Origin of the sequence: Thalassospira sp. MCCC 1A02491 (assembly GCF_001613785.1) — a bacterium.
Classification (GTDB): Bacteria; Pseudomonadota; Alphaproteobacteria; order Rhodospirillales; family Thalassospiraceae; genus Thalassospira; species Thalassospira povalilytica.
On the sequence record NZ_LPVX01000029.1, the window covers coordinates 171,181 to 228,851 of the forward strand.

51 protein-coding genes and 1 tRNA gene (2 of these 52 only partly in view) are annotated in these 57,671 nt (G+C 53.8%); 26 read left to right on the forward strand and 26 right to left on the reverse strand.

What is annotated here, in order from left to right:
* The 9 genes from AUQ42_RS10510 to AUQ42_RS10550 all read left to right on the forward strand — a co-directional run.
* On the forward strand, positions 1-137 hold the 3' portion of the coding sequence (locus AUQ42_RS10510) for a nitrogen regulation protein NR(II) (RefSeq protein ID WP_068519037.1). 1,012 nt of this gene lie to the left of the window's left edge; 137 of the gene's 1,149 nt are visible here — the last part of the coding sequence; its start codon lies off the left edge, out of view; its stop codon occupies positions 135-137.
* Positions 134-1,582: a nitrogen regulation protein NR(I) gene (gene ntrC, locus AUQ42_RS10515; protein ID WP_068519038.1), complete on the forward strand. Its 1,449-nt coding sequence runs from the start codon at positions 134-136 to the stop codon at positions 1,580-1,582. Before AUQ42_RS10510 ends, ntrC begins: the two co-directional genes overlap by 4 nt.
* On the forward strand, positions 1,579-3,855 hold the full coding sequence (locus tag AUQ42_RS10520; RefSeq protein WP_068519039.1) for a PAS domain-containing sensor histidine kinase: 2,277 nt from the start codon (positions 1,579-1,581) through the stop codon (positions 3,853-3,855). Before ntrC ends, AUQ42_RS10520 begins: the two co-directional genes overlap by 4 nt.
* 46 nt (positions 3,856-3,901) lie before the next feature.
* Positions 3,902-5,275, forward strand: a complete 1,374-nt coding sequence (locus tag AUQ42_RS10525; RefSeq protein WP_068519040.1) for a sigma-54 dependent transcriptional regulator — start codon at positions 3,902-3,904, stop codon at positions 5,273-5,275.
* A gap of 45 nt (positions 5,276-5,320) precedes the next feature.
* Positions 5,321-6,700: a Trk system potassium transporter TrkA gene (gene trkA / locus AUQ42_RS10530; protein ID WP_068519041.1), complete on the forward strand. Its 1,380-nt coding sequence runs from the start codon at positions 5,321-5,323 to the stop codon at positions 6,698-6,700.
* 62 nt (positions 6,701-6,762) lie between these two features.
* A complete protein-coding gene (locus AUQ42_RS10535; RefSeq protein ID WP_068519042.1) occupies positions 6,763-7,449 on the forward strand; it encodes an HAD family hydrolase in 687 nt (228 codons plus the stop codon).
* Between the two features lie 121 nt (positions 7,450-7,570).
* Entirely contained in the window at positions 7,571-7,828 is a 258-nt protein-coding gene (hfq, locus tag AUQ42_RS10540) for an RNA chaperone Hfq (protein ID WP_008891082.1), read from the forward strand.
* A gap of 7 nt (positions 7,829-7,835) precedes the next feature.
* Positions 7,836-9,167 carry a GTPase HflX gene (gene hflX / locus AUQ42_RS10545; RefSeq protein ID WP_068519207.1) on the forward strand — a complete coding sequence of 444 codons (1,332 nt, stop codon included), beginning with the start codon at positions 7,836-7,838 and terminating at the stop codon, positions 9,165-9,167.
* A gap of 34 nt (positions 9,168-9,201) precedes the next feature.
* Positions 9,202-10,026: an inositol monophosphatase family protein gene (locus AUQ42_RS10550; protein WP_231856737.1), complete on the forward strand. Its 825-nt coding sequence runs from the start codon at positions 9,202-9,204 to the stop codon at positions 10,024-10,026.
* Positions 10,027-10,220: 194 nt separating this feature from the next.
* On the opposite strand, the gene mazG is transcribed toward AUQ42_RS10550, so the two are convergent.
* The 5 genes from mazG to ectA all read right to left on the reverse strand — a co-directional run bounded on the left by mazG (position 10,221) and on the right by ectA (position 15,198).
* A complete protein-coding gene (gene mazG / locus AUQ42_RS10555; RefSeq protein WP_068519044.1) occupies positions 10,221-11,045 on the reverse strand; it encodes a nucleoside triphosphate pyrophosphohydrolase in 825 nt (274 codons plus the stop codon).
* Between the two features lie 148 nt (positions 11,046-11,193).
* Positions 11,194-12,681 carry an aspartate kinase gene (locus tag AUQ42_RS10560; RefSeq protein WP_068519045.1) on the reverse strand — a complete coding sequence of 496 codons (1,488 nt, stop codon included), beginning with the start codon at positions 12,679-12,681 and terminating at the stop codon, positions 11,194-11,196.
* 87 nt (positions 12,682-12,768) lie between these two features.
* Positions 12,769-13,170 carry an ectoine synthase gene (locus AUQ42_RS10565; protein ID WP_068519046.1) on the reverse strand — a complete coding sequence of 134 codons (402 nt, stop codon included), beginning with the start codon at positions 13,168-13,170 and terminating at the stop codon, positions 12,769-12,771.
* A gap of 69 nt (positions 13,171-13,239) precedes the next feature.
* The gene (gene ectB / locus AUQ42_RS10570; RefSeq protein WP_068519208.1) at positions 13,240-14,523 is read right to left on the reverse strand and encodes a diaminobutyrate--2-oxoglutarate transaminase; all 1,284 of its coding nucleotides are present in this window, start codon (positions 14,521-14,523) and stop codon (positions 13,240-13,242) included.
* 126 nt (positions 14,524-14,649) lie between these two features.
* Complete coding sequence (gene ectA / locus AUQ42_RS10575) at positions 14,650-15,198, reverse strand: diaminobutyrate acetyltransferase (RefSeq protein ID WP_068519047.1); 549 nt, start codon at positions 15,196-15,198, stop codon at positions 14,650-14,652.
* Between the two features lie 323 nt (positions 15,199-15,521).
* Here ectA and AUQ42_RS10580 point away from each other — a divergent pair, with 323 nt between their 5' ends.
* Positions 15,522-16,001, forward strand: a complete 480-nt coding sequence (locus AUQ42_RS10580) for a MarR family winged helix-turn-helix transcriptional regulator (protein ID WP_068519209.1) — start codon at positions 15,522-15,524, stop codon at positions 15,999-16,001.
* A gap of 82 nt (positions 16,002-16,083) precedes the next feature.
* Here AUQ42_RS10580 and AUQ42_RS10585 read toward each other — a convergent pair whose 3' ends face one another.
* The 6 genes from AUQ42_RS10585 to AUQ42_RS10610 form a co-directional block, all read right to left on the reverse strand.
* Positions 16,084-17,205 carry an AbrB family transcriptional regulator gene (locus tag AUQ42_RS10585; RefSeq protein ID WP_068519048.1) on the reverse strand — a complete coding sequence of 374 codons (1,122 nt, stop codon included), beginning with the start codon at positions 17,203-17,205 and terminating at the stop codon, positions 16,084-16,086.
* The gene (locus AUQ42_RS10590) at positions 17,205-18,887 is read right to left on the reverse strand and encodes a methyl-accepting chemotaxis protein (protein WP_068519049.1); all 1,683 of its coding nucleotides are present in this window, start codon (positions 18,885-18,887) and stop codon (positions 17,205-17,207) included. Before AUQ42_RS10590 ends, AUQ42_RS10585 begins: the two co-directional genes overlap by 1 nt.
* 35 nt (positions 18,888-18,922) lie before the next feature.
* The gene (locus AUQ42_RS10595; RefSeq protein WP_068519050.1) at positions 18,923-20,458 is read right to left on the reverse strand and encodes a tripartite tricarboxylate transporter permease; all 1,536 of its coding nucleotides are present in this window, start codon (positions 20,456-20,458) and stop codon (positions 18,923-18,925) included.
* Positions 20,451-20,939, reverse strand: coding sequence for a tripartite tricarboxylate transporter TctB family protein (locus AUQ42_RS10600; RefSeq protein ID WP_068519051.1), 489 nt, complete (start codon positions 20,937-20,939; stop codon positions 20,451-20,453). Before AUQ42_RS10600 ends, AUQ42_RS10595 begins: the two co-directional genes overlap by 8 nt.
* Positions 20,940-20,983: 44 nt before the next feature.
* The gene (locus AUQ42_RS10605) at positions 20,984-21,982 is read right to left on the reverse strand and encodes a tripartite tricarboxylate transporter substrate binding protein (RefSeq protein ID WP_068519052.1); all 999 of its coding nucleotides are present in this window, start codon (positions 21,980-21,982) and stop codon (positions 20,984-20,986) included.
* 321 nt (positions 21,983-22,303) lie between these two features.
* Complete coding sequence (locus AUQ42_RS10610) at positions 22,304-22,984, reverse strand: IclR family transcriptional regulator (RefSeq protein WP_068519210.1); 681 nt, start codon at positions 22,982-22,984, stop codon at positions 22,304-22,306.
* 118 nt (positions 22,985-23,102) lie between these two features.
* Between AUQ42_RS10610 and AUQ42_RS10615 the strand changes: the two genes are divergently transcribed.
* Complete coding sequence (locus AUQ42_RS10615) at positions 23,103-24,320, forward strand: CaiB/BaiF CoA-transferase family protein (protein WP_068519053.1); 1,218 nt, start codon at positions 23,103-23,105, stop codon at positions 24,318-24,320.
* Positions 24,317-25,177 carry a citryl-CoA lyase gene (locus tag AUQ42_RS10620; protein ID WP_068519054.1) on the forward strand — a complete coding sequence of 287 codons (861 nt, stop codon included), beginning with the start codon at positions 24,317-24,319 and terminating at the stop codon, positions 25,175-25,177. Before AUQ42_RS10615 ends, AUQ42_RS10620 begins: the two co-directional genes overlap by 4 nt.
* Before the next feature lie 28 nt (positions 25,178-25,205).
* On the opposite strand, the gene AUQ42_RS10625 is transcribed toward AUQ42_RS10620, so the two are convergent.
* Positions 25,206-26,330 (reverse strand): ABC transporter substrate-binding protein, encoded by a 1,125-nt coding sequence (locus AUQ42_RS10625; RefSeq protein ID WP_068519055.1) that lies wholly within the window; start codon positions 26,328-26,330, stop codon positions 25,206-25,208.
* Positions 26,331-26,481: 151 nt separating this feature from the next.
* Between AUQ42_RS10625 and AUQ42_RS10630 the strand changes: the two genes are divergently transcribed.
* Both AUQ42_RS10630 and AUQ42_RS10635 read left to right on the forward strand, forming a co-directional pair.
* Positions 26,482-27,147, forward strand: a complete 666-nt coding sequence (locus AUQ42_RS10630) for a response regulator transcription factor (protein ID WP_068519056.1) — start codon at positions 26,482-26,484, stop codon at positions 27,145-27,147.
* Complete coding sequence (locus AUQ42_RS10635; RefSeq protein ID WP_068519057.1) at positions 27,144-28,544, forward strand: sensor histidine kinase; 1,401 nt, start codon at positions 27,144-27,146, stop codon at positions 28,542-28,544. Before AUQ42_RS10630 ends, AUQ42_RS10635 begins: the two co-directional genes overlap by 4 nt.
* A 229-nt stretch (positions 28,545-28,773) precedes the next feature.
* Here AUQ42_RS10635 and AUQ42_RS10640 read toward each other — a convergent pair whose 3' ends face one another.
* The 9 genes from AUQ42_RS10640 to AUQ42_RS10680 all read right to left on the reverse strand — a co-directional run bounded on the left by AUQ42_RS10640 (position 28,774) and on the right by AUQ42_RS10680 (position 38,103).
* Positions 28,774-29,547 (reverse strand): MBL fold metallo-hydrolase, encoded by a 774-nt coding sequence (locus AUQ42_RS10640; protein WP_068519058.1) that lies wholly within the window; start codon positions 29,545-29,547, stop codon positions 28,774-28,776.
* Positions 29,544-30,362 carry a TatD family hydrolase gene (locus AUQ42_RS10645; protein ID WP_068519059.1) on the reverse strand — a complete coding sequence of 273 codons (819 nt, stop codon included), beginning with the start codon at positions 30,360-30,362 and terminating at the stop codon, positions 29,544-29,546. Before AUQ42_RS10645 ends, AUQ42_RS10640 begins: the two co-directional genes overlap by 4 nt.
* A complete protein-coding gene (gene metG, locus AUQ42_RS10650; protein ID WP_068519211.1) occupies positions 30,359-31,921 on the reverse strand; it encodes a methionine--tRNA ligase in 1,563 nt (520 codons plus the stop codon). The genes AUQ42_RS10645 and metG overlap by 4 nt, the downstream gene beginning before the upstream one ends.
* Before the next feature lie 86 nt (positions 31,922-32,007).
* Entirely contained in the window at positions 32,008-33,114 is a 1,107-nt protein-coding gene (locus AUQ42_RS10655; RefSeq protein WP_068519060.1) for a DNA polymerase III subunit delta', read from the reverse strand.
* 6 nt (positions 33,115-33,120) lie between these two features.
* Positions 33,121-33,777, reverse strand: coding sequence for a dTMP kinase (tmk, locus tag AUQ42_RS10660; RefSeq protein WP_068519061.1), 657 nt, complete (start codon positions 33,775-33,777; stop codon positions 33,121-33,123).
* Positions 33,774-34,868 (reverse strand): D-alanyl-D-alanine carboxypeptidase family protein, encoded by a 1,095-nt coding sequence (locus AUQ42_RS10665; RefSeq protein ID WP_231856738.1) that lies wholly within the window; start codon positions 34,866-34,868, stop codon positions 33,774-33,776. The genes tmk and AUQ42_RS10665 overlap by 4 nt, the downstream gene beginning before the upstream one ends.
* A gap of 264 nt (positions 34,869-35,132) precedes the next feature.
* Positions 35,133-36,179: a septal ring lytic transglycosylase RlpA family protein gene (locus AUQ42_RS10670; protein WP_068519063.1), complete on the reverse strand. Its 1,047-nt coding sequence runs from the start codon at positions 36,177-36,179 to the stop codon at positions 35,133-35,135.
* A 73-nt stretch (positions 36,180-36,252) separates the two neighbouring features.
* Entirely contained in the window at positions 36,253-37,257 is a 1,005-nt protein-coding gene (locus AUQ42_RS10675) for a lytic transglycosylase domain-containing protein (RefSeq protein ID WP_068519064.1), read from the reverse strand.
* Between the two features lie 21 nt (positions 37,258-37,278).
* The gene (locus AUQ42_RS10680) at positions 37,279-38,103 is read right to left on the reverse strand and encodes a YdcF family protein (RefSeq protein ID WP_156480873.1); all 825 of its coding nucleotides are present in this window, start codon (positions 38,101-38,103) and stop codon (positions 37,279-37,281) included.
* Positions 38,104-38,265: 162 nt separating this feature from the next.
* Between AUQ42_RS10680 and AUQ42_RS10685 the strand changes: the two genes are divergently transcribed.
* A tRNA-Ser gene (locus AUQ42_RS10685) sits at positions 38,266-38,355 on the forward strand.
* A 222-nt stretch (positions 38,356-38,577) separates the two neighbouring features.
* Here AUQ42_RS10685 and AUQ42_RS10690 read toward each other — a convergent pair.
* A complete protein-coding gene (locus AUQ42_RS10690) occupies positions 38,578-38,802 on the reverse strand; it encodes a hypothetical protein (RefSeq protein WP_068519066.1) in 225 nt (74 codons plus the stop codon).
* Positions 38,803-39,141: 339 nt separating this feature from the next.
* Here AUQ42_RS10690 and AUQ42_RS10695 point away from each other — a divergent pair, with 339 nt between their 5' ends.
* Complete coding sequence (locus tag AUQ42_RS10695; RefSeq protein WP_068519067.1) at positions 39,142-39,480, forward strand: zinc ribbon domain-containing protein YjdM; 339 nt, start codon at positions 39,142-39,144, stop codon at positions 39,478-39,480.
* Positions 39,481-39,564: 84 nt separating this feature from the next.
* Here AUQ42_RS10695 and AUQ42_RS10700 read toward each other — a convergent pair whose 3' ends face one another.
* Together AUQ42_RS10700 and AUQ42_RS10705 are read right to left on the reverse strand one after the other, a co-directional pair.
* Positions 39,565-41,805, reverse strand: coding sequence for a TRAP transporter fused permease subunit (locus tag AUQ42_RS10700; RefSeq protein WP_068519068.1), 2,241 nt, complete (start codon positions 41,803-41,805; stop codon positions 39,565-39,567).
* A gap of 113 nt (positions 41,806-41,918) precedes the next feature.
* Positions 41,919-42,893 carry a TAXI family TRAP transporter solute-binding subunit gene (locus AUQ42_RS10705; RefSeq protein ID WP_068519069.1) on the reverse strand — a complete coding sequence of 325 codons (975 nt, stop codon included), beginning with the start codon at positions 42,891-42,893 and terminating at the stop codon, positions 41,919-41,921.
* A 297-nt stretch (positions 42,894-43,190) separates the two neighbouring features.
* Here AUQ42_RS10705 and AUQ42_RS10710 point away from each other — a divergent pair, with 297 nt between their 5' ends.
* The 9 genes from AUQ42_RS10710 to AUQ42_RS10750 all read left to right on the forward strand — a co-directional run bounded on the left by AUQ42_RS10710 (position 43,191) and on the right by AUQ42_RS10750 (position 53,069).
* The gene (locus AUQ42_RS10710; protein ID WP_068519070.1) at positions 43,191-45,137 is read left to right on the forward strand and encodes a methyl-accepting chemotaxis protein; all 1,947 of its coding nucleotides are present in this window, start codon (positions 43,191-43,193) and stop codon (positions 45,135-45,137) included.
* A 425-nt stretch (positions 45,138-45,562) separates the two neighbouring features.
* Complete coding sequence (locus AUQ42_RS10715; RefSeq protein ID WP_206927795.1) at positions 45,563-46,324, forward strand: ATP-binding cassette domain-containing protein; 762 nt, start codon at positions 45,563-45,565, stop codon at positions 46,322-46,324.
* A gap of 86 nt (positions 46,325-46,410) precedes the next feature.
* Entirely contained in the window at positions 46,411-47,208 is a 798-nt protein-coding gene (locus AUQ42_RS10720; protein ID WP_068519072.1) for a lysine/arginine/ornithine ABC transporter substrate-binding protein, read from the forward strand.
* Positions 47,209-47,320: 112 nt separating this feature from the next.
* Positions 47,321-48,013 (forward strand): ABC transporter permease, encoded by a 693-nt coding sequence (locus AUQ42_RS10725; RefSeq protein WP_068519073.1) that lies wholly within the window; start codon positions 47,321-47,323, stop codon positions 48,011-48,013.
* A 3-nt stretch (positions 48,014-48,016) separates the two neighbouring features.
* Complete coding sequence (locus AUQ42_RS10730; RefSeq protein WP_068519074.1) at positions 48,017-48,760, forward strand: ABC transporter permease; 744 nt, start codon at positions 48,017-48,019, stop codon at positions 48,758-48,760.
* A gap of 125 nt (positions 48,761-48,885) precedes the next feature.
* On the forward strand, positions 48,886-50,025 hold the full coding sequence (locus AUQ42_RS10735) for a succinylglutamate desuccinylase/aspartoacylase family protein (RefSeq protein WP_068519075.1): 1,140 nt from the start codon (positions 48,886-48,888) through the stop codon (positions 50,023-50,025).
* 183 nt (positions 50,026-50,208) lie between these two features.
* Entirely contained in the window at positions 50,209-51,096 is an 888-nt protein-coding gene (deoC, locus tag AUQ42_RS10740; RefSeq protein WP_231856739.1) for a deoxyribose-phosphate aldolase, read from the forward strand.
* A gap of 58 nt (positions 51,097-51,154) precedes the next feature.
* Positions 51,155-52,378 carry a phosphopentomutase gene (locus tag AUQ42_RS10745; RefSeq protein ID WP_068519076.1) on the forward strand — a complete coding sequence of 408 codons (1,224 nt, stop codon included), beginning with the start codon at positions 51,155-51,157 and terminating at the stop codon, positions 52,376-52,378.
* Positions 52,371-53,069, forward strand: coding sequence for a DsbA family oxidoreductase (locus AUQ42_RS10750; RefSeq protein WP_228195470.1), 699 nt, complete (start codon positions 52,371-52,373; stop codon positions 53,067-53,069). The genes AUQ42_RS10745 and AUQ42_RS10750 overlap by 8 nt, the downstream gene beginning before the upstream one ends.
* A gap of 56 nt (positions 53,070-53,125) precedes the next feature.
* Here the strand turns inward: AUQ42_RS10750 and mfd are convergent, their stop codons facing one another.
* Positions 53,126-56,623 (reverse strand): transcription-repair coupling factor, encoded by a 3,498-nt coding sequence (mfd, locus tag AUQ42_RS10755; RefSeq protein ID WP_068519077.1) that lies wholly within the window; start codon positions 56,621-56,623, stop codon positions 53,126-53,128.
* Between the two features lie 7 nt (positions 56,624-56,630).
* On the reverse strand, positions 56,631-56,903 hold the full coding sequence (locus tag AUQ42_RS10760; protein WP_068519078.1) for a succinate dehydrogenase assembly factor 2: 273 nt from the start codon (positions 56,901-56,903) through the stop codon (positions 56,631-56,633).
* Between the two features lie 233 nt (positions 56,904-57,136).
* On the opposite strand from AUQ42_RS10760, the gene recG reads away from it, so the two are divergent.
* Positions 57,137-57,671, forward strand: the start of a protein-coding gene (recG, locus tag AUQ42_RS10765) for an ATP-dependent DNA helicase RecG (RefSeq protein ID WP_068519079.1). The gene runs 1,553 nt beyond the window's last position; only the first 535 of its 2,088 coding nucleotides appear in the window; the start codon lies at positions 57,137-57,139; its stop codon lies off the right edge, out of view.

Here is a 57,671-nt window from a genome sequence, read left to right on the forward strand (position 1 = left end):
GTGGCGTAATCGAAGTGAAAGATGTGCCGGGGGGCGGCGCAGAATTCCAGATCATGCTGCCGATCTATAATCGTGCGCTGGCCGAGGGGGCCAGTGAACAACCGATAATAATCGATAACAGGGAACACACCGCATGAGCACGAGCCCTGCAAGAATTCTGGTCGCTGACGATGACCGGGCCATCCGTACCGTATTGACGCAGGCATTGTCGCGTCAGGGTCACGAAGTCCGCAGCACGGGTCACGGCCGCACGCTTTGGGACTGGATCGCCGATGGGGACGGTGATCTGGTGATTACCGATGTCATGATGCCAGACGAAAACGGTCTGGACATGGTGCCGCGTATTCGAAAATTGCGCCCGGATCTGCGCGTCATTGTCATGAGCGCGCAAAACACGCTGATGACGGCGGTCAAGGCCGCGCAGCGCGGGGCATTCGAATATCTGCCAAAGCCCTTTGATCTTAATGAGTTGATGGGTATTGTTGATCGTGCACTTGAGACCCCGCAGGAAAGCCAGTCTGGCAAGTCAGCAGATGAAGAGGGCGATGATCGCCTTCCGCTGATCGGGCGTTCGGCAGCCATGCAGGAAATCTATCGTGCCTTGGCGCGCCTGATGAATACCGATCTGACCGTGATGGTCACCGGTGAAAGTGGAACCGGTAAGGAACTGGTTGCGCGCGCCCTGCACGAATATGGCGGGCGTCGCCACGGACCCTTTGTTGCGATCAATATGGCGGCAATTCCGCGCGAACTGATTGAAAGCGAACTGTTCGGTCACGAAAAAGGTGCCTTCACCGGTGCGAACGAACGCAAGGTCGGCCGGTTCGAACAGGCCGAAGGCGGCACGCTGTTTCTTGATGAAATCGGTGATATGCCGCTTGAAGCGCAAACCCGTTTGCTGCGTGTTCTTCAGGAAGGCGAATATACCCGTGTGGGTGGCCGCACGCCGATCCGGGTCAATGTGCGCATTGTTGCCGCAACTCACCGTGATCTGCGTAAACTGATCCGCGAAGGCACATTCCGCGAAGATTTGTTCTATCGCCTGAATGTCGTGCCGATCCGTTTGCCATCGCTGCGTGAACGTCTTGAAGATATTCCTGAACTGGTCAATCATTTCCTGATGCAGGCCAGCGAAGAAGGATTGCCGCGCAAGACCTTGTCGGCAGAAGCCATGGCGCGTCTCAAGGCGCATCGCTGGCCGGGCAATATTCGTGAACTGGAAAATATGGTGCGGCGTCTGACGGCGCTGTATTCCCATGATGTGATTGGCGTTGATGTCATTGAAACCGAATTTTCGGAAAACAATGTCAGCGAAGCAGCACCCAGTGCCGAGCCGCAATCCTTGTCGGAATCCATTGAACGTCACGTCCGCGAATATTTCGATGCGCATGAAGAAGACTTGCCGTCAAACGGGCTTTACGATCGCATCCTGCGCGAAATGGAACGCCCGCTTTTGAATGTGACGCTTGAGGCAACCCGCGGCAACCAGGTCAAAGCCGCCGAAGTACTCGGTCTGAACCGCAATACGCTCCGCAAAAAGATCCGTGATCTTGGGCTGGAAGTCGTCAGGGGCACGAAATGAACAATGCGGAAAGTTCGATCTCCAACCGGATATTGAGATCGGGCTTCGTAAGGTTTCTGGGGCGTCTGGGCCAATCGCGACGGTTCGCGTTCGGTCTGGTTGCTGCTGCACTGGTTTCGGTAACGGCGACCTATCTTGCGATGACCGGGACGGCGCCGTTCCGTCCTGACCCGCGCCTGATTTTGCTTTTGCTGAATATCGATCTGGTGCTGGTGTTGTTGCTGGCAACCCTTGTGGCCCGCAAGCTGGTTCAGATCTGGGTTGAACGCAGGCGCGGTGTTGCCGGGGCAAAGCTTCATACCCGCATGGTCCTGATGTTTTCGCTGGTGGCTGTGACGCCCGCGATTGTTGTTGCCGTATTTTCCGCGCTCTTCCTGCATTTCGGTATTCAGGGCTGGTTCAGTGACCGCATTCGAACAGCTGTCGAAGAAAGCATGGTCATTGCCGATGCCTATCTTAAGGAGCATCAGGAACTTATCCGTGCCGATGTTCTGGCAACCACGGCCGATTTGCAGCGGTTCGGGGTGAATTTTTCCACCAGTCCTGAACGGATTTCCGATCTTTTGACCGATCAGGCACTCGCCCGTGGTTTGCCCGAAGTCATGATGATTGACGGTTCGGGCCAAATCATCGCCCAGTCGGAATACAGCTTTTCCTATGATACCGACCAGGCGTCCATTCCCGCCGAAGTCTATGACGAAGCACGGGAAAAAGACGTGGTTCTGATGATTGGGAACAGCGACAACCGCATTCGGGCGCTTGCCAAAATTCCAAGCTTCATCGATGCGTTTTTGCTCGTCGGGCGGTTTGTTGACCCCAATGTGCTTGATCGTATCGATAAGGCACGGCGGGCCGTTGATGCCTATGAAAGCCTTGAAGGTGAACGATCCGGGATCGTGATTACCTTTGTCATGATCTTTGTGCTGATTTCTGTGGTTTTGCTGCTGGCGGCTGTCACGCTGGGCCTTATGGTGGCAACAAGGCTTGTTCAGCCGGTATCGCAACTGATCACCGGTGCCGAACGGGTGCGCGATGGCGATTTGTCTTTCCGTGTGCCGCTTGACGGGCAGGGCGATGAACTTGAAGCACTAAGCCGCGCGTTCAACCGCATGACCGCCCAGCTTGAAACCCAGCGCAATGAACTGATTGCCGCCAACCGTCTTAATGACGAACGCCGGCGCTTTACCGAGGCCATTCTGGGCGGTGTGACTGCGGGCGTGATCGGCCTTGATCCGGATCGCAAGATCGATCTGCCCAACCGAAGTGCATCTGATCTGTTGGCTGTCGACCTTGAGGGGCATCTTGGGCAGGAACTGACGGAAGTCATCCCGGAATTTTCCCCGTTATTTGATGATTTCAGCCGTGACGGTGATCGCAGCAAGCCGCGCCAGATCGAAATTCGTCGCGATGGTGTCAATCTGACATTGCTTGCCCGGGTCACCGCCGAGTGGGCCGATGATGGCACGGTGTTCGGGTATGTCGTGACCTTTGATGATGTGACCGAACTGCAAACCGCACAGCGCATGGCGGCCTGGGCCGATGTCGCACGCCGTATCGCCCATGAAATCAAGAACCCGCTTACCCCGATCCAGCTTTCGGCGGAGCGCCTTAAGCGGCGCTATCTGAAACAGATCGAAGATGACAAGGATGTGTTCCAGACCTGTACTGACACGATCATTCGCCAGGTTTCAGATATCGGACGTATGGTGGACGAGTTTTCCAGTTTTGCCCGGATGCCGTCCCCGAAAATGCGCATGGAAAATCTTAGTGAACTGGTAAAAAGTGCGGTCTTTTTGCAAAAGCAGGCGCACAGCAACATCACCTATGACTTTGACCGGTCCGGGATCGAGGATTTGCAGATTTCGTGTGACGCCCATCAGGTTAATCAATGTCTGATCAATACGCTTAAAAACGCGGCAGAAGCCATCGAAGGGCGGGAAAAACCCGAAGATGGCGAATTGCCGCGCGGACGCATTGAAATTTCGATTACCGTGACACCAAGCAATCAACATGTCTTTGTGGCTGTTTCTGATAACGGTAAAGGGCTTCCGGCAGAGCATCGCGAACGTTTGACCGAGCCGTATGTCACCACGCGGTCAAAGGGGACGGGGCTTGGTCTTGCGATCGTCAAGAAAATCATGGAAGACCATGGCGGAGAGCTTATACTCTCCGACGGCGTTGAAAGTGGGGCGACCGTGACACTATCTTTCCCGCAACCTACTGATGCCGAAATTGAAACAGGGGCGCAGGGCGCCTCTTCCTCGGGCAATTGATAAATTGCCAAAATCGCAACAATAATAAGATTGATTTGGTTCCGACATGGCGCACGACATTCTGATTGTCGATGATGAACAAGACATTCGAGCGTTGATTTCCGGTATTCTGGAAGACGAAGGCTACACGACCCGACAGGCCGGTTCGAGCCAGGAAGCCCTGGCCGAGGTGTCCGCACGTCGCCCAAGTCTGGTGGTGCTCGATATCTGGATGGATGAAAGCGATCACGACGGGATCGAGACGCTTAAACTCATCAAACGCGAGCATAGCGAAGTTCCCGTTGTCATGATTTCAGGTCATGGCAACATTGAAACCGCGCTCGAAGCATCCCGTATCGGGGCCTATGATTTCATTGAAAAGCCGTTCAATACCGACCGTCTCTTGATGGTTGTGGAACGCGCAATTGATGATGCGCGTCTGCGCCGCGAAAACCGCGAACTGACGTTGCGGGCCGGTGGCGATACAGAACTGCTGGGAAAATCGTCGGTCATCAATAATTTACGCCAGTCTGTTGACCGTGTTGCGCGAACAGGCAGTCGTATTCTGATCCATGGCCCGGCCGGTTCGGGCAAGGAAGTAGTCGCACGGCTGATTCATCAGAAATCCGCCCGGGCCGAAGCCCCGTTTGTGGTTCTGAATTGCGCGAATATTTCGCCGGAAACCATGGAAGAATCCCTGTTTGGGGCGGTTGCAACTGCGGATCGCGAAGCACGGACCGGTGTGCTTGAGCTGGCGCATGGCGGGACTTTGCTGCTCGATGAAGTGGCTGACATGCCCCTTGAGACCCAGGGGAAAATCGTTCGGGTGCTTCAGGATCAGACATTTGAACGTGTCGGCGGATCGGTTCCGGTCAGTGTCGATGTCCGGGTGATTGCAACAACGGCGCGTGATCTTGAACAACGGATTGCCGAACAGACATTCCGCCAAGATCTTTATTACCGGCTTAATGTCGTGCCGCTCGAAGTGCCGTCCTTGCAACAGCGTCGCGACGATATTCCCGAATTGGCGGAACGTTTCCTTGAACGGTATGCGGATGCAACCGGGCTTCCGAAACGCAAATTGTCACCCGAAGCCATGGCAACCCTTCATGCCTATGACTGGCCGGGCAATGTTCGCCAGTTGCGCAATGTCATCGAAAGATTGATGATCATGGCGCCGGATGACGACAAAACGGATCTGATCAGCGGTAAAATGCTGCCATCCGAACTGTTTTCTGATGTGCCGACGTCGCTAAGTTTTGACAAGACCAGTGAAATCATGGCATTGCCGCTGCGAGAAGCACGCGAGATGTTTGAAAAAGAATATCTCCAAACCCAGATTGACCGGTTTGGGGGAAATATTTCCAAGACGGCAAGTTTTGTCGGCATGGAACGTTCAGCGTTGCATCGCAAGCTGAAAAGCCTTGGTGTGAACAGCTGATCGGGCCATTCCCATCTTGGACTGTTGTGAACGGGAGATAACAAGATGAAGGTCATCATTTGCGGCGCCGGGCAGGTGGGGTTCCACATTGCCAAATATCTGGCTGCGGAAAACAATGATGTCACCGTGATCGACCAGTCGGAAGAACTGGTTCGCAAGATTTCAGACACCCTGGAAGTCAAGGGCATTATCGGGTTCGGATCGCATCCTGATGTGTTGCAGCAGGCAGGGGCCGATGAAGCCGACATGCTGATCGCTGTTACCTTTGCCGATGAAGTCAATATGACGGCCTGTCAGGTCGCCCATTCACTGTTTAACGTGCCGACCAAAATTGCCCGTATCCGAAGCCAGACTTATCTTCAGCCGGAATGGGCAAGCCTGTTCGGGCGCGAAAAGCTTCCGATTGATGTGGTGATTTCACCAGAAATGGAAGTTGCCCGTGCGGTCGCCCGTCGTTTGCAGGCGCCCGGCGCGTTTGACATGATCCCGTTTGCCGATGACAAGGTCAAAATCCTTGGCCTGCGGTGTAACGAAGATTGCCCGGTGATCAACACGCCACTGCGTCAATTGCATCAGCTGTTCCCGGATCTGAATATTTCTATCCTGGGCATGATCCGCGATGATAAACCGGTCTATCCCAAGGGCGATGATCAGATGTTGGCCGGGGATCTTGTCTATCTGGCTGTTTCAAGCGATCAGGTGTCCCGTGCGATGTCGGCATTCGGGCATGAAGACCCCGAAGCACGCCGCATTGTCATCTTTGGCGGCGGTAACATTGCGCTGTTTCTGGCTGAAGAAATTAACAAGAACTTCCCGGGGGTTACCACCCGCCTGGTTGAAGCCGATCCGGAACGTGCGCGTTATGTCGCCCAGAAGCTTCCAAAGAAAAGCGTTGTCCTGCGCGGCGATGTGCTTGATCCGGAACTGCTCGAAGAGGCAAATGTCGGCAATGCCGAGGCTGTTGTTGCACTGACCAACGATGACGAGACCAATATTCTCGCATCCCTGCTGGCCAAACGGTATGGCTGCCCGCGCGCGCTGACGCTGATTAACAAAAGCACTTATAACTCGCTGGTTTCCGAACTTGGCGTTGATGTGGTGATCAGCCCGCGTATGACGACGGTGTCAACGATCCTGCATCATGTCCGCCGTGGACGTATTCGCGCGGTACACAGCCTTTCAGAGGGCTTTGGCGAAGTGCTTGAGGCAGAGGCACTCGAAACCGCGCCGATCGTTGGCAAGGCGATCAAGGATATCGCGATGCCGGCCAGTGTGGTGTTTGGCGCCATTTTGCGTGACGGTGAAGTTGTGATGCCGCGCGCCAATACGGTGATTGAAGCCAACGACCGGATTGTCGTGTTTGCCGGTTCCGAGCAGATCAAAAAGGTCGAGAAAATGTTTGCTGTTCGACTGGAATATTTCTGATCGACGGCGGGGAAAATTATTCCTCATACCAATAATCGCCCCTCATACCACCGGAAGACCAAATGTCTGACAATTTGCCCCATCCGCCAAAGGCCGTCATTTTTGACTGGGATAACACCCTTGTTGATAGCTGGGGAACCATTCAGGCAGCCCTGAATATGACCTTTGACGATTTCGGCAAGGATCGCTGGACGCTTGATGAAACAAAGCAGCGCGTTGCACGCTCGTTGCGTGACAGTTTTCCGGTGCTGTTTGGCGAAGATCGCTGGGAAGCAGCCAAAGACAGCTTTTATGCCCATTTCAGATCAATCCATCTTGAAACGCTGACGCCATTGGCCGGGGCATATGATTTGTTGTGTACGCTGCGTGACAACGGCACCTATATCGGTGTTGTCAGCAACAAGAACGGTGATTTTCTTCGTAAAGAAGCCGAGCATCTTGAATGGACGCCGTTTTTCGGAAAGATCGTCGGGGCAACCGATGCGCCAAACGACAAACCGGCACCCGATCCGGTCCATATGGCAATGGGCGACTCTTCGGCGTCGCAATATGAGAATCTCTGGTTTGTTGGGGATAGTGTGGTCGATATTCAATGCGCGCGCAATGTCGGGGCCACGGCAATCCTGATTGGCGATGAATTAACCGGTCACAGTGAGACGCAGAATTCTGCGACTCTTAGCCCTGATTGGCATTTCGCTGATTGCGAGGCGCTTGTAAGGGTTGTAAAAGGCTTCTCGAAAGTCTTATAGTTCAGACTGGTCATTAAAAATGGGGCAGGGGTCGTGACGGACCTTAACGTCGACGGCTCCACATTTTCCTTGACCGCCCGAAACCAAAAAAACGCTCATAAAAGAAGGCTAGGTCTAACCAATGGCGGAAAAATCACAGAATGTTCAGGACGTATTCCTGAATTATTGCCGTAAAAACAAAACGCCGGTTACCGTGTTTCTGGTCAACGGAGTCAAATTGCAGGGCATCATCACCTGGTTTGACAATTTCTCTGTTTTGCTGCGGCGCGATGCTCACACCCAGCTCGTGTACAAACACGCGATTTCGACGGTAATGCCGACGACACCGATTAAACTGTTTGATCCGAGCCAGCCAGCGACGGAAGAAGAAAATAGCTGACGAGTCTCTGACTTCGGGGGGAGGCACGACGCCAGACGCCCCCCGGGTCCTGGTTTTCCATCCAGAACTAAAACGCGCCGACCAGACAGCGTCTTGGCGCGATGCATCTTCGCGACTGGATGAAGCTGTCAGTTTGACTGGCGCACTTGAATTTGATGTGGTGGGCGCGGATATCGTGCCCATTGCTAAAACACGTCCGGCAACCCTGTTCGGGACCGGTGTTGTTGAACGGCTTGGTCTGCAGATCAAGGCCGAAGAAGCCGATATCGTGATGATCAACGGCCAGCTTTCCCCGATCCAGCAACGTAACCTGGAACGCGAATGGAAGTGCAAGGTTATTGACCGCACCGGCTTGATCCTTGAAATCTTTGCTGATCGCGCGCGCACCCGTGAGGGGCGCTTGCAGGTCCAGTTGGCGTTGCTGAGCTATCAGCGATCCCGCCTTGTCCGGACCTGGACGCACCTTGAACGGCAGCGCGGCGGGCGCGGCTTCCTGGCCGGTCCGGGTGAACGCCAGATCGAGATTGACCGGCGCTTGATTGGCGACAAGCTGGCCAAGCTTCGTCGTGAACTTGAAGAAGTCAAACGGACCCGTGAACTTCACCGCGAAGCACGCCGACGGGTTCCATACCCGATCGTTGCGCTTGTCGGCTATACCAACGCCGGGAAATCGACGTTGTTCAACCAGTTGACGGTATCGGAAGTCTTTGCCGAAGACATGTTGTTCGCAACGCTTGATCCGACCATGCGTGGTTTGATTCTGCCAAGCGGGCGCAAGGTCATTCTGTCCGATACGGTGGGGTTTGTTTCCGATTTGCCGCACGATCTTGTTGCGGCGTTCCGGGCCACACTTGAAGAAGTTCTTGAAGCGGATTTGATCGTACATGTCCGCGACGCATCATCGCCGGAAACCGAGGCCCAGAAACTTGACGTGCTTGAAGTTCTCAAGGTGCTGGGGCTGCAAAAGGCAATTGATGGCGAAGAACTGGTCGAGGCCCTGAATAAAATCGATCTGCTTGAAGGTGACGATCTTCAGGCGGTGACGGAATATGCAGGCAGGCACGACAATACCATCGCAATTTCAGCGGTTAAGGGTCGGAATTGTGATGCGTTGCTTGAGTTGATTGAAAGTCGTCTGACCGAAGATATGCCGGTTTTCGAACTGTGCGTGCCTTATTCGGATGGCAAGTCACTGGCCCGTCTTTATGAACAGGGCGAAGTGCTTCAGCGCAGCGAAGGTGCCGACGGAATATCAATCCAGGTACGTGTGGATACCACACGTGTCGGGCGGTTTGAGGACTGGTGCGCAAAGGCCGGGCTTCAAATTCATGTGGTTTAGTGCGTAATCAAGTTTACCCGATGGGAGAAGTAGCGTGGCGATAACAGTCGATATGGATAAGGTTACCGAAATTATCCGCGAGGTATCGGCAACTGAAATCGCCCCGCGTTTCGGCCAGCTTGACGACGCAGATATTGACACCAAATCCCACGCCCTTGATCTGGTGACCATCGCAGATACCGAAGCCGAACGTGTCTTGACCGCGCGCCTGACCGATTTGCTGCCCGGAAGTCTGGCACTTGGCGAAGAGGCTGCCCATGCCGATGCCAAGTTACAGGATCGGGTCTTTGCCGGTTCTGATCCGTTCTGGATCATTGATCCGGTCGATGGCACCAAGAACTTTGCCCATCATCGTCAGCCATTTCGATGCATGGTCGGGCTTTATCACGGTGGTGAGACGGTAGCAGCCTGGATTATTGACCCGATCGAAGGGCATGCAACTGTTGCCGAAAAGGGATCGGGAACCCGTTATCAGGATCAGCCGGTTTCGGTGCGATCCAACATCAAGAATGCGCGCGATGCGAAGGGTTTTCTGATTTCCTATGCCCGCGACCGCATCCGGAAACATTACGGGCATCTCGATTTCTTTGACGAGGTCGCGCATTATTCCTGCTGTGGCGCGGAATATGAAGAAACGGCCCGCGGTGCATATGACTTTTGTGCTTATCGCACGTTGAAACCGTGGGATCATGCGCCGGGTACGTTGCTTGTGCGGGAGGCCGGCGGCTTTGCACGCTATATCATGACCGACAAGGACAATGAATATAACGCCAATGCCACGGCACCGGGACTTCTGTGCGCAAGTTCGGAAGAACTGTGGCACGAAATAAACAAGATTCTGTTGCCGCTGTTCTCGTAACTTCACGCGGCCTATTTGTGGGTGTGAGCCAATCGTTGCCGCCATTCGGTGAAGAAGCTCGCGACGGTCCGTGTTCCGAGGATGCCTGAATAACCCGCGTAACGTTCCACCAATCGGACTTCTGATCGAACTCTATATGCGGCAGGAAAACCAAGCCGTTGGCCCAAGATCGCATTCAGAGCGGTCTTGGGTAACTATGCCTGACCCCGCTCGACTTTTTTGGCGAGGTTCCAGAGCGCATCCATTTCATCAAGATCGGATTGTGCGGCGGTGCGTCCGTCGCGGGCAAGTTCGTCTTCGATGAAATGAAAACGCTTGGTGAATTTGTGATTGGCCCCGCGCAAGGCAACTTCGGGATCCACACCGATTTTGCGGGCCAGATTGGCCATCACAAAAAGCATGTCACCCAGTTCATCCTGCAAGCGTGCGGGATCGGGGTTTTCAGTCATCTCGGCTTTGAGTTCGTCGATTTCTTCGTGAAGCTTGTCAAACACTTCGTCGGTGCTGGGCCAATCAAACCCGACACGGGCTGCGCGTTTGGTCAATTTTTCTGCGCGCATCAATGCGGGCAGGGCGCTTGCTACCCCGTCAAGGGCGCTGTGACGTTCATGTCCCTTGGTTTCTGCCTTTTTTGCGCGTTCGGCGGCCTTGATCTTTTCCCAGGTCTGATTGACGCCCTCGGTCGTGGTGGCATCACCATTGCCAAAAACATGTGGATGACGGCTGATCATCTTTGCAACGATGCTTTGTGCGACGTCTTCGAAGTCGAAAAGACCGGCTTCTTTGGCCATCTGGGCATGGAAAACGACCTGAAGCAGCAAATCACCCAATTCATTGCACAGTTCGGGCATGTCATTATCGGCAATCGCATCGGCCACTTCATAGGCTTCTTCGATCGTGTAGGGGGCAATGGTCGAAAAATCCTGTTCGAGATCCCAGGGGCAGCCGCCAGCCGGATCGCGGAGCTTTGCCATGACGTCAAGCAACTCGTTGATGGCTTTGCTGTTATGGGTGCTCATGACGGGGTCCTTTTAAGCCGGAACAGAACAATGTTTTAGTCCTATCGCGCTGCATCATGGCTGGCAAGTACGGGATGCGGTCAAAACAAAACCCGCAAGGCAACAGGTGCACTTGCGGGTTCTGGTCTTGGTCGGGACGCGATCAGGATCAGGCGGCTTTAAGCTTTGCCTGCTTGTTAGCGCTATCATCCGCGGTGTTGTCGGCTTTGCCTTCGACCAGGCCGCGATGAAGGGCGATGACGGCCTTGTTGAAGTCGCCTTCGGCAACCACGAACTGAAGATCGACCCGGCGGCTCGGATAATGCGATGCCACCAGTTCAACACCGGCATCATCAAGAACCGACACGGCACGGGCAAACAGGCCCGGCTGGGCGATATTGGCACCGATCACCGATACGATGGCGACTTTACGGGTCTGAACCGTTGCTTCGGGGTGCTTGGCTTCGATCTCGTCAACGCAACGACGGATCTGTTTGAGCGGTGCCGACACGTAATGGGTGATCGTATTGGCATTGAGGTTCTTGGTGACGGTCGGAACCTTATAGCGTTTCAGAACGCTAAGAATGGATTCCTCACCACCAGGAACGCCAACCATGTCCTGATTGAAAACTTCGATCTCGAACGCGGTCGGAACGCCGGTAACGATTTCAACGCGGCTGCTTTCCGGATTCCAGTGGTCATCAATTACTGTGCCCGGATGTTCGGGTTCAAACGTGTTGGCAATACGCAGCGGAATGTCATTCTGGCGCAGACCTTTGGCCGCGCGTGGATGAATGGCTTCCATACCCATAATGGAAAGCTGATCGGCAACATCATAACTGGTACGGCCAATCGGGCGAACGGCATCTTCACCAACAATGCGCGGATCGGCGCTTGAAAGGTGGAATTCCTTATGAATGATGGCTTCCTGCGCCTGGGTCAGGCAGGCAATCCGCGAGAAAGTCACCTCGCTATAGCCGCGGCCATAGATGCTCATCAGACCTTCGCTGCACTGGGCATAGCCGGTTGCAATCGCAAGCTGGCTTGAAATGTCGATATCTTCGAAAACCTTTTCGATCCGGCCATCAAGGGTAGAGGCCTCTGGCTCGCGCCAGCCCGAAAGGTCTGCGAACACAGCATTGACGCCCTTGGCACGCAGCAGAAGCATCGTGTTATGGGCACTATGTGCTTCGCCAATGGCCGAAAGCATTTCGCGAACGGTCAAAAGATGCTTTTCAAGTTTGAAATGACCAAAGCTGCACAGGCGATGAAGATCCATCAGACAGCTTCGTGTCCCTTCAATGCGTTCCTGAACAAACGCATTGGCCAGTTTCAGTTCCGGTGCGTCACCAAAGATCTGCTCGTTAATTTCGCACATCTTTTCGGAAACGCCGGTCAGGGCATCACCCCAGGCCCAATCGGTTTCCGAGCCGGCATAAAGCTGATAGACACCCGGCTCACCGGTTTTCTTGTTTTCCAGCAAAAGATCGGTAAAACCGCCATATGCCGAAACGACAAAGACCCGGTTATAGAGTTCGTCTTCTTTACGATTGCCGACCAGAATGTTGTCCATGACCGCATCAACCTGGGTCATCGACGTACCACCGATCTTGTGAACGCTATGCCCAGCGTCCGATTTTTTCTGGGCTGAAAGCATGTTGCCTCCTTTGGGGGCGTTTCCTTGAAAGTTTATTGGCTTAAGAAAGCTTGAGGCGGTCGTTGCCGGCCGCCTCAAACAAGTGTCTTAGCTGGCGAGCGCATCACCATCGAGCGGGTAGACGCCGTTTTCGTCATGGACTTCACGGCCGTTCAAAGGCGGGTTGAACGCGCATGCGACAACCATGTCCTCGGTGCCGCCACGCAGATAGTGACGGTCATGTTTGTTGAGGATGTAAACCGTGCCCGGCTCAATCTTGTATTTCTTGCCATCTTCGATGGTTTCGACTTCGCCATTGCCCGAAATGCAATAAACCGTCTCGAAATGGTTGGCATAGCAGATTTCGGTTTCGGTGCCGGCATAGATGGTGGTGATGTGGAACGAGAAACCCATGCCATCATCGGCAAGCGACAGGCGGGTGCTTTCCCAGTTGTCAGAAACCACGCGACGGCCGGATGCTTCACATTCTTTCAGTGTGCGAACAATCATTTTTAACTCTTTGATTTTATGAAGTTGTGGGGCGCGGGCGACACCCGTGGATGTCGCCCAACCTGGCTATTATTCAGCTGCTGCTTTGGCCGGTGCGACATCCTTGCCCATGGCTTTAGCGGTTGCCATTTCAAGAATATCAAGACCATGCGCCAAATCCTGCTTGGAGATGATCAGCGGCACAAGGCATTTCACCACTTCGTCTTCCGGTCCACTGGTTTCGATCACCAGGTTATGCTTGAAGCATTCCTTGGTGACTTTCGATGCCATGTCACCGCTTTCAAAGCAGATGCCCTGCATCAGGCCGCGGCCCTTGCGGTACAATTTGCCATCGCCATAGCGCTGCGCAATTTCTTCAAGGCGGTTGCCAAGAAATTCGGCCTTGTCGCGGACATCGGCTGCGAATTTGTCATCCGACCAGAAATGATCCAGAGCGGCAGCGGCCGTAACAAACGCGTGGTTGTTGCCGCGGAAGGTGCCGTTATGTTCGCCCGGATGCCAGATATCAAATTCCGGCTTGATCAGGACAACAGCCAGCGGAAGACCATAAGCCGAAAGCGATTTCGACAGGGTGATCATATCCGGCTTGATACCGGCCGGTTCAAAGCTGAAGAAAGTACCGGTACGACCACAGCCAGCCTGAATGTCATCGACAATCAGAAGGATGTCGTGTTTGCGGCACACAGCTTCGAGGTTTTTCAGCCAGCCGAAATCAGCTGCGTTCAGGCCACCTTCACCCTGAAGCGTTTCAACGATGACAGCAGCGGGCAGGGCGACACCACTTGAATTGTCCGACAGGACACGATCAAGATATTCGGTGGTATCAGCACCATCACCCATGTAGCCGTCAAACGGAACAGCAACAGCATTGTCAAGCGAGACGCCGGCAGCACCCCGGTGATGTTCGTTACCGGTAATGGCGAGCGAACCAAGGGTGCAGCCATGGAAGCCATTGGTAAACGAGATCACGGTTTCACGGCCTTTGACGCGGCGCGCCAGTTTAAGGGCAGCTTCGACCGCATTGGTGCCGGTCGGGCCGGTAAACTGGACCTTGTATTCCATTTCGCGCGGCTTGAGGATTTTGGTTTCAAGTGCCTCAAGGAATGCGGCCTTGGCCTTGGTATGCATGTCCAGGCCGTGGGTAACGCCGTTTGATTTGATGTAATCAATCAGCTTTTCCTGCAGGACCGGATTGTTGTGGCCGTAATTCAGGCTGCCGGCACCGGCAAGGAAATCAAGATAGCGATTTCCGTTATCATCGGTCAGCCAGGCACCTTCGGCCGTTTCAAAAGTTACCGGGAAGGAGCGTGCGTAGCTCTGAACTTCCGATTCAAGACGATCAAATACAGTCATGGTTCCCTCTTTCAGATTGGGAAAATCAATTCCACTTGTCATGCCAAACGTCCCGGCAGGCCGGTTGTTCCAAAAACGGTGCGATCCGTTTGATGCATGCGTTGTGTGAATATCGGTTGGGTCGGATCAGGCCGCGACGCGTTCAACGTCCTTGCGTTCAAACGGTCCGATCTGCCAAAGGATTTCGCTGGCAGCAGCCCCATCGAAATGGGTTTCGCGTTCGAACTGGACTTTGCGTTTGACGTCAGCGCCAAGCTCACGTGCGACTGAACGGAATACGCCCTGTGACGGGGCATTCGTTGACGTGATCGTCGTGTTCAGTTCCGTCACGTTGTGGCATGCCGGACGATCAAGAATGTCAAGGATCAGACGTTTGGCCAGGCGCAATCCGCGCGCCTTGGGCGAAACGGCGACCTGCCAGATGAAAAGCTGGTCCGGTTTGTTCGGGACAAGATAGCCCGAGACGAAGCCGACGGCTTCGCCATCAAGTTCTGCGATCGCGCAGGTGTCTGCGAAGTGCGAGCATTGCAGCAGATTGCAATACACGGAATTTTCGTCCAGCGGCTTACATTCGGCAATCAGGTTGTTCACCGTCGCGCCGTCAGTGGCCTTGGGTTTTCGGATAATCAGGTTGGCTTTCTGGCCGGTATTGCCCTTTGTGGTGGCAATTTTCATCGGTCTGCCTGTTCTGTTATTTCGATATGCGATCATTCATGTCGCGATAGATGTATAGAATATCGATGGAAAATGATCAAGAGGGTGACTGTTAAAATCCTATGAAATACAGTAAACAATTGAAAATAAACGTAACTATAATGGATCGACGGTCGATAATCATTGCGGGGAAATGATGAAATAATCTTTCCTAAAAATAACGAATATCGATGTAATTAAATATCGAAAGTCGATGGAATAATGCCATATGTCGTTGCGAATTGCGGTTTTCGGGGCTAAAACAGGTTTTGCAGCAGGACAAAATCAACGCCCGGATATTCATCATGGATAAATTGCACGAAGCACTGATCTCGATCCGTCGAATTTTACGGGCGAGTGATATTCACGCCAAAAAGCTGGGCAAGATTACCGGGCTGAAAACGTCCCAATTGCTTGTTTTGCAGTCACTTGAAGAATTCGGCGAGATGACGGTCGGGCAGATTGCCGCGAAGGTCAACCTTGCCCAGGCATCGACGACATCATTGGTCGACAAGCTTCAGGCGATGGGGTTTGTGTCGCGCGAACGCGGCGATACCGACAAACGCAAAGTCTTTGTCCGTCTGACAGAACAGGGGCGATCCATCCTTGATCGTGCGCCAATGGCATTGCACGACCGTTTTTCAGACAATTTCAACAGTCTGGAAGAATGGGAGCAAACCTTCCTGATTGCCGCCTTGCAGCGTGTTTCGGGGATGATGGATGCCAGTGACATTGATGTCGCACCGGTTCTTGATCACGATGTGATCGTTGAAAAACGCGACTGATCCATCGGCATATCAAGGGTCGCATGTTCTAATCAAGTGCATCAGTTTTCTTCCATAATACACTGTAAATCAAAAATGTTTTCTATTTGATTTCGCCGTTTTTGCGGTTGAAATGGCGTTCAAACCATTTTGCCATGATCGGTGCCAGAAGCACGATTTCGAAAATCCGCACGATATGGTGAAAGGCCACAAAGCTTGGTTCGACATTCAGGGCTAGTGCAATTAGCGACATCTCGGCCACACCACCTGGCGCAAAGGCCAGCAGAACCGCAATGAAGTCAAGATCGAGCCATTGCGACACGAACCAGGCAACACCGCCGGTAAAGGCCAGCACAACCAAGGTTGCCAGAACCGAATAAATCGCCAGCCGTCCCAGAACAGCAAGCTTCACACCAGAAAAGCGGCTGCCGATGGCAGATCCAAGGATCAACAGACTGCCGGCAAGAAGCCAGTCGGGCAGGTTGCCTTCGACGATGCCGGTGACATGCAAAACCATGCTTGCTGCCATCGCGCCGGTCATATAGGAGGCCGGCACACCGATTTTGCGGAAAATCAGGATGGTGACAAGGGCGCAAATCGCGGTAAGTGCGCCTTCGCCCAAGCTCATGTGGATGGCTTCGCTGTCGCCGTGTCCATTGGCGACGACACCCGTAATCAGCAAAACAATCAGCGGGGCGGACATCACCAGAAGCAGCACCCGCAACCCTTGTGTCAGTGCAATTTCCTGCTCATTCCCGCCGGCCGCAGCCCCGAGAACCACCATCGGGGTCAGTCCGCCCGGTGTTGCTGAAAACAGGGCGGTTGCCGGGTCAAGACGGGCGACCTTGCTGTAAAACCAGGTGATGATCACGGTGATCACCGGGACATAAAGCAAAACAGCAATCATGCTGATGGGCCAGCGGGCCGCCTGATCAAAGGTATCGGGCGTAAAGGAAGCGCCAAGAAAAATCCCGATCACGCCCAGAATCACAGACCGGAACTGCATGGGAATACTCATCGGCACGCGCAGAAGGCTTGCAACAAAGGTTGCGAGCATCGGTCCCATCATCCATGCCAGAGGCATATTGATGGAATGGGCGATGAGCCCGCCAACAAGTCCGATCCCAAGGCCTATGGCCAGTTTTTTAAAAAAGCGCGGTGTCAAAACACTGGAAAATCGTGTGATCCAACTGTCTTGAGATGGATCGTCCTGTGTTTTGGTCATTACGCGTCAGCCTTGTTTTTTTCGATTTGTTCGAGGAAGCCGTCAATGGCATCTCGCAAGCGCGATGCTTCGGTATTCAGGGTATTGGTTGCCCGGGTCACGTTTTCCGAGCCGTTATGAACCCGTGCGGTTTCGTTATCAAGTGCGCCGACGGCTTCGGCAACGGTACGCATGCCGCCATTGGCATCCTGGATGCTGTCGGAAATGCCGGCTGTGGAGGCCTGCTGTTCTTCGACAGCCGCCGCAATTGCGGCCGCCGATTGATCGACTTCGCCAATCACATCGGCAACAGAATGAAGCGCATTGACCACATTGTCGGTCAGGCCGCGAATTTCTTCGACCTGACTTGCGATATCTTCGGTCGCGCGCGCAGTTTGCGAGGCCAGGTTTTTGACCTCGCCGGCAACCACGGCAAAGCCTTTGCCGGCATCGCCAGCACGTGCGGCTTCGATCGTGGCATTCAGGGCCAGAAGGTTGGTCTGGCTGGCAATGTCTTCGATCAGGCTGACGATATCACCAATGCGCTGGGTGGCAGAGGTCAGCTGTTCAAACAGGGCGCGAGAATGTTCGCTTTCCTCACGGGCGCGTCCGGCAACGGTTGCTGAATTCTGGGCCTGCTGACCGATTTCGGCGATGGCTTCGGACAGGCTGGCAGTCGTTTGCGATACCGCTTCGATGTGATGGAGAACCTGCTCGGAATGCTGATTGGCATCGGCAGAACGGGCGCTGGCGTGGGTGGCGATTTGTTCCATATCGCTGGCCGAACCGTTCAGAGATCCGAATTCACGATCAAAGCCCGACAGGGCTTCTTGTACGGTGCGCTGGAAATGTTCGGTCGCCTCGATCAGATTTTGTTGGCGCTGACGTTCAAGGCCGCGCACACGTTCGCGTTCCTTGCGCAGGTTTTCGGCTTCGCGTGACTGGTCGCGCAAGACGGTGACAGACCGGGCAACAGTGCCGATTTCATCACGGCGCTGAACGCCACGGACCTCGATATCCAGATCACCATTGGAAATCTGTTCGATCAAATGGGCAAGGTCGGTCATCGGCCGTGAAATGCGGCGCGATACAAAAATCGATACAGACCCGGCAATCAGGACCACAACAATGGCAACAACAACAAAGACCTGTTGAAGGGCTTCTGCCTGCGATGTTGCGTCGGCAAAGGACGTTGTCGCGATGTCGTGGGATTGCACAAGAATTTCATTCAGCGGCGCTTGCAGGGCCTGAAATGTCTCATCGGCCTGGGCGATGACTTCCAGCGCGCCATAAATGTTCATTTCGCTTTCGACAAGGAACTGGTCAACCTGTTCCATGTATTTTGCGTAGTTGCTGCGGAATTCGTCACCACCAACAGCGGCCAGACGATCGGCAAGTGGTGCCAGTTCTGTCGACAGCTTGCTGACTTTTTCACGCAGGTCGGGGACAACCGCGGCATTAATGCCATTGGAATCCCAGGTCAGAATACGAAACAGCGATCCGTGTGCCTCATTTAACGCACTGCTGAGCGTCAGGGCATCGGATCGCCGCTCATAGGCTTCGACGCGAAGGCTGGTGAGAGTTGCTTTTTCGCTTTGAAGGGTTGCGACCGTGGCAATCCCCATGGCGATGATGACGATCATAAGGAAGACCGGAACCAAAAGGGTCTTGGGGCCGATCGACAGATTATCAATAAAACGCATTCACCAGTTTCCTTCGCGCCGATTAACGTCGGTTTTTAGAGTTCACCGTCATTGGGAACTGTTTTGCGATTACGCATCCATTCCCGAAGGTTCCCGATCAGCGGAGCAGACAGGAACAGAATGCTGATCAGCAAAATGACGAGCGTGATCGGGCGTTCCCAAAGGAACGAGATCGACCCGTCGCTGATTGCCAGGGCACGACGCAGGTTTTCTTCCATCATCTTGCCCAGAATGAAGCCAAGAAGCATCGGCGCCATCGGATAGTTCAGCAAGCGCAGGCCGATCGCGATTGCCGCTGCAATCACCATCATATGGATGTCCATGGTGTTAAAGGTCACCAGATAAACACCAACCAGCGAGAAGAACAGAACGAACGGCACCAGAAGCTGCTGGGGCAGGGCAAGCAGACGGGAAATATACGGGATCAGCGGCAGGTTCAGGATCAGCAACACCACATTCCCGATATACATCGAAATGATGACAGACCAGAACACAGCAGGCTGTTCAACAAACAGGCGCGGACCAGGCTGAACGCCATAGGAAATCAGCGCGCCCATCATGACAGCCGTCGTACCAGACCCCGGGATGCCAAGGGTCAGAAGCGGTACAAATGAACCAGAACACGCGGCATTGTTGGCAGTTTCCGGTGCCGCCAGACCACGGATCGAACCTTTGCCGAACTGAAGCTTTTCCTTGGCCGAAGCAAGGTTGCGTTCCATGCCATAGGCCAGGAACGAGGCAATGGTCGCACCCGCACCCGGAAGAACACCGGTGAAGAAACCAAGGATCGACGAACGACCAATGACCGGAACCATGGTTTTGACTTCATCCTTGGAAAGCTTCATCGAGCCAAGGCTTTTAAGGGCCTTTTCTTCGTCGCTACGTGTGTCCTTGGTCGGACGCAGGATCGACAGCAATGCCTCGGACAGGGCAAAGGTCGACATCGCCAGCAACAGGAAGCTGATACCGTCAATAAGGTCCATGCTGCCAAAGGTAAAGCGTGCAACACCGGCCGCCGGATCGGTGCCGATGGTCGACAGCATGATGCCAAACAGTGTCATGGTGATGGCCTTGAGAACCTGGCCCTTGCCGGCAAAGGCCGACACGGCCGTAAGACCCAGAACCATCAGTGCGAAATAATCACCAGACTGGAAAGACAGCGAAACAGAGGCCAAGGCAGGTGCCGCCACCAGCAGGAAAATCGCAGCAATCGTACCGCCCGAGAACGACGCATAGGCCGCAATTGCGAGCGCCTTGCCAGCCTGGCCTTTCTGGGCCATCGGATAGCCGTCAAAGGCGGTCGCAACCGTACCGGCAACACCCGGTGCGTTAATCAGAATAGAAGAGGTCGACCCACCGAAAATCGCCCCATAATACACACCAGCCATCAAAATCAGGCCGGTTGACGGATCAAACCCGTAGGTGATCGGGATCATCAGTGCAATGGCGGTAATCGGGCCTAGACCGGGGAGCATCCCGATAAAGGTGCCTGCGAAACAGCCAACAGCAACCATCAAAAGGTTGATCGGCATGACAGCGGTCGAAAGACCGGCGAAAATTCCATCAAGCATCGTTCGACATCCAACCGAGATAGTAGAAGAAATCGCCCGGGGTCAGGTAAATACCCATCAGATAAAGCAGGCCCCAGAATGCGAGTGTGACAAGAACAGCCGTCAAAACCAGAACCAGGGGACGTCGTTCGCCAAGGGTATAGAAACCACCCATCAGGAAGAGGGAGGTCGAAATCGGGAAGCCAAGCTGGCGGATCGTGAGGCCATAAAACACCATCAGACCCGCAAGGATGACAACGCGGCGCCATTTGAGGCCGCGGAAGGCATCCGTAAGGTTGCCGGCCTCCTGGTTGGCCGGCAGGATCAGTTGGATAAAGGAAACCACGCCCAGGATCCAGGCAAGTGCATTAGGGAGGGTTCTGGCGTTAAACGGGGCATCCTCGTCGCCAAACAGCAGCGGGATATCACCGACATAAAAGCCATAAATCAGCGCAAGGCATAGGAATAGCAATGCGCCGAATTTGTCGCGATTGATGGACATGGCGTGGTTTCCTTCGGAGGTCTTTTTACTTGTGTTCTAGTGGCTTATTTCAGGAAGCCGAGTTCGCGCATCAGGTCGCCAACGACCTTTTCCTGGTTTTCCATGAAGGCGGAAAACTCAGCACGCGGCTTGTAGATTTTTTCCCAGCCATTGCGCTTGCGAACGGTTTCCCATTCCGGGGTTGCCTGAACGTCTTTCAGGACCGCTGCATAGGCATCCGCCTTTTCAGCCGAAAGTGCCGGGGAGCCGAAATAACCGCGCCAGTTGACGAATTCGGCATCAATGCCGAGTTCACCGAGCGATGCTACGTCCGGAGCCGCTTCAACGCGTTCTTTCGAGGTCACGGCAAGGATGCGGATCTGGCCAGCTTTGGCCAGTTCAAGCAATTCACCAAGACCGGTCGACAGAACTTCGGTTTCACCCGACAGAAGGCCTGCAATTGCTTTGCCGCCAGCATCGTAGGGGATGTATTTTACCTGTTTCGCATCGCCGCCAGCTTTCTGGACAGCATAGGCAGCAACAATGTGGTCCATACCGCCACGAACCGAACCGCCGCCGAACTTGACCGAGTTCGGATCCGCTTTGACAGCGTCAACTACATCGGTAAAGGACTGGAATTTGCTGTCTGCCGGAACTGCGAATGCAGCATATTCAGCAACAACAGCAGCAATCGGGGTCAGGTCACGGAAGGACTGCGGGAACACGCCGGTCAGCGAACGAACGATGATCGGGGTGGAGTTGACCATAAGGGTATTGTCAAGACGGTCAGCCGCTTCGATCATGTAGGCAATGGCTTTACCGCCGCCGCCGCCAGACATGTTTTCGTAGGATGCGGTGCCAACCAGACCGGATTTGGTCAGGGCTTCACCGGTACCACGTGCCGTACCGTCCCAGCCGCCGCCAGCGCCGCCCGGAATGACGAAGTGAATTTCATTGATTTCTGCGGCTTTGGCATCCATGGCGCCAAATGCAGCAGTCGAAACAGCAACAGCGGTTGCTGCGGCAATAAATCCGCGACGCGAGAACATCGTCAGCTTATTCATCAGGGTCTCCTCCAGACACTAAAGCATTTTCCCAGACCACCCGTTTGGCGGTCGACCGATCGAAAGGAACAAAACTTCGACAAGGAAGATGGTTGATGTCGCAATGCCGATACAGTTTCCCCATCAGCATACGACCGCTAAAAATGACCTCCCTTGCCGATATTCTTTTTGTTTGTTCCAGGCACGTTCAAGACGCACCCGGATCGGCAGTTGGAGGACGTTAGCAGTAGAACCTGTCATCAACCTGTCATTGCGGATAATTGCGTGAAAATTTTTCACATCATTTTTGCGGCAATGGAAAAGGTGGATGGAAATGCGCGGTCAGCCAGACAGTCGGTCACCACATTCTGTGGCATGGTCTTGCAATGTTTGCAGAATGTTATGGCGTTTTTCGCGTGTGAAGCGGCTGCTTGGGCCGGATAGTGCCAATGCACCCAAAAGATGCCCCTGACGGGCCAGAACGGGTACCGCGATCGCCGATATGTCCGGGTCACGTTCGCCTTCGCTTTCGGCAAACCTGTCATCAAGAACCTGGATGGCGCGATCATCGACACCATCGCCCCAGGCACGGATAACATGACCGGCCGCCCCGCGATCACAGGGCAAAAGAGCACCTTCTTCAAGATGGTGGCGCAAACTGCGCGACGAATTTTCACGAAACAGACAAAGTCGACTTGATCCTTCGGGCACATAGAAAGATGCCGTTTCCCCGCTTTCTTTGACCAGTGCCGACAGATGGGGGCGCACCACATCATCCATGCGATAAGAGCGCCGATAGATCGAACCCAGTCGCCACAAGGCCGGCCCCAACCGATAGCGACCACGTCCCGACAACATCAGAAACCCATGGGACTCCAGTGTACCCGCCAGTCGCGACAGGGTGCTTTTATACATTCCGGTGCGTTCAGCCAGTTCCTTAAGCGACAAGTCGCCGTCCTGATCGGTAAAGACATCGAGAATTTTAAGGGCGCGTTCAACGGCGGTAACGTTTTGGTCTGACATGGAAAATCGTCCTGTTCCAGGCGGGTGATCGGCAATGACGTGCTGTTTGGATTTCACGATGGTCCAAAATTCTATATAATAGAACATAATTCTACTAGACAGAATTTAAGGAAATTCCATGAACGGATCAAAATCGCTTTCCGGTATCACGGTGCTGGACCTTACCAATGTTCTGGCCGGGCCGTTTTGTTGTCATCAGCTTGCCCATCTTGGCGCGGACGTGATCAAGGTCGAAGCACCGGGGCGCGGGGATCTTGCGCGGCAGCTGGGCGCGGACATGGCCCTGAATGAAAAGCTTATGGGCGTCTCGTTCATGGCGCAAAATGCCGGAAAGAAGTCGATCACCCTTAATCTCAAGGATCCGCGCGGCAAAGAGATTCTTAAAAAGCTGGTCGAACGCGCCGATGTGCTGGTCGAGAATTTTCGCCCGGGTGTCATGGACCGTCTCGGGCTTGGGTATGACATCCTGTCACAGGTGAACCCGAAGCTTGTCTATTGCGCAATTTCCGGGTTCGGGCAAACCGGCCCGATGAAAAAGCTTCCGGCCTATGATCAGATTGTTCAGGGTCTTTCGGGGATCATGACGATTACCGGCGAGCAGGGTAAGGGTACCTATCGCGTTGGCTATCCGGTGGCGGATACGATTGGCGGCATGACGGCTGCTTTTGCGATCAGCTCGGCGCTGGCCGGACGTGCGCTTGGCAACAAGGACGGCAAGGGCTGCTTTATCGATATCTCGATGCTGGAATCTGTCATCGCGACCATGGGCTGGGTGGTTTCAAACTATCTGGTTGCAGGCAAGGAACCGACTGCCAATGGCAATGACAATTTCACATCGTCGCCATCGGGAACGTTCCGCACCGCAGACGGCCAAATCAATATTGCCGCAAACAAACAGGAACAGTTCGAGGCGCTATGCGGTGTGCTTGGGCTGGAAGAGCTGATTGGCGACGACCGCTTTACGTCGCGCAAGGAACGGCTTGAAAACAGGGAAACCTTGAGCGGTCTTCTTGAAAATGTGCTGAGGACGGATGCCACGGATCATTGGGTTGAACGTTTCAACGCGGTCGGTGTGCCGGCCGGTGCGGTTCTGACCGTTCCGCAGGTGCTAGCACTGCCACAAATTGCCGATCGGGGAATGTTGGCGTCCTTTGAAAATGTCCCGGGAGCCGGGCGCGATATCCGCATTCTCAAGACCGGGATCAAGATGGACGGGGATGCGCCGTCGGTTGATATGCCGCCCCCGGAACTTGGTCAGGACAATACCGATATTCTGACCGGGCTTGGTCTGTCAGCGGACGAAATTTCAACATTGGCCAATGAGGGCGTATTATGAGCGAGAAGACAGCAACCGAAATCGAACAGGAAGTTCGCGACTGGTGGCATACCGGTATCATCGATATGGAGCCCGGAAAAATCCATTATGGTGGCTATGCAATCGAAGAACTTATCGGAAATGTCAGTTTCCCGACGATGATCTGGCTGATGACGCTTGGCGAACTGCCGACAACTGGTCAGGCGCGATTACTCGAAGCAGCCCTGGTTTCCGCCGTTGATCATGGTCCACAGGCGCCAAGCATTGCCATTGCCCGGATGGCTGCGACATGCGGGGTCGGGCTTAACAATGCCATGGCAAGTGCCGTGAACGTTCTGGGCGATGTGCATGGCGGTGCGGGCGAGCAGGCCGTCAGCCTTTATCATGATATCGCAAACCGCATGGAGCGCGGTGTGGTGTTTGAGGAAGCGGTGTCTGACGGACTGGATCATCAGATTGCAGAACATGGCAAACATGTTCCGGGTTTCGGTCACCGGTTCCATCCGGTGGATCCGCGGGCGCCGCGGTTGCTTGAACTGGTCAAGATCGCCGCAGAGGACGGGTATGTTTCAGGCCGGTTTGGACGGATCGCCAGCGGTATCGAGGATGAATTGCTCAAACGCAAAGGCAAACGTATTCCGATGAATATCGATGGTGCCACAGCAGTGATCTATGCCGAACTCGGCTTTGCACCGGAATTGGCGCGCGGTTTGTTTTGCCTGTCCCGTTCTGTCGGTATCCTTGCCCATGCCTGGGAGCAGACCAGCCAGGGAGGCCGCAACAAGGGCCCGATCCCGCGTCGCATGATCTGGAGCTATACGGGGCCTGAACGCCGACCGGTTCCCGAAGGTGCAAAAACGGAATGCAACAAGGCCTGATGACGGAATGAATGCCGGGCAGGGTGCCTTAGCGACGGTTTAGCAAGGAATCCTGCCAACGGCGAATAAAGCGCTGGCGCTTGGCCTGATCAAGATAGACCAAAAGACCCGGACCGACGGGGAAGGAACGTACCCGTTCGCCGTAACGGTCAAAAATCAGCGACGAGAACGGGCTTTGCGGAACATCGGCGCGGACCGGGTTGAAATTGCCCTCGCTTTGCAGAACGCTTTGGCCCTTGATCGATAACATGAAGTCGAGGAAACGGGCACCAAGGTCGGGGTTCTGTGCGTCGCGCGGAATGATTGCAATCCGCGAATACACGACAATAAAGTCATCGGGCAGGATAACGCCAAGGTTCGGGTTGCGATGGCTGAATGTCTCTGCATAGGAGCCAAGAAGATTGTACCCGAGTACCACCTGACCATCGGCGATCTTTTCCAGCATTGGTGACGTGTTGGAATAAAGCTTCACCTTCGACTGGCCAAGTGTGCGCACGAAATCCCAGATACCTGGAAAGAAGCGTTCGTCGCGGGCCAGAAACAGAAAACCAACCCCGCTTCGTTCAATGTCATAGGTGGTAACCTTTTCACTGAACAGATCATCATGTTTGGTCAGAAGTTCGATGAAGGCATCGCGGGTTCTGGGCGGCTCAAGATTGTGTTCGCGAAAAAATGCCCGGTTATAGGCAATGACGGCGGGCTCCTGCGTTACAGCAAAGGCTTCGTTGCGCCAGCGCGCCCAATGTGGCAAGGCGCGCGTCTGGCTGCTTTGATGTGAAATGGCATAGCCGTCATTGGCCAGTTTCATCTGCAAGTCCATGGACGAACTGATGATCAGGTCGGCATTTGGTTCGTCATTGGCACGCTGTGCCAGCGTCATGTCATACATTTCAAGGGTTTGAAGCTGATGGTATTCGACACCGACATAGGGGTTTTCTTGCTGAAACGCTTCGATAACCGGGGAAAACGCGCCAATATCGGCAGAACCGTAAATAACCGCGGACGGGGTATCGGGGGATAAAAGTGACTGTTCCGGGTCGGAAATCTGGGATGTTCGCAACGGGGCAAAGGTAAAGACTTCCGCCAATGCAGAAGATGCTTGCATCGCAACCACGATGGCACATAAACGAATAATGGTACGGCCCAGGGTCATTTCGGATACTCTATGTCACGGTCGGCCAGAGACGACTGGCTGGATACGGGTAAAGCGTTTCAACATAAACGGCCATATCAAAGCCAATACCAAGAACGGCAAAGCATAACAACGCCGTAGAACGGTTTATCAGGGAAGAGTAACACAAACAATGAGAGTCCTTGTCGTCGAAGATCACGCCGCACTGGCTGACGGGATTGCACGGTCATTAAGGCAATCGGGTTATGCGGTTGATATCATTGCCGATGGCGAGGAAGCCGACGATATCCTGCGGACGCAGGAATACGGACTTGTGGTGCTTGATCTTAACCTTCCGAAGCTTGACGGGCTTGAAATCCTGCGGCGGTTGCGTCATCGGGGGGCTGAAAGTGCTGTTTTGATCCTGACAGCACGTGGCGATATCGAAGACCGGGTGAAGGGACTTGATCTTGGCGCGGACGATTATCTGGCCAAACCGTTTGAGCTTGTCGAGCTTGAAGCACGGGTGAGGGCGCTGATGCGCCGTCATGCGGGTACACACAACACCCAGATCAAATGCGGTCAACTGACCTTCGATACGGTTGCCCGCCGTGTCATGATTGACGGCAATGACGTCGATATTCCGCGCCGCGAGCTCAATATCCTTGAAATCTTGCTGTTGCGGGTTGGTCATGTTCTGAGCAAGGAACAGATTGCAGACCAGTTGGCCGGATTTGAAGACGATATCAGTGCAAATGCGGTCGAACTTTATATCAGCCGGTTGCGCAAGCGTGTCGAAACAGCCGACGTCAAAATCCAGACGGTTCGCGGGCTTGGATATTTGTTGAAAAAGACATGAAATGGCGTAACGGATCCCTTAGACGCAGGCTTGTCATCTGGTTGCTGATACCGCTTTTGGTGATCAGTTCATTGATGCTGCTTGAGGTGCGCAGCAACGCTGTAAGGTCGACAAACCAGGCATTTGACAGGGCACTTTTAAGTTCTGCATTGGCCATTGCAGATCGCGTGGTCATGATCGGCGGGAAGATCGAGGTTGATGTTCCCTATGTCGCGCTTGAGATGCTGACCAGTGCAGCCGAAGACCGGGTATTTTATCAGGTAAGTACCGGGCAGGGCGAATTCATCACCGGATACGAAGACTTGCCCCCAGTGCCGGACCGTTTGCTGCCGCTGCGCGAAGAACCGGTATTTTATGATGCGGTCTATAATGGCGAACCGGTGCGCATTGGCGCATTGTCGCGATATGTCGCAAGTGTTCGAAAAGCAACGCGTTTTCAGGTTCTTGTGGCGGAAACCATGGGTACCAGAACCAGTTTGAGCGAGGATATTCTGGCCAGTGCTGCTGCACGTCAGATTGTGTTGATCATGCTGGCCGCGATCATTGTCTGGTTCGGGATCGGTCAGGGTCTTAAACCGTTAACACGGCTTGAAGAAGCCTTGAACCGTCGCTCGCCAACCGATTTGCGACCCATCTTGCATGACGTTCCGACCGAAGTGCGGCATCTTGTCGGGGCGATCAATCAGCTGTTCGGACGCCTTGAAAACAGCCTCAAGACCATGCAGCGCTTTACAGCGGATGCAGCCCACCAATTGCGGACACCCTTGGCGGCACTGCGAACCCAGGCAGAACTTGGTCAGCGGGAAGATGATCCGGAAAAAATGCGCCAGATCATGGAAACCATCGCGTCTTCAACCCGTCAAACCTCACATCTGGCCAATCAGTTATTGGCGTCTGCGCGTGCAGCTCCCGAAGGCCTGGCCGGACGTCCGTTTGAAAAAATTGATCTCTGCGCCATCACACGCGCGGTAACCAGTGCAAAGGTCCCAGCAGCGATCGAAAACGGCATTGATCTTGGCTATGAAGGCGTGACAGAGCCGGTATTGATTATGGGTGACGCAACCCTGATTGAAGAACTTCTTAAAAACCTGGTGCATAACGCGCTGATCTATTGTCCGGATGGCAGTGCGGTGACGGTGCGTCTTGAGAATGATCGTAAACCGGGGTTCGTGCGGCTAAGCGTCGAGGACAATGGCCCGGGCATTCCGATTGAACATCACAAGGATGTTTTCAAACGGTTCTACCGGATGAGTGAATCCGGTCAGGAAGAGGGTTGCGGCCTTGGTCTGTCGATCGTCAAAGAAATTGCGGCACGTCACGACACGAAAGTGAAATTGACCCAGCCCGACCGCAACAGCGGGTGTGTGTTCAGCATTTCATTCAAACGCAGTTCATAGCAGCGGGTGCATCTGAATACAGACCGAAACTTAATGAATTACATGAGATAATTTAACACAGTGAACTGAATATATTATCTATTTGTCCATAAGCGGCATTCATACATATTTGTCATAATATATATTATAGAACTTAGCGATGCGGAGAATGTACGGTGTACGTCTCGTGGAATTCTTATTCCCCACCGACACTGAAATACACGTCTCACAGGCTTCTGAGCCACGATGATCAGTTTACCTCGATGACAAGCCCGTCATAAGCCGGTTCAACATGGTTCGGTGTGTCGGCCATCGCCTGCGCGTAATCGAACTGAATACCCATATGGGTCATGTAGACCTTTTTGGGTTTGAATTCTTCAACCCAGCCCAGCAGCTTTTCAAGGTGCGCATGCGTGTTGTGTGGTCGGTGGCGCAAACAATCGACGACCCACACATCAAGATCATAAAGATGCTGTTTGGATTGCTCGGGGAAATTCACGACATCCGTCGAATAGGCAAATTTCCCGATCTTGAAGCCAAGGGTTTCGCCATAGCCGTGATCCTGCGAGAAAACGGTTATCGGGACCCCTGCTGCGAGCAACGGCCCTGTGATGACGTGCGGTATCAGGACCGGTTTGAAATAGAACTCAACCCCGTCAGGCAACGGCGTAAAGACATAATTGAAGCGATGGTCGATATCAGAGATCGTCTCGGCCGAGGCATAGATATCTATCGGCCGGTTCATCGCCACATTGAGCCAGCGAACATCATCAATCCCGTGCACGTGATCGGCATGTGAATGCGTGAACAGGATCGCGTCAAGATGGTCAATGTTATGGCGGATCGCCTGTTCGCGGAAATCCGGGGTGACATCGACAAGGATCTTTTTCCCGGCTTCTTCGATCAGGATAGAACTGCGTAAACGGCGGTTTTTCGGATTGTTCGGGTCGCACTTTCCCCATCCAAGGCCAACGGATGGCACGCCATTTGATGATCCGCAGCCAAGGATGGTTATTTTGGTCACTGTGCCGCTTCTCCTGGCAGAAGAAGATTTTTGCGATCGGCCTTGGTGAAGAGTTTGAAGAAGTTGTCCGTAGTGATCCGGGTGATTTCTTCGAGGCTTACACCCTTGATTTCCGCGAGCTTTGTCGCTGTGTGGGCGACATAGCTTGGCTCGTTCGGTTTGCCGCGTTTGGGCACAGGTGCCAGATACGGTGCGTCTGTTTCCACAAGCAACCGGTCCAAGGGCACATCTTCAAGGGCCGCGCGGATTTCCTTGGCGGAATTAAAGGTAATAATGCCCGAGCAAGAGATATAAAACCCGATTTTCAAAGCCCGCTGCGCCAGTGTTGCCGAACTTGAAAAGCAATGGATCACCCCGGTAAAGGGCCCCTTTTCATATTCTTCTTCGAGAATATCCATCGTGTCATCATCCGCATCACGGGTGTGAACGATCAAAGGCAAACCGGTTTCACGGCATGCGGCAATGTGGGCGCGAAAGCTTTGTTGCTGGGCTTCGCGCGGTGCATTGTCGTAAAAATAGTCAAGGCCACTTTCACCGATGCCAATAATTTTGGGATCGGATGCCTTGGCCAGCAACGGTTCGGGGCTTGAAAGCCCCTCCTCGCCGGCTTCGTGCGGATGCACGCCAATCGTGCAATAGATATGATCGGATTTTTCGGCAATGGCGCGAACCTGATCAAAGGTCGTCAGTTTCACGCCGATGCTGACCATCATGCCAACGCCGGCATTTTTCGCCCGCGCGATGGTGCCCGAAAAATCTTCGGAAAACTGCGGATAATCCAGATGGCAGTGGCTGTCGACCAAGGCGACATTCATGCCTTCTCTCCTTCGTCTTCTTCTACATAGCGCGGGAATACGCCAGCCGGTTTCGGGATTTCCGTTCCCGGCACAAGGGCATGATCCGGGCCAAGATTCTCGAACCCGCGCTGATCATCGGCCAGCACCAGCAAATCGAGAATTTTCGATGCGGAATCCGGCATGATCGGCTGAACCAGAATGCCAACATGGCGAATGACTTCGGCCAGAACATAAAGAACCGTTTCCATCCGTGCCGGATCGGTCTTTTTCAGGCCCCAAGGCGCCATTTCATCGACATAACGGTTTGCATCGCCCACAAGGCTCCAGATTGCTTCAAGGCCCTTGTTAAATGCCTGTTCATCAAACAGCGGCCGAACGGTGTCCAGCATCCCGTGTGCTTTGCCGAGGATTTCATTATCCGCATCGGTGAGCGCGCCCGGTGTCGGGATCGCGGCGTTGCAGTTTTTGTGGATCATCGACAGAACGCGCTGGCACATATTGCCAAGATCGTTTGCCAATTCACTGTTCATGCGATTGACCATGGCACGATGGGCAAAGTCACCATCATTGCCGAACGGAACTTCGCGCATCAGGAAATAGCGGGTCTGATCCAGACCGTATTTTTCGGTAAGGTCATAGGGATCAATGACATTGCCGATCGATTTGGAAATCTTCTGGCCTTCGTTGGTCCACCAGCCATGGGCAAAGACGCGCTTGGGCGGTGTGATGCCGGCGGCAAGCAGGAAGGCCGGCCAGTAAACGGCATGGAAGCGCAGAATATCCTTGCCAACCATGTGAAGGTCAGCTGGCCAGTATTTTTCAAGTTTGGCCGGGTCTGCATCGGGATAACCGATCGCCGTCAGATAGTTGGTCAGCGCGTCAAGCCACACATACATGACATGGTCTTCGTCACCCGGAACAGGCACACCCCATTTGAAGCTGGTGCGCGATACCGAAAGGTCGTGCATGCCGCCTTTGACAAAGCTGATTACTTCGTTGCGGCGTGACTGCGGCGCGATGAAATCGGGGTTCTGTTCATAGAACTCAAGCAGACGATCACCCCATGCCGACAGCTTGAAGAAATAGCTGGGTTCAGACACCCATTCGACCGGGGCCCCGGTCGGTGCCAGTTTCTCGCCATCCTTGGTGATCAGTTCTTTTTCAGCATAAAACGCCTCGTCGCGAACCGAATACCAGCCATCATAGGAGCCAAGATAAATCTCGCCCTTTTCAAGCAACGTATTCCAAAGCGCCTGACAGGCCTTTTTGTGGCGTTCTTCGGTCGTCCGAATGAAATCATCATTCGAATAGTTCATATGCACGGCCAGATCGCGGAAGTTCTGCGATACCTGGTCGGTAAAGGTTTGCGGGTCAATACCCTTGGCCGCGGCCGACTTGTCGACTTTCTGACCATGTTCGTCCGTGCCCGTCAGGAACATTACGTCATACCCGTCCAGGCGCTTGAAGCGTGCCAGAACGTCACAGGCAAGCGTCGTATAGGCATGGCCAATATGGGGCTTGTCATTGACGTAATAGATCGGGGTCGTGATGTAATAGGGCTGTTTGTGCCCGGTCATGGTCGCAAATCCTTCGCGCAAGTCGTGAAACAAAACGGCCCGAAATGGGCCGTGATGGTCAAAATTTCGGTTACTGGGCAGTGATGTCAGGTTCGCATGGTTTCTTCAAGCATGAAGAAGGCATTCAGCAAGGCTTGCTTGCGATCAAGATGCAAACCGCGGGTCGCGCCCATCAATTCGTTGATCTTTTCCCATACCTCCAGCCATTGATCAAGCGGTTGCGCAGCGGCCATGCGTTGCATGGCTGGCAATTCGCCCTCGACCACTTCGCGTGGCGGCTGTCCGGTCGCGGCAAACCGGATCATTCGAGCCAGCCACCAATGCAGAAGTTCGGTCACGGTGGCAAAGGCCGCGTCCTTGTCTGCCGGGGAAAAGCGTTCGGCAAATTTGTGCTGGGCCGCAACATCGGCATTTGGCAAAGATGCGATCAGATTGACCATCTCGGTATATAGCTCAAGCCCGCCGACTTCATGCAGTTGAAGGGCACGCCCAATGCTGCCTTCGGCCAGACCCGACAGCGCATCACGATCGCCAAGATCCATTTCAGGACAATAGCGGCCCAAAAGATCAACAACCTGATGGTCCTCAAGCGCGCCAAGGTTCAATCGACGGCAACGTGAACGGATGGTTGGCAGCAAGCGGCCCGGATGATGGGCAATAAGGATCATCATCGCATTTGCCGGCGGTTCTTCGAGAACCTTCAGAATGGCGTTTGCTGCGTTACGGTTCAACTCGTCAGCCGCATCGACGATCACGATCCGCCAGCCACCCTCGGCCGAGGTTTTGGACATGAAATTGCCAACAGTACGCACATTGGCAACGGTAATTTCGCCCTGAAGCCGTTTTTTCTTATCGTCATACTGGCGCTCGATGACCTTAAGGTCACCATGTCCGCCACCCGCAATCCGTCGGGCGACCGGATCTTCGGGATCAACGTAAAGTCCATCTGGCTGATCACCAAACAGGCCTGCCCCGCCTGCCCCGCCACCAGACAGGATAAAACGCGCCATGCGATAGGCCAGTGTTGCCTTGCCGACGCCGCGCGGACCACACAACAGCCACGCGTGATGCATCCGTTTGCTGTTCCAGGCATCGAGAATTGTTTTCTCGGCCTCTTCGTGGCCAAGAAGCGCCTCATTACGGCGTGGTTCAAACGGATTGCTGTCTTCTTGAAGATCGTCGTTGCGGGCCATCCGGATTTATGCCCCCTGCCCGACAATACGGTTCTTGACCGTTTCAATGACACGTGCGGTTACGTCATCAATATCGCCCTGGGCATCAACAACGCAGCAACGTTCCGGTTCTGCGGCCGCGATTTCACGGAAACCGTCACGCAGACGCTGGTGAAATTCCAGTCCCATCCGTTCAAACCGGTCTTCGGCGGCGCTGACATTGGCAAAACGTGCACCAGCGCGTTCCAGTCCTATTTCGATCGGCAGATCAAAAATCAGGGTGATATCAGGTTTGAAACCATCGATGGCAAGTTGCCAAAGATTTCTGATGTATTCTGCCCCAAGTCCGTGGCCATATCCCTGATAGGCAACGGATGAGTCGGCAAAGCGGTCGCAAAGCACAACCTTGCCTTCGGCAAGGGCCGGACGGATCGTGCGTTCGACATGGTCCCGGCGCGATGCAAACATCAAAAGTGCTTCGGTGACCGCATCCCAGCGCCCCGGATCGCCCGTCAGCAGAAGCGTGCGGATTTCCTCTGCGCCGGGCGAGCCGCCAGGTTCGCGGGTGACAACGACGTCACGCCCCTGATTGCGGAACCATTTCTCAAGGCATCTGATCTGTGTCGATTTTCCGCTGCCTTCCCCGCCTTCAAAGCTGATGAACAAGCCGGGCTTCACACTCACCCGTTTGCCCCCCAAAGAAGATATTTGATGGCGGCACCGATACGGCCGACAAATCCGAGGCGGCCGACATCATGGGCCGCATAAAGCGGGAATTCTTTGGCTTCCTGATCAGGAACTTCAACCTTCAGGGTCGCGATCTGATCGCCTTTGGCAATCGGGGCCGGAATCGGACCGTCATAGACGACAGACACTTTCATATCGCGGCTGGCGCTGCGCGGGAGTGTCAGGAGAATGTCCTGATCTGCGACCAGATCAACCTTTGTTTCGGCGCCAAGCCAGACATTGGCGGAACTGACCGTTTCATCCTTGGAAAACAGGTCGTAATTGTCGAATTCGCGGAAACCCCAATCGAGAAGTTTCTGTGATTCCGTACGGCGTTCCCGGACCGAGTTCAGGCCATTGACAACAATGATCAAGCGACGGCCATCACGTTCGGCCGATGCGGTAAGGCCATAACCGGCAGACTCCGTATGCCCGGTTTTAAGGCCGTCGACACCTGCGCTGGTCCCCAAAAGCGGGTTGCGGTTGGGTTGACGGATGCCGTTATAGGTGAATTCCTTGACGGAATAGAGTTCATAAAGATCAGGGAAATTGCGAATGGTATCGCGGGCCAGGATCGCAAGATCATGTACAGTGACAAGATGCCCTTCGGCAGGCCAACCGGTGGCATTCTTGAACACCGATTTGGTCATGCCGATATTGCGCGCTTCTTGGGTCATTTCCTCGGCAAAGGCTTCTTCGGTGCCGGCCAGGCCTTCGGCTACCACAATCGCGGCATCATTGCCGGACTGAACAATAATTCCGTGCAGAAGGTCGAAAACTGAAACGTCGGAATTGACCTCGACGAACATTTTGGATCCGCCCTTGCGCCATGCCTTTTCACTGACATGGAAGGTGTCATCCATCGATACGCTGCCGTCCTTGATATGCTTGAACAGCATATGGACAGTCATCATCTTGGTCATGGATGCCGGTTCGGTCAGCGTGTCCCCTTCCTTGTTCAGAAGGACAGCACCGGTGTCGAAATCCATAATGTAGGCTTCACGCGCGCTGGTCTCGATTGCCTGTGCGCTGGTCATCGACATTGCCATGACGGACCCCAATATTGCGGCCCCGGCCACTACCCGGTTCAGACTGTTTTTGAACGGAATTGGCGGCATCAAAGTCATAGCGTCCTAACCCTGTATAATAAAATCTGTTCCCGCCGGTCTTTCGGCGTGTTCATTCTGTTGCTTATGTCGCAAATCCGGCAAAATTGTGCAACAGCAAGCCGGTATGCTCATAAAACAAAAGACTTCATGAGAAAACCGTGCGCATGACAGCAATCAAAGCGGTAGCACAGCGGATTTCTGCAATCAACATCCCGACTTGGCAGCCCCACCGTCAGCGCATTCAACGACCACTTTGGCGCCGTTCTGGCCGGTTGCAATCACCCGTTCGAGTAAAATGTCAGCTTCGGGCACCGTGTTTAACGGTCCAAGACGTACCCGGTAAAAGGTCGTGCCTTTGACTTCAATCGGTTCAATCTTGCTTGGTGCAAGATCATAAAGACGGTTCCGAAGGTTCAAGGCATTGTCATAAACTGAAAATGCACCGGCCTGAACGTAGATTGACGAATTGGCAACAGGCGCAACATTGACAACTGCGGCCTCTTCAACCGTTCCTTCCAGCGGGGATGACGATATGCTTGGTTCGGACGATGGCGGCGTCAGTTTGATTCGGGACGTTGTAGGCTGTCCGCTGTCGGTAATCGGACCATCATCAAGACGTACGGTTTCGACAACATCACGCGGTGCGGCCGATACGGTGTTCTGTTCGGCAACGGTGACCGCCGGTGCTGCTTTGCCCTGCGCAATTGCGGCGATCTGCCGGCTTTCGCTTTCGATCACTTCAACCATCACCTTGGCCGTGCCCTTTTTCTCGAAACCGAGTAACTGGGCCGCGCGGCGCGACATATCAATGATGCGGCCATGTGCAAACGGCCCGCGGTCGTTGATGCGAACCTTAAGCGATTTACCGTTTTCAAGGTTGGTTACACGAACAATGCTTGGCAGTGGCAAGGTGCGGTGGGCCGCCGATATTTCGTACTGATCAAACACTTCGCCGTTTGCCGTGCGTTTGCCGTGGAATTTGGGGCCGTACCAGGATGCGATACCGGTTTCGCTATATTCGTAATCAACGGCGGGGTAATACCACTGACCGGCAATTTCATAGGGATTGCCGATCTTGTAGCTTCCGACCTGAACCGGTTGTGTTTGTCCGCCACCCAGACGTTTGACACCGTGAACGGCCAACTGGGTTTCGGCACAACCTGCCAGTAACATACCAAGTGCAACCACGGACAGTCCGAGGCGGCTTTTTGTCCGCAGGCGTGCGAATGCACTTTCTCTTGGTGATGGCATCAAGGTGTCCCCGCTTAAAGATGCTCTGTATCTGTCGGTGACGGGACTTGCCCGTCACCTGGACATTCAATGGTTACTGCCCCGCAATCGCGTCTGCCAACGTACCGACAGCAATCGCGAAATAGGTCGAACGGTTCCAATGCATGATGGTGTGGAAATTGTTATAAACCATATATGCCGGACCTTCACCGTCATTTACGGTAACAATTGATGCATCCATGTCGGCCTTTGGCAGATCCGCACCATTAGGCATGCGTACACCGGCTTTCTGCCATTCGGCGATTGGTTTGCGAATGTCGCGGCCAACCAGTGACTTGTCGAAATCTTTCGGGATGCTGACCTTGCGGCCCCAACGCTCATCACCTTTCCAGCCAACGGTCGAAAGATAGTTTGCAGCCGACGCAAAGACATCTTCCTTTGCGCCCCACAAATCAATCTTGCCATCGCCATTTCCATCACGTGCATAGTTCAGGAATGTGGAAGGCATGAATTGCGCCTGCCCCATTGCACCGGCCCACGACCCTGACATGTTTTCAGGTGCGATATGCCCGGCATCAATAATGGTCAGGGCATTCATCAATTCCTTGCGGAAATATTCCGCCCGACGGCCTTCAAAGGCAAGGGTTGCAAGTGAATCAACCACGGAATATCCGCCAGTATGGCGGCCAAATCCGGTCTCAATTCCCCAAAAAGCCGTAAGATACTGTCCCGGAACACCATATTTCTTTGCCGCGGCATCAATCACGGCGCGGTTTTCGGCGTATTTCCGGCGTCCTTCATCAATACGGGACTGCGGCACCACGCGCTGGATATATTGTTCAAACGTCAGTTTGAATTCTGGCTGGCTGCGATCATATTCGATGACTTTGGGGATCGGCTTGGTATTGGCAAAGGCGACATCGAGTGTCGGCTGTGAAATGCCTTTGGCTGCTGCTTCTTTTTTGAAGTCAACAAGCCATTCATCAAACCCCTCTGTGGTAAATTCTGGAAGTTTTTCATCGGTCTGTGCGAAGGCAGGTGAATGCGCAGCCAAAACAGTCAACACCGAGGCGGCAGTCAGCAATTTCCAGAATTTCATCAAAAGGCCTCATCCAGGATTTTAGTTGTCAGGGGCGACCGGCACCGGGCCGGGAAACCACTCATTCGTTCGCCCGGTCAGGTAATAAGCGGTCAAACCTACCCATTCACGCAAACCACGGCTTAGAGATTTGATACCGCCTGAGACGTTAAGACTTGCTAAATGGATGTCGTCTGAGGTCAATCTGCCGACCGGATAGGGAATAACAGTCCATCCAACCTGTCGAAAAACACCAACCGCGCGCGGCATATGATCGGCCGAAGTGATTAAAAGCCAAGGTTTTTGTGCCAGTTCCGGCCAGTTGCCATACACAACCTTGTGGGAGTTTAGCGCATTCTCATATGTGTTGCGTGCTTCGGTCTCGAAATGCATGTTTGGCGTCAGAAGCTTCGAATCGTAAAGCCAGTCGCGAAGAACATTGGCCTCGCTGAAACCCCGATCGTTCAAAACACCATCGCCCCCGGTGAATATTACGGGTTTATCGGGGTATTTGTTTGCAACGCGCAGCATCGTAAAGACCCGGTCCGGGGCACTGAGAAACTGCACGTCGCCACGCTGAAGGAAGCCGTTTGCATCGATACTGCCTGACAGTGTGATGACGCCTGCAAATTCGGTTTTGTCCAGATCAGGCTTTTCGAACCGCGTTTCGAGTGTCCGGGACAGAAACGCACCGAGCGGAAATACTGTAATCAACAGTGATAAAACGGTCACGACAACCAGGCCGGCAAGAGCAAAGCGCCGCGTTCGGCGCAGGAAAATCAATGCGGTCAGCGCCAACAAGACAACCCCATGGACCAGCCCGATATTGACGATATAGCCCACTGTTTTAGACAGAAAATAGAACACGTGAATTCAATCCGACTGGTTGTTCGCTCTGTGGTTGCTGGTACCTTACTGAAAACAAATTATTTCGTCAGCATTCGATGCAATATCGGATTGACCTATTGACAGGGCAGCGCACCCAATTTATTGAAAGCGCCCAGAGCGAGATGCTCCAACCATTTTTGCGGAGAGGTGGCAGAGTGGTTGAATGCAACGGTCTTGAAAACCGTCGTGCCTTTACGGGTACCGTGGGTTCGAATCCCACCCTCTCCGCCATTTCCCAAGTCGTTGATTACGTTGTAAATTGCCGCTGATTATTGCGAATTGTGAACCAAAACTGGTTTCCGATTTAGCATTCAGCTTGGCTTGTGCATGTCTTCCTCGCGCGGTCGCGGACATTGTTTTATCCGCCCGGTATCCGTTTGCTTTCTGGGCCATTTACCATGATGACGGCATGGCAGGCATCCCATACGGGGTGATGCATTTCGGTTGTCGTGATCAGTAACTTAATTCCAGGCCGAGCATGCGGCTCAGCAATATGGCGACAAGTCCGACTGCGATCAATGCAACCAGGAAAATAGCGACCATCTTGGCCCCAGAGCGTATCAGGGCGCGGGTCTCGCCCTTTTCTCCCTGGTCGTAATGCCATTTGATGGAAAAGAACATGGCGGTGCATAACGCGACAATCTTGAACGTGCCGAAGATTATTGGGACCCAATCCATTTTATTCACTCATATCTGCATCAGCTGTGTGCGTTATGGCCGTGTTTTCGCCAAACGCACACTTCCTATTCTGCAACGCAGACATGTATCAGCGGGTGGGAATTGCACCAGCCCATAAGGCGGGTACATTGCGGATACGGACGCCTGCGACTGCCGCGGCAACTTATATCCAAATACGCGCCGGTAAATGACAATTGTCGATTTCGCCAGGATTTCGGGGTTTGAAGCCATGGAATGCGGACTGCACGGATATTGTTTATCTTGACGCGGTCGTCACTGTTCTGCGAACTGTAGCCTCCTTTCGCAAGATTTTGAAACCGTCGTAATGAAAGTCCGCCAATGAGCGCGTTACCGCCCTGCCCCAAATGCCAATCGCCCTATGCCTATGAGGATGGCGAGCTCCTGATTTGTCCGGAATGTGCACATGAATGGTCTGCATCAGCCGATGCTTCATCCGAGACAACTGTCAGGGATGCCAACGGAACGCCGCTTTCTGATGGTGATACGGTAAGTGTTATCAAGGATCTGAAAGTCAAAGGGTCTTCGGCCGTTGTCAAGGTCGGCACCAAAGTCAAAGGCATTCGCCTAGTCGACGGTGATCACGATATTGATTGCAAAATCCCCGGGATTGGTCAGATGGGACTGAAATCCGAGTTTGTGAAAAAAGTATCGGACTGATTTCCCAAGGCCTGTATTTCAGACAAGAAAAAGCGCACCGTTTCCGGTGCGCTTTTGTCGTTTAAATTTGGTATTGGGCGGTGCTTAGTCCGCACTACCGGTACGGAAAGTCGCACCGGCTTTTGGTTTGATCACACGCTGAACAAACCAGATCACCGCAGCCATTCCGACACCGATAAGATCGGTGACAAGACCGCCGGAAATCATGAACAACGCTGCAATGATCAGGGCAATACGCAAGAACCAGACCGCGTTGCGGCCAAGGAACCAGCCCTGAACACCTGCCGACAGCAGGAACACGCCGACAACGGCCGTAACCAGCGCCTGCCCGATCTGAAGGTATGTGCCCTCCATCAGGATCGCAGCGTTATAGAAGAACATGAACGGCACGATAAAGGCCGCAATGCCGATCTTGAATGACGCAACCGATGTTTCCATCGGATTGGCACCCGAAATCCCGGCCGCGGCATAAGATGCCAACGCAACTGGCGGCGTGATTGCCGAAACCACAGCAAAGTAGAACACGAAGAAATGAGCGGTAAGTGGTTCAATTCCAAGCTCAATCAGGCCCGGTGCAACAACGGATGCCGCCACGGCATAGGCAGCAGTTGTTGGCATGCCCATGCCAAGAAGAATGGCAATCAGCATGGCAAATACCAGTGCCAGAAGCTGGGATGCTTCTGCCAGACCAAGCAACAGGTTCGAGAACCGCGCGCCAACACCGGTCAAGGCGATAACACCAACAATGATCCCGGCACAGGCACAAACAGCAATGATCTGAATTGACATGCCACCGGCCAGCTCAAAGGCCTTGGCAACGGCGCGAACACCGACCCGGTTTGGTGTCAGCCAACTGACCACGACGGCCGCAACCGTCGCCAGCGTGCCGGCACGGATAACCGAATATCCAAGGAACAGTGCAATGATCAATATGATGATCGGCAGGAACAGGTAAACCTGTTTGACCATCGTGTTGAAGCGCGGCAGTTCTTCTTCCTTCATACCGCGCATGCCGAGTTTTGCGGCTTCGAAATCGACCATGAAATAGATCGATACAAAATAAAGGATGGCAGGAATAACCGCGGCAATCGCAATGTCGGTATAAGGAATGCCGGTAATCTCGGCCATGATGAAGGCGCCCGCCCCCATGATGGGTGGCATGATCTGGCCACCAGTCGATGCTGCGGCCTCAATCGCACCGGCGGTTTTCTTGTGATAGCCGACCTTTTTCATCAACGGGATGGTCAAGGAACCGGTCGCCACAACGTTACCGGCCGATGTGCCATTGATCATGCCCATCAAACCGGATGCAAAAATCGCGACCTTGGCCGGACCGCCCCGCGCCCTTCCGGCGACCGAAAAGGCAAAGTTAACAAAATAGTCGCCAACTTTGGATGCCTGAAGAAAGGCTGCGAAGATGATGAACAGGATGATGTAGGTCGATGAAACGGCCGTCGTCGGTCCGAGAATACCGGCATCGGTATAGACCTGGCTAAAGAAGCGCTGCCAGGTGATGGCCGGTGATTGCAGGAAGCCCGGCAGGAATTCACCGACAAAGACGTACACGAGGAAAATCGTTGCGATGATCACAAGCGCAAGCCCGGCGACACGACGGGTCAATTCCATAATCAGCAATGTTCCGGAAATCGCAGCAATCGAAATTCCGATTGGCGCAAACGGCGTTCCGGTCGAGTTGCGCATCAAGGTGCCATAAATCGTAATCAGATAGATGGCGACTGCAAGCCCGCATACCGTAAGGACAAAGTCTGGCGGCGAATAACGGTTTCTGGTGGTTTTGTGGAACCAGGACAAAACGATACCGCCGACTGTCGCAGCCATAAGCGGCGCGCCAAAGACCCACGTTTCATTGAACTTGATGCGCGCATCAATGCCGTTCCACATCACCCCATTGTTGATTTCAAAGGCGAAACTGATTGCGGTTCCCACGGCAACAAAGGCCGGAACCAGCAGAATGTAGGACAGATAACCCAAAAGCGGCGTCTGGCCGGTCGGGGAATCCGCAAATTTGTTGGCCGAATACCAAAGGAAACCAAGTGCCAGCGCACCGGCAACGTGAACAATTCGGAAGTTCCAGGTTTCGAGCGGAAAATCAGGCAGAAACGCAAGGTTAACCAAACCACCGGTCATGCCCGACAGCGACACGCCATTAAGTGCCAGCATGTGAAACGCGGCATAAATCGCAGCAGCAATCGTAATGAAAGTAAGGCCGCGCCCTTCAAAAAGGCGTCGGTTTTGTTCAACCGGTTCCTCGTCAACGCCATCGGCGATGAGATGGTCGTCATCAGGTTTATTGGGTTCGGTCATAAGGTTTCCCCGCACTCTTTGGTCATTTGTTTTTGGCAAGCTTCTTTACGGCGATTGAGCAAAGGCGGGTCACCATTGCGATGACCCGCCTTGCGATATCAGATCGGGCTGACTTAGTGGATCATGTCAGCCGGGATGGATGCGCCATGTTCATTGAACCATTTGGCTGCACCCGGGTGCCATTTCATGACTTTGTTCTTGTTCCAGTTTTCCGGAACCGTCGAACGGGCCGCACGGTGGATCGAAACCATGCGGGCATTGTCCGACATCACAACGTCGGTTGCGGCATAAACGAAGCTTTCAGGAAGATCGCAGTTGGCAATCGCAAAGTTCCACATCGAAACCGAACGTGCCGGTGCGGTCAAAGTGGTGTAGGTATCAGCTGCGATGTCGAACTCGGATACCGGGAAGGCATCCATGATCTGTTTCTGTTCTGCTTCGGTGAACTCGATGATGTTCACTTTGGTCTGGACTTCCAGCTGGCTGACAGCCGGAACCGGGACGCCGGCGGCGAATGCGATAACGTCAAGCAGGCCATCCTGAAGCTGACCACCAAGATCAGACCAGCCGCCGTTACGGCGTTCGAATTTCACGCCGAGTTCTTCAAGCATCCGCGGGAAATAGGTATCGGATGTCGAACCGGCCGGGCCGAAACCGATTTTCGCACCTTCCGGAATGTCGGCAACCGATGCGATGCCCGACGATGCCAATGCGGTGATCGAGAACGGCGTCTGATACATCGGGAACATTGCGCAAGCGTTGGTCATCTGGACGCCCGGTGCAATCGGGTTGGTCCCGGCCAGCGATTCTGCAGCCGGTCCCATCGTGGTCATGCCAAATGCGGCTTCACCAGTATGGACCAGTGCCATGTTCTGCATCGGACCACCGGTGACTTCACCACCACCGGAAATGCCGAGTTCTTCAGCGACAAGGTTTGCCCAGCCCGAACCATAGGCAAAGTATGTGCCGCCCTGAGAAGCGGTGCCCACGGTGAAGCTATCAGGCCAACCGGTGCGATCCTGCGCGAAAGCAGCTGTGCTCCCAAACGCAAACGCGACCGCCATCCCTGCAATTAATGCGCGTTTCATCTATTTCCTCCGTTTATCGGTACTTATGTGACGTTGCCCCCAAGACAGTTCCACATATGGGGAAACCAAAGGTTGAAGGCAATGTGATCTATAATCAATAACTAAAACAAGGCACTTGGAAAGTGATGTTGGTCTCAGAACTTATGCGACTTTCGTTGAATGGTTCTATTGCGTGCATTTGACGCCACTAAAACACGTTATTCTGATTTAAATTTAAAGACCGCGATACAAACGCTTGTAATGACATGAAGACGTTACAACGTCTCTAGAAACCATGGTGTCTCGGAGGGCGGCGCAGTGTCATTGAATATCGGCAGTAGAATCTTGCTTGCAGCGGCGATGATCGTCGTTGCGACGTTTGTTGCCTTTATCCTGTATTTTGATTACCAGCAGCGAACGTCGATCCAGAGCGCGTTGCAGTCAAAATTGACCGAAAGCGGATCGCTTGCGACGGCGGGGATTGCCAACTGGCTTGATGGCCGTCGTCTTCTGGTCGAAAGCCTTGCCAACAACATCGCTCGGGACAGCTCGCCTGAAGCCGTACGTGAAGTCGCCAGCGGCCAGGCGCTTGCTGAGTCGTTTATTTATGCCTATTTCGGCAGCGCCGATGGCGTGATGACGATGAACCCGCCAGACGAGCTGCCGCCCGATTACGATCCGCGCAAACGCCCATGGTATGGTGATGCGGTGGCAATCGGTGACAGTACCCTTACCGAACCCTACACCGATGCCTCAACCGGGCAGCTTATTGTTACGGCAACAACCCCGGTATTTGACGGTTCGAAACTGCTTGGCGTGGTGGGTGGTGATATTAACATCTCCATTCTTGGCGATCTGGTTCGCAGTATCGATCTGGGCGGGATCGGATACGGGTTCCTTGTCAATGATCAGGGCACCGTCCTGATCCACCCCAATGCAGATTTCACGCTTAAACCGATTGCCGAAGTTTTCCCTGAAAACACCCCGACCGTCGAAGAAGGCATGCAAAGCGTTCTTGAAGGAAGTGGTCCGCAATTGTTTACCTTCTTCAAGGTCGACGGGTTGCCTTCTGTGAACTGGTATCTTGGCTTTGCCCTTGATCGGGATGCGGCATATGCATCGCTGACCGAGTTTCGCTATACCGCCATCATCACGGCGATCATTGCCGTACTGGCGATCATGGGGCTGATGGGTGTTCTGGTACGCACCTGGGTTTCGCGTCCGGTGCTAAGCATGACATCCGCCATGACCCGCCTGGCCAAGGGGGAAAAGGATGTCGATGTCCCCGGAACGGAGCTGAAAGATGAAATCGGGGCGATGGCAGCAGCAGTCCTTGTGTTCAAGAACAATGCGGCCGAGGTCGAACGCCTCGCACATGAAAATGAACAGGCCACACAGCGGGCTGCACTGGAACGCAAACGTGCACTTGATCAGATGGCCGACAATTTCGAAAAAAGTGTGCTTTCGATCGTTGAAACGGTTGCCGATGCGGCTGAACGAACCCAGTCGGTTGCGACCCAGCTTTCAGCCAATGCCGAAGAATCCACCAGCCGTGCTGCCGCGGTTTCAAATGCAGCAAATATCACGACCGAAAACGTTCAGGCTGTTGCCTCTGCCACGGAGGAACTGTCAGCAGCCATTCGTGAAATCGGCGCGCAGGTAACCCAATCGATTGATGTTGCAACCGAAGCTGTGAATGGCATCAACAACACCACGGCGACCGTAACAGAACTGGCAGAGGCCGCCGAACGCATCGGTCAGGTCGTCGGGCTTATTCAGGACATTGCCGGACAAACCAACCTCCTTGCTCTAAACGCAACGATCGAAGCCGCACGTGCTGGTGACGCGGGCAAAGGCTTTGCCGTGGTCGCCGGCGAGGTCAAGTCACTGGCCAATCAGACAGACAAGGCAACGGGCGACATTCAAACCCAGATTGACGGCATTCAGGGATCGTCTAACCGCTCGGTGACAGAAATCGGGTCAATTTCCACGACGATTGAAAGGATCAACGAGTTCTGCAATGCCATTGCAGCCGCTGTCGAGCAACAAGGTGCCGCCACCCGTGAAATCGCCGACAGTGTCCAGCGGGCGGCATCGGGTACACAGGAAGTTTCGCAAAACGTTTCAGCGGTATCGGATGCGTCCAATATGGTCAGCACAGAGGCCAACTCCCTTCTGACATCATCGCGCGAGATGCGTGAGCTGGCCCAGCGGCTTCGCGAGGAAGTCCTTGGTTTCCTGAAATCTGTTCGGGAAAACAAATAGGATCCGGACAGAAGTCCCCTGCCCGCGCATCAAATTGACGCCATCGTTCCTGATCCCGAACGATGGCGTTTTTTGTGTGATCCGGTTGCCGTTCCTTGGGATTTTGTCGGGATATATCCCAAGAGTCTGGTGCAGGTGCACAAATGGCAAAATCGGACGTGGTGTTTTGTTGCGTAAAATGCGGGTGCGGCGCACGATGTTTGCGGGTATTTGTCCAATTGGAATGGCTAAGCGTTTGAAATATTGCCTTTATTCATAAAACTGCAAAAAATCAGTGGAAATACGCAGCGTCGATAGGCAATTATTGTCGCGATGAGAGGCGCATTTATGGCGTGTCTTGTGGGGGAGCATCGTTTCGATGATGCTAAGACGAACAAAATTCAGACTCTCAACAGGGAAACTTTTCACTCGCTATGAGCAAAAACATACCCGCCCTGCAGGTCGAAGGGATGATCAAAAGCTTTGGGGATCACGAAGTCCTCAAGGGAATTGACCTGACGGCGCATACTGGGGACGTGATTTCGATTATCGGTTCCTCTGGCTCGGGCAAAAGTACGTTCCTGCGGTGCATCAATCTGCTTGAAACCCCGAATGCGGGTAAAGTCCATGTCCATGGCGAACTTATTCGCATGAAGACATTGAAGGACGGTTCGCAGGAAGCCGCGGACAAAAAACAACTTCAGCGCATCCGTACCAAACTGGCAATGGTGTTTCAGAGCTTCAATCTCTGGAGCCATTTGACCATTCTTGAAAATGTTATCGAAGCACCGGTGCATGTTTTGGGTGTGCCGAAAAAGGAAGCGATCGAGCGCGCAGACGCGCTGCTTCAGAAAGTCGGCATGTATGAGCGGCGCGATTATTACCCGGGCCATGTTTCAGGTGGTCAGCAACAGCGTGCGGCGATTGCCCGCGCCCTTGCGATCGAACCTGAAGTCCTGCTGTTTGACGAACCGACTTCCGCACTTGATCCCGAACTGGTCGGGGAAGTGCTTAAGGTAATGACAGATTTGGCCGAAGAAGGCCGCACGATGCTGGTGGTGACCCATGAAATGGGCTTCGCAAAGGGGGTATCCAGCCACGTGATGTATTTGCATCAGGGCCGGGTTGAAGAATTCGGAAACCCGACTGATGTGTTCGAGAACCCCAAATCGGAACGTATGAAGCAATTCCTTCAACGCGATTTCTGATATGGGCAGGCTGCCTCTGTTGGGGGCGGTCGCGTGAATGGGTGCAAGAGGTTGTGCGCCATTCCAATTTACAAGGGAGAATTTGAATGAAAAACTGGATCAAGGTTGCTTCGGCTGCCGCTATTGGTATTGCACTGAGCGCATCTGCAGCAAATGCGGCGTGGGAAAAGGTTGTGATTGCAACCGAAGGTGCCTACCCTCCGTTCAACATGGTTGACGAGAACGGCAAACTCATCGGTTTTGACGTTGATTTCGCCAACAAGCTTTGCGAAACCGCGAAAATCGAATGCGAAATCGTTGCCCAGGACTGGGATGGCATGATCCCGGGTCTTCTGGCGAAAAAATATGACGCGATCATTGCTCAGATGTCGATCACCGAAGAGCGCAAACGCTCTATCGACTTCTCCGACTATTACAGCAACACTCCGGCTGTTTTCGTTGGTAAAGACGGCATGAGCATCGAAGCGTACAAAGATGGTGAAGTCGTCGAAGACGCACTTGACGGTCTTGTCGTTGGCGTACAGCGTTCGACGACCCACGCAAACTTCCTGGAAGACAACTTCCCGTCTGTCGAAATCCGTATGTACGGCACCCAGGACGAAGCACTTCTTGACCTGACTGCCGGTCGTGTTGATGCCACCCTGGCTGACTCCGGTACGCTTGAAGACTGGCTGAAATCCGACGAAGGCAAAGGCTACGGCTTTGTTTCCAACCAGTTCGCACCGAGCGAATGGTTCGGCGATGGCGCTGGTATCGGTATCCGCAAGGAAGACCAGGATCTCAAAGAGATCTTCAACAAGGCACTGGCTGAAATGCTTGAAAACGGCTCCTATGCCGAGCTGAACAAAAAGTATTTCCCGACGATCAATCTGCACCCGAATTGATCTGTTGATTTTTCCGGGGCGGCATCACTGTGCCGCCCCGCCCTTATTGTTGTCTGGTGTTTCTTTTTAGGGGATTGAAACGCCTGCGACATCAAGGAAAGCTGGAGACACCATGCTCGATTTATACGGCCGCGGCTGGCAGATGCTTGAAGGGGGACTGGTTACAGTTCAGCTTTGCCTTACCGTTTTGCCATTCATGATCATTATTGGTCTGCTGGGCGCATCAGCGAAACTTTCACGCTATCGCTCGTTGCGCATTATCGGGGAAAGCTACACCGTTCTTATTCGCGGTATCCCCGAACTTCTTGTTATTTTATTGATCTATTTTGGCGGCACGATTGCCGTTCAGAACATTGCCGAACTGATTTCCGGCGAAGAAACCCGTGTCGATATTCCGGCATTCTGGTCCGGTGTCGCCGCCCTTGCACTGGTACAGGGTGCTTTCGCATCCGAAGTTTTCCGTGCTGCCATGCAATCCATCCCGGTTGGCCAGATCGAGGCCGCCACGGCATGTGGCATGACACCACGGCAAATCTTTATGCGCATCAAGTTGCCACAGCTTTGGCGTTTTGCGCTTCCGGGGCTTAACAATCTGTTCCAAGTGCTGATCAAGGACACCGCCCTTATTTCGGTTGTTGGTGTCGAAGAAATCATGCGCAAGGCGGCAATCGGAGCCGGAACGGACAAGGCACCCTTTACATTCTATCTTGTGGCGATGCTGATGTTTCTTTCATTTACAACAGTTTCGCTTATTGCCTTCAACTATCTTGAAAAGCGGGCTGCCCGCGGTATCGCGAGGGCCTAAGATATGTTTGAAGATCTGATTTACGTTCTTGGCAAATATGATACCTGGCTTTGGCGTGGCTTTTTGCTGACGATTGAGCTGCTGGTAATCTCGGTTACCTTTGGAACGATTTTGGCCATTCCGCTTGCGGTGGCGCGCGTGTCCAAAAAAGTCTGGGTCCAGGCCGTTCCTTTTGCCTTCATCTATGTGTTTCGCGGCACACCCCTGATCGGGCAGCTGTTCATGATGTATTATGGCGTCGGACAGCTGATTTCGAACATTGACGGCATTCAGGATCATTGGAGCTGGGTCTATCTTCGCAATCCCTATTGGTATTGCCTTCTGACCTTTGTGCTCAATACATCGGCTTATGTTGCTGAAATCATGCGCGGTGGCATTCAGAACGTCCCAAGTGGCGAACTCGAAGCTGCGCGTGCATGCGGAATGACACCCTGGACCACCTATCGGCGGATTATCTTCCCGCGGATGTGGCAAATGATCTGGCCGGCTTACACCAATGACGTGATATTTACCCTTAAGGCGACGTCACTGGCATCTACCGTCACCATGATGGAGCTTACCGGTGCCGCGCGTAAAATCGTTGCGCGAACCGCCCTTCCCTATGAAGCGTTTATTTCGGCTGGCGTGATCTATCTGATCATTGTTTATACGCTGACCTTTGGCTTCAAGGGCATGGAGCGATACCTGCGCCGGAATGAGCGCCGCAAAGACAAGCATTCAGCAAATACCAAGGCGCTACCTACCTGACCTTGACTGAATTTGAATACTCAAACGGCCCGGAAGCCGGTAACAATCATATGCCAGAAATTTGGTGATGATCTGTTTCCGTCCGGGCTGTTTTGCCCCACGCCACCATTTTTCAGGAAACCAAAATGCAAGAAGAACGCATTGAACTCGTTCGCCCGCAAATGGGCACGTCACGCGCCCTTACCGTGCGCCGCTATGGCAAGGCCGGAGCCGGTCCGAAAGCCTATTTTCAAGCAGCATTGCATGCAGACGAGTTGCCCGGTGTCATAACCCTTCATCATCTTGAAGCATTGCTGAAAGAAGCCGATGCCAAGGGTGAAATCACCGGTGAGATTGTTGTTGTTCCGTTTGCCAACCCGATCGGTCTTACCCAATATGTCGATATGAAGCCGCTTGGCCGGTTTGAACTGCGCAGCGGCCAGAATTTCAATCGCCATTACCCGGATCTCAGCCCTGCGCTTATTGCTGCCGTTGACGGCAAACTCGGTCAGGATGCCGATGCGAACGTCAAACTGATCCGGGCCGAACTTCGCAAACTGATTGCGCAACACCGCAAGGATGTAAGTCCGCTGACCGATTTGCAGGATTTGCGCCTTACGCTTGCCGAACTGGCGATCGATGCGGACTATGTCCTGGATTTGCATTGCGACTGGGAAGCGCCGATGCATCTTTATATCAGTGACCATAACTGGCCCGATGCCGCCGACCTTTCCGCACAGATCGGATCGGAATGTTCCCTGATTGCCGAAATCAGTGGTGACAACCCGTTTGATGAAGCATTCAGCCGCCCGTGGGTCGAGCTGCGCCGTGCCTATGGTGATCAGTTCCCGATCCCGATGGCGACCCTGGCAACAACAATCGAATTGCGCGGTGACCGGGATGTTTATGATGAATATGCCATCCCAGATGCCCTGAACATGTTCAAGTTCCTGCAGCGCCGCGGTCTTGTTGCCGGGGATCCGGGGCCCCTGCCCGAACCGAAATGTGATGCGACGCCGCTTTCCGGTGTTGATCGTGTTGCTGCGGTTCATGGTGGCATGGTTGTCTTTTCCGTTGAAGCCGGCGCACAGGTTAAGGCCGGTCAGGAACTGGGTTATGTGCTGGATTGTGAAACCGGTCAGAAAACGCCGTTTTCAAGCCGCACGGACGGAATCCTCTATTCCCGCCTTGGTATCCGCCTTGTAGTGCCGGGGGGCTATTTGTGTTCGGTCGCCGGTGAAAGGCCGCTGCCCGGCCGCGAAGGACAATTGCTGCTGTCGAAATAGGGTTTTTGACGGCAGTTGTCAGGCAGTTCTGCTGTTTTGATTGAAACTGTGTTTTGGACGGATCGATTGATTGCCGGGGTAAGGTTGGATACCTTCTTGGCGATTGGACGATCCGTCTTTATCTTTAATGCCAGATGCATTAAGTGAACCGACTTTTGCCACCATTCGATGCCAGATTGTCTGGTGTGCACACCTAAAACCGACAAGTCGCGCGATGCGCGTTGCAAGGATATTCCGATGTTCGACCCGAAAACTGTTTCCGACGTGATTGCCGCTGCCCGCAAAAAAGCAGTAGCTGACGCCGATACTGCACGTCGTGCCATTTCCGTTCTTGACCTGACCAGTCTGAATGATGATGACACGCCAGAGGTCATCGAAGCCCTGTGCAAGCGCGCCCAAACACCCGAGGGCAATACAGCCGCGGTTTGTGTCTATGCGCCCTTTATCGAAACGTCCTGGCGGGCGCTGGGACAGTCCGGGGTCAAGACGGCGACTGTTGTGAACTTCCCCGAAGGTGGCACCAATGCCCAGCGCGTTGGCGATGAAACAGCCGATTGCGTTGCCAAGGGTGCGGATGAAGTCGATCTTGTTTTCCCCTATAAGGCCTTTATTGGCGGGGATGCAGCGATTGCCGCCGATGTTGTTGATGCGACCCGGATGGCGTGCGGCACGATGACCACCATGAAGGTCATTCTTGAAAGCGGCGAGTTTGACGACCTTGCCAAGGTCTATGATGCCGCCCGCCTTGCGATCAGGCACGGGGCCAATTTCGTCAAAACCTCAACTGGGAAGGTTCCCGTCGGTGCCACGCCAGAAGCGGCTGTGGCAATGCTGACGGCCATTCGGGATGCCAAAGAAGAAGACGGCATTGACGCCGGTTTCAAGGCATCTGGCGGGGTCAAGACAACCGATGACGCCGCACTGTATATCGCAATCGCCGACCACATCATGGGGGACGGATGGGCAAAACCCGAAACGTTCCGTTTTGGTGCCAGCGGGGTTTTGACCGCCCTGCTTGAAACCTGCGGGTCGAAACCTTCGGATGCGCCCGCGGCGACTGGCAATTACTAAGACGACTGACTATCTGCGACACAGGTTTTCGCAGCTTCTGGTTTGAAGGAAAATATCCATGGCACGTGCCATTATCATCGTAGCGGACAGTTTCGGTATCGGTTCTGCACCGGATGCATCGAAGTTCGGGGATCAGGGATCTGATACGCTCGGACATATCGCCGAACATTGTGCCAAGGGCCTGGCTGATAACGATCAGCGTAGCGGTCCGCTCAATATCCCGAACATGGTTGCTCTTGGCCTTGGCGAAGCTGCACGCGATGCAACCGGTCGTGTGCCGCCGGGACTTGATCATGGCGGGGCGATGATTGGTGCGTTTGGCCATGCCAAGGAACTGTCGCGCGGTAAAGATACGCCAAGCGGTCACTGGGAAATTGCCGGTGTGCCGGTCGATTTTGACTGGGGTTATTTTCCGATGACGGTTCCGACCTTCCCGGCGGAATTGACCGATGCCCTGATTGAACAGGCCAATCTGCCGGGGATTTTGGGCAATTGTCACGCATCTGGTACGACGATCATTGCCGAACTGGGCGAAGAACACATCAGTACCGGAAAGCCGATTTGCTATACCTCGGCCGATAGTGTGTTTCAGATTGCCGCACACGAAGAACATTTTGGGCTTGAACGACTTTATGAAGTTTGCGAAATCGCCTTCAAACTGGTCGAGCCGTATAATATCGGTCGCGTGATTGCCCGTCCGTTTGTCGGTGAAAGCCCGGCTGATTTCAAACGGACTGCAAACCGCCGTGATCTTGCCGTTCCCCCGCACAAACCAACCCTTCTTGACCGGTTCAGCGATGCCGGTGGCAAGGTCATTTCAGTTGGCAAGATCGCCGATATCTATGCCCATCGCGGTATTGCCAAGAAGGTCAAGGCATCGGGCAATATGGCCCTGTTTGACGCCATGATGACCGAAATTGCCGACGCACCTGATAACAGCATTGTGTTCACCAACCTGGTGGACTTCGATATGGAATTCGGTCACCGTCGCGATGTTGCGGGCTATGCCAACGCGCTTGAGGAGTTCGATAAACGAATTCCTGAATTGCGCGCGGCCCTCAAACCCGGCGATTTGGTGATTATCACCGCCGATCATGGATGTGACCCCACGTGGCGCGGGAATGATCATACCCGCGAATTTGTGCCGATCATGGCCTTTGGTCCGGCGATCGCACCGGGTCCGTTCGGTTTGCGGGAAACGTTTGCCGATATCGGACAAACGGTTGCCGATCACCTTGGTATTGCGCCACTTGCGGCGGGAACATCGTTTTTGAATGGATAGCATCATGAACTGGCAAATCGGACAAAGTGAAACAACAACGGCACCGATCCGGATCGAGGCCATTGTCGATACGATTTGCCCATGGTGTTACATCGGTAAAAAGCGACTGGAAAAGGCGCTGGCACGCGAAAAGCTTGATCAGTTGATGATCACGTGGCGCCCTTTCCTTCTGAACCCGGACATGCCCAGTGGCGGCATCGACCGCAAACTGTATTTGTCGGCAAAGTTCGGCGGATCAGAAAGTGCTGCACGGGTCTATAAGGCAATAGAAGATGCCGGGGCTGCTGTCGGCATTGACTTCAAATTTGACCAGATCAAGGTCACGCCCGATTCAACAGATTCCCATCGCCTGATTTACAAGATGTGCGCGGAACGCCCGGCTGTTGGCAATGCGCTGGTCGAAGATCTGTTTGTCGCCTATTTCCTGGAAGGCCAGGACATTGGCGATCATGAACTTTTAGCCGATATCGCGGTCCGCCATGGCGAAGACCGAAATGAAATTCTTGAATATCTTGCCGGTGATATGGATCGGGAATTTGTCGGACAGGAAAATCGTGTGGCCCATCAAATGGGTGTAACAGGTGTTCCCTGTTTCCTGTTTAACAGCCGTCATGCCTTGTCCGGGGCACAGGAACCCGACATTTTGCAACGGATGATCCGTCTTGCACGACAGGAAGAAATACCGGCCTGATCAGCCAATGAAACGAACAAAAAAGGCGGGATAACAGTTTGTTACCCGCCTTTTCTTTAAGTTGCGACGGCAATATCGGAAAGCCGCTTCATCAGTCTTTTCAGGCCTTCCAGCCGATCTGTCGGTCCATCCCAGCCAGCTGAATAGACAATCTTGTGGTCAGGACGCAGGCGGGCAACGCCAACCTGCTGCTGGATAAAACCGATCAATCCGGCCGGGTTCGGGAATTCGTTATTGCGCAACGTGATCAGTGCACCTTTGGGGCCCGCATCAAGCTTTTCGATATTGGCGACACGGCACCATTGCTTGATCGTGACCACATCCAGAAGGTTTTCGACTTCTTTGGGCAATTTGCCAAACCGGTCGATCATCTCGGCCGCGAACTGGTCGACTTCTTCGCGTGATCGCAATTCGGAAATCCGGCGATAAAGACCCAATCGCACGCCAAGGTCCGGCACGTAGCGATCCGGGATCAGAACCGGCATACCGATATTGATCTGCGGGACAAAGCTTGCATCTTCGGAAGCATCAATTTCGCCCTTGGCCTCGGCCACGGCTTCTTCGATCATTTGCTGATACAGCTCGATCCCGACTTCCTTGATATGACCGGACTGTTCTTCGCCAAGCAGGTTCCCTGCCCCGCGAATGTCAAGGTCATGGCTGGCAAGGTTGAACCCGGCGCCAAGGCTGTCGAGTGTCTGCATGACTTCAAGACGTTTCAGCGCCGTTGCCGTCAGTTTCTTGCCGTTCGGAAGTGTGAGATAGGCATAGGCACGCTGTTTTGAACGGCCAATCCGCCCGCGCAACTGATAAAGCTGTGCCAGACCAAACATATCCGCACGATGGATGATCATGGTATTGGCGTTGGGAACGTCGATACCCGATTCAATGATGTTGGTCGCAAGCAAAAGATCAAATTTGCGATCGGTGAAATCAGTCATCACCTGTTCAAGATCGCGGGCGCCCATCTGACCGTGGGCAACATCGAACTTGATTTCCGGCACCAGGTTTTCGAGTTCCTTGGCCACCCGTTCAAGTTCGTTCACGCGCGGACAGACATAGAAAATCTGACCACCACGATGACGTTCGCGCAGGATGGCCTCGCGAACAACCACCGGGTCATAGGGCGTAATGTATGTACGAACCGCCAGGCGGTCGACCGGCGGCGTGGCAATAATCGACAGTTCCTTGACCCCGGTCAGGGCCAATTGCAGCGTCCGCGGGATCGGTGTCGCGGTAAGGGTCAGCACATGCACGTCTGATTTCAGTTCTTTCAGCCGTTCTTTGTGTTTCACGCCGAAATGCTGTTCTTCATCAATGATCAGAAGACCAAGATCCTTGAAATGCACGCCATTGCCCAACAACGCGTGGGTACCACAGACGATATCAACATGTCCGCTTTCAAGGTTGTCTTTGACCAGTTTGGCATTCTTGCCGGTAACCAGGCGCGAAAGCTGTTCGACCCGAACCGGAAGCCCGTCAAAGCGTTGCTTGAAGTTCAGGTAATGTTGACGACACAACAAGGTGGTCGGTGCGACAATGGCGACCTGTTTACCAGACATTACCGCAGCAAAGGCCGCACGCATGGCAACCTCGGTCTTGCCAAAGCCGACATCACCACAGACAAGACGATCCATCGGCTTGCCAGCGGCAAGGTCATCAAGTGTATCGCGGATGGCACGTGCCTGGTCTTCGGTTTCGGCGAACGGGAAGCTTGCGCAGAATTCGTCGTAACTTCCTTCGGGTGCCTGCAATTGCGCACCTTTGCGCAGATGCCGTTCGGCGGCAACCTTGATCAGTTTGCCGGCCATGTCGCGGATACGTTCGCGCAGCTTGGCCTTGCGGGCCTGCCAGGCAACGCCGCCCAGCTTATCAAGGATTGATATGCCTTCGTCCGAGCCGTAACGCGACAGGACTTCGATATTCTCGACCGGGACAAACAGCTTGTCGCCGCCATCATATTCAAGCTCAAGACAATCATGCGGTGCGCCACCCGCCGTCACGGTTTTGAGGCCAAGATAACGCCCGATACCGTGTTCAAGGTGAACAACAAGATCACCTTCGGAGATTTCGGATGCTTCGCGCAGGAAGTTGTCCGCCTTGCGGCGACGACCGCCCGGACGGCTCATGCGATCCCCGAGGATGTCTTGTTCGGTTACAAACCACAGGCCCTGACGACGGAAACCGCGTTCAATATCAAGGATGACGACCGCAACATGTTCATGGGTCAAATCGTCAGTGATATCTTCCCAGCATTCACATGTGACAACCTTGCCAACCCCATGTTCGCGCAGAAGCGATACCATACGATCACGTGACCCGTCGGAATAGGCCGCAATGACAACCTGATTTTCCTTGCCGCGCTGGGTCGTGATGAAATCGCGTAGTTCGTCATAAAGGTTGGTATCAGCACGCGCACGCACGTCACCAAAATCACGCCCCGCCCGTGCACCAAGGTCAAAGATGCCGCGCTCCGGGTTTTCATCGTCATAATATGGCGAATATTCAAGAACGACGCGATCTGCCAGCATCCGGTCAAATTCGGCCTGATCAAGATAAAGCCGTTCGGTCGGAACGGGCTTATAGACATTATCACCCGAAAGACCGCCGCCTTTGATATTCAGACGTGCCTGATAATAATCGTCAATCATTTCAAGGCGGTTTTCGATGACCTCACCATACTGGTAATCCAGTGTGACGATGGTATCTGGCAGATAGGCAAAGATCGTATCAAGCCCGTCATGGAACAGTGGCAACCAGTGTTCCATGCCACCATATTTCAGGCCGTTTGAAATTGACTCGTATAGCGGATCTGTTTGCGAAACCGCGCCGAACAATTCGCGATAACCGCTTCGGAACCGTGAAATGCTGTCGGGATCAAGGAATACCTCGCCCACCGGCAACAGGGCGATTTCCTTGACCTTGCCAACGGTGCGCTGTGTTTCAACGTCAAAGCGGCGGATGCTTTCAATTTCATCCCCAAAGAAATCAAGGCGCACAGGTTCTTTCATGCCCGGTGCAAAGATATCGACAATGTCGCCGCGCACGGCATAGTCGCCCGGTTCCATCACCTGCTCGGCGCGGTTATATCCCATGCGTTCGAAATAGGCGGTCAGTTCAGACCGGTCATATTCCGATCCGGCCTTGAAGGCGAGTTTACCCTTGCGCATTACTTCAAGCCGCGGGACACGCTGGATGGCGGCCGCCGCGGTTGTAAGCACAATACGACCCTGCCCGGCGGCCGGTTTTGTGCCCTCTGCCAGGGTGGTTAGGGTTTCGATACGCCGTGCGGTTACTTCCGCGATCGGGGATACCCGGTCATAGGGAAGGCAATCCCAGGCCGGAAGCGTCAATATGTCGACTTCGCCGGCAAAAAACCTAAGCGCTTCTGCCAATTGCGACATGCGTTTGTCATCGCGCGCAATATGAAGAACCGTCTGGTTGGTTCCGGCAGCGTCAAGCAACTCACGCAGGATCAGGGCGTCGGCCCCTTCCGGGACACCACCAACACGTTTCCGACCTTTGGTCGATATGATTTCTTTGATTTTACTCAATGCTTTATCAGGCGTTGCTAAGTTCCCGGATCATCCGCAGAACATCCGTGTCATATTGGGCTGGCGCTTGTTCCTTGCCGGTTGCCCATTTGAAGAAATCTGCATCCGGTACTTCGTTGATCAGTGCTTCGAACGTATCAAGCTGTTCTTCGGTCAGGGTGCTCAGGTGTTTTTCCATGAAACGCCCCATCAGGATATCGTTTTCCTTGGTGCCGCGATGGCCGCCCCGGAACAACAGTTTCTTGCGACGCATTTCGAGTTCCGAAATGTTGTCAGTCATGGTCGATCTCCTGATTTAACTCTTTGATAGCCGCCCGGCGGGAGGGCCGGCTGTCTGCAATTCTGTGGCATGGTTTTTACGGTAAAATACGATCCGGGTCCATGGTGCCGATCACCTGAATTTGCATCAATTGGTGACTTGCCGGTTGTCCCGCGATAATTTTGTTGTATACCCGTGCCATAAACGCAATTGTTCTATTAACGTTCTCATCAAAAGTTGCAACCAAAACCGTCATGCGCCCGGAAATTCTGTTCCCGCTTTTTGCTGAAATCGACGCCCTGCCGGGCATTGGTCCACGGTTAAAGCCGCTTGTTGCCCGGTTGATTGGCGGAGAACATGTAGCCGATCTACTATGGCACTTGCCATCCGGGATCATTGATCGTCGCTTATCCCCGCCGTTAAGCGAAACAATTGACGGGTCGGTCGTAACAATGGATGTGTGGGTCGAGCGACATGATCCTTCGCCCAACCGCCGCCGTCCTTACCGTGTGATTTGCAAAACCCAAAGCGGCACGCTGGTTCTGGCGTTTTTCAATGCACGCGCAAAATACCTGAATGACGTTTTGCCGGTGGGCGAAAAACGCATTGTTTCGGGAAAAATTGATCATTATCGCGGCGAATATCAGATTACCCATCCCGACCGGATCGGGACAGAGGCCGAACGTGACGAAATTCAAACGGTTGAGCCGGTCTATCCGATGTCTGCTGGCGTTACCGGCAAAACATTGACCAAAGCCGCACGCGCAGCCCTTAGCACCCTGCCCGACT

What these genes read in the sequence shown, in the direction of transcription:
- AUQ42_RS10595 (WP_068519050.1), bottom strand. Translation starts at nt 20,458, where the DNA reads ATGCTTGATGGAATTTTCGCCGGTCTTTCGACCGCTGTCATGCCGATC.
- AUQ42_RS10690 (WP_068519066.1), bottom strand. Translation starts at nt 38,802, where the DNA reads ATGGATTGGGTCCCAATAATCTTCGGCACGTTCAAGATTGTCGCGTTA.
- AUQ42_RS10735 (WP_068519075.1), top strand. Translation starts at nt 48,886, where the DNA reads ATGCAAGAAGAACGCATTGAACTCGTTCGCCCGCAAATGGGCACGTCA.
- AUQ42_RS10670 (WP_068519063.1), bottom strand. Translation starts at nt 36,179, where the DNA reads ATGCCATCACCAAGAGAAAGTGCATTCGCACGCCTGCGGACAAAAAGC.
- AUQ42_RS10705 (WP_068519069.1), bottom strand. Translation starts at nt 42,893, where the DNA reads ATGAAACGCGCATTAATTGCAGGGATGGCGGTCGCGTTTGCGTTTGGG.
- AUQ42_RS10625 (WP_068519055.1), bottom strand. Translation starts at nt 26,330, where the DNA reads ATGACCCTGGGCCGTACCATTATTCGTTTATGTGCCATCGTGGTTGCG.
- AUQ42_RS10700 (WP_068519068.1), bottom strand. Translation starts at nt 41,805, where the DNA reads ATGACCGAACCCAATAAACCTGATGACGACCATCTCATCGCCGATGGC.
- AUQ42_RS10635 (WP_068519057.1), top strand. Translation starts at nt 27,144, where the DNA reads ATGAAATGGCGTAACGGATCCCTTAGACGCAGGCTTGTCATCTGGTTG.
- hfq (WP_008891082.1), top strand. Translation starts at nt 7,571, where the DNA reads ATGGCGGAAAAATCACAGAATGTTCAGGACGTATTCCTGAATTATTGC.
- AUQ42_RS10615 (WP_068519053.1), top strand. Translation starts at nt 23,103, where the DNA reads ATGAACGGATCAAAATCGCTTTCCGGTATCACGGTGCTGGACCTTACC.
- AUQ42_RS10720 (WP_068519072.1), top strand. Translation starts at nt 46,411, where the DNA reads ATGAAAAACTGGATCAAGGTTGCTTCGGCTGCCGCTATTGGTATTGCA.
- AUQ42_RS10645 (WP_068519059.1), bottom strand. Translation starts at nt 30,362, where the DNA reads ATGAATGTCGCCTTGGTCGACAGCCACTGCCATCTGGATTATCCGCAG.
- AUQ42_RS10750 (WP_228195470.1), top strand. Translation starts at nt 52,371, where the DNA reads ATGGATAGCATCATGAACTGGCAAATCGGACAAAGTGAAACAACAACG.
- AUQ42_RS10590 (WP_068519049.1), bottom strand. Translation starts at nt 18,887, where the DNA reads ATGCGTTTTATTGATAATCTGTCGATCGGCCCCAAGACCCTTTTGGTT.
- AUQ42_RS10610 (WP_068519210.1), bottom strand. Translation starts at nt 22,984, where the DNA reads ATGTCAGACCAAAACGTTACCGCCGTTGAACGCGCCCTTAAAATTCTC.
- AUQ42_RS10760 (WP_068519078.1), bottom strand. Translation starts at nt 56,903, where the DNA reads ATGACTGACAACATTTCGGAACTCGAAATGCGTCGCAAGAAACTGTTG.
- AUQ42_RS10695 (WP_068519067.1), top strand. Translation starts at nt 39,142, where the DNA reads ATGAGCGCGTTACCGCCCTGCCCCAAATGCCAATCGCCCTATGCCTAT.
- trkA (WP_068519041.1), top strand. Translation starts at nt 5,321, where the DNA reads ATGAAGGTCATCATTTGCGGCGCCGGGCAGGTGGGGTTCCACATTGCC.
- AUQ42_RS10560 (WP_068519045.1), bottom strand. Translation starts at nt 12,681, where the DNA reads ATGCTTTCAGCCCAGAAAAAATCGGACGCTGGGCATAGCGTTCACAAG.
- AUQ42_RS10580 (WP_068519209.1), top strand. Translation starts at nt 15,522, where the DNA reads ATGGATAAATTGCACGAAGCACTGATCTCGATCCGTCGAATTTTACGG.
- AUQ42_RS10725 (WP_068519073.1), top strand. Translation starts at nt 47,321, where the DNA reads ATGCTCGATTTATACGGCCGCGGCTGGCAGATGCTTGAAGGGGGACTG.
- AUQ42_RS10520 (WP_068519039.1), top strand. Translation starts at nt 1,579, where the DNA reads ATGAACAATGCGGAAAGTTCGATCTCCAACCGGATATTGAGATCGGGC.
- ntrC (WP_068519038.1), top strand. Translation starts at nt 134, where the DNA reads ATGAGCACGAGCCCTGCAAGAATTCTGGTCGCTGACGATGACCGGGCC.
- AUQ42_RS10630 (WP_068519056.1), top strand. Translation starts at nt 26,482, where the DNA reads ATGAGAGTCCTTGTCGTCGAAGATCACGCCGCACTGGCTGACGGGATT.
- ectA (WP_068519047.1), bottom strand. Translation starts at nt 15,198, where the DNA reads ATGAAAATTGCCACCACAAAGGGCAATACCGGCCAGAAAGCCAACCTG.
- AUQ42_RS10665 (WP_231856738.1), bottom strand. Translation starts at nt 34,868, where the DNA reads ATGGCAATGTCGATGACCAGCGCACAGGCAATCGAGACCAGCGCGCGT.
- AUQ42_RS10525 (WP_068519040.1), top strand. Translation starts at nt 3,902, where the DNA reads ATGGCGCACGACATTCTGATTGTCGATGATGAACAAGACATTCGAGCG.
- AUQ42_RS10675 (WP_068519064.1), bottom strand. Translation starts at nt 37,257, where the DNA reads ATGAAATTCTGGAAATTGCTGACTGCCGCCTCGGTGTTGACTGTTTTG.
- AUQ42_RS10620 (WP_068519054.1), top strand. Translation starts at nt 24,317, where the DNA reads ATGAGCGAGAAGACAGCAACCGAAATCGAACAGGAAGTTCGCGACTGG.
- AUQ42_RS10605 (WP_068519052.1), bottom strand. Translation starts at nt 21,982, where the DNA reads ATGAATAAGCTGACGATGTTCTCGCGTCGCGGATTTATTGCCGCAGCA.
- metG (WP_068519211.1), bottom strand. Translation starts at nt 31,921, where the DNA reads ATGACCGGGCACAAACAGCCCTATTACATCACGACCCCGATCTATTAC.
- AUQ42_RS10730 (WP_068519074.1), top strand. Translation starts at nt 48,017, where the DNA reads ATGTTTGAAGATCTGATTTACGTTCTTGGCAAATATGATACCTGGCTT.
- ectB (WP_068519208.1), bottom strand. Translation starts at nt 14,523, where the DNA reads ATGACTGTATTTGATCGTCTTGAATCGGAAGTTCAGAGCTACGCACGC.
- AUQ42_RS10565 (WP_068519046.1), bottom strand. Translation starts at nt 13,170, where the DNA reads ATGATTGTTCGCACACTGAAAGAATGTGAAGCATCCGGCCGTCGCGTG.
- mazG (WP_068519044.1), bottom strand. Translation starts at nt 11,045, where the DNA reads ATGAGCACCCATAACAGCAAAGCCATCAACGAGTTGCTTGACGTCATG.
- AUQ42_RS10745 (WP_068519076.1), top strand. Translation starts at nt 51,155, where the DNA reads ATGGCACGTGCCATTATCATCGTAGCGGACAGTTTCGGTATCGGTTCT.
- AUQ42_RS10600 (WP_068519051.1), bottom strand. Translation starts at nt 20,939, where the DNA reads ATGTCCATCAATCGCGACAAATTCGGCGCATTGCTATTCCTATGCCTT.
- AUQ42_RS10535 (WP_068519042.1), top strand. Translation starts at nt 6,763, where the DNA reads ATGTCTGACAATTTGCCCCATCCGCCAAAGGCCGTCATTTTTGACTGG.
- AUQ42_RS10585 (WP_068519048.1), bottom strand. Translation starts at nt 17,205, where the DNA reads ATGACCAAAACACAGGACGATCCATCTCAAGACAGTTGGATCACACGA.
- AUQ42_RS10655 (WP_068519060.1), bottom strand. Translation starts at nt 33,114, where the DNA reads ATGGCCCGCAACGACGATCTTCAAGAAGACAGCAATCCGTTTGAACCA.